This is a genomic window from Kitasatospora sp. NPDC096128, from assembly GCF_040303105.1.
Taxonomy (GTDB): domain Bacteria; phylum Actinomycetota; class Actinomycetes; order Streptomycetales; family Streptomycetaceae; genus Kitasatospora.
The window spans coordinates 54,897-98,790 of the sequence record NZ_JBEOSP010000034.1; the positions used below are offsets into that span (position 1 = coordinate 54,897).

The following is a 43,894-nucleotide window of genomic DNA, read 5'->3' on the forward strand; positions in this document are numbered from 1 at the left end:
ACGTCGACTTCGCCGACGAGGTCGAACGCTCCCTGCGCGTCCTGGACGGCGCCGTCGCCGTGTTCGACGCCGTCGCCGGCGTCGAGCCGCAGAGCGAAGCGGTGTGGCGCCAGGCCGAACGCCACGGCGTGCCCCGGATCGCCTTCGTCAACAAGCTCGACCGCGCCGGAGCCGACCTCGACACCGCCGTCGCCTCCATCCGCGAGCGCCTGCACCCCCACCCGCTCGCCGTCCACCTGCCCATCGGCACCGAGGACGCCTTCACCGGCGTCGTCGACCTCGTCCGCCTGCGCGCCCTCACCTGGGACGACGACGGCACCGCGGCCGAGGGCCCCGTCCCCGACCACCTCGCGGCCGAGACCGCCGCCCGCCGCCGCACCCTGGAGGAAGCCGTCGCCGAACTGAACCCCCAGGCCCTGGAGGAGTTCTGCGCCCATGACACCCTGACCCCCGACACCCTCACCACCGCCCTGCGCGACCTCACCCGCACCGGCGAGGCCGTCGTCGTCCTGGCCGGCTCCGCCTACCGCAACCGCGGCATCGAACCCCTCCTGGACGCCGCCGTCGCCTACCTCCCCTCACCCCTGGACACCCCGCCCGTGACCGCCGCCGACCACACCCAGCAGCGCCACCCCGACCCCGAACAGCCCCTGGCCGCCCTGGCGTTCAAGGTCACCGCCGCCCCCACCGGCCGCCTCACCTACCTGCGCCTGTACGCCGGAACCCTGCGCAAGGGCGACACCCTGCTCGACGCCGCCACCGGCCGCACCGAGCGCATCGCCCGCATCCTGCGCGTCCAGGCCGACCGCCACACCGAGACCGACCACGCCCTGGCCGGCGACATCGTCGCCGTCATCGGCCCCAAGAACGCCCGCGTCGGCGCCACCCTGTGCGACGTCGACCACCCGATCCTCCTGGAGGCACCCGTGAGCGCCGAACCCGTCGTCACCGTCGCCGTCGAGGCCCGCCGCGCCGCCGACACCGACAAGCTCACCGCCGCCCTCGCCCGCCTCACCGACGAGGACCCCTCGCTGCGCCTGGCCACCGACCCCGAGACCGGCCAGCGCACCCTGTCCGGCCTGGGCGAACTGCACCTGGAGGTCGCCGTGGAGAAGGTACGCCGCGACGCCGGCGTCGAAGCCGTCGTCGGCCGCCCCCAGGTCGCCCTGCGCGAGGCCCTGGTCGAAGGCGTCACCGGCTTCACCCACCGGCACGCCAAACAGGACGGCGGCTCCGGCCAGTTCGCCCACATCGTCCTCGACGTCCACGTCCTCGACGCCCAGGCCGCCGACACCTTCGCCTTCGCCTCCACCGTCACCGGCGGACGCGTCCCGCGCGAGTACGTCCAGGCCGTGGAGGCCGGCTGCCGCGACGCCCTCGCCGAGGGCCCGCTCGGCGGCCACCCGGTCACCGGCGTCGCCGTCACCCTCACCGACGGCCTCACCCACCCCAAGGACTCCTCCGAACTCGCCTTCCGCACCGCCGCCCGCCAGGGCCTGCGCGAGGCGCTGCGCGCATCCCGGCTGCACCTGCTGGAACCGCTCGCGGAGGTGGGCGTCACCGTGCCCGAGGACGCGCTCGGCACCGTGCTGGGAGACCTCGCCGCCCGCCGCGCCACCGTCCAGGGCACCCACCCGGGCCCGGCCGGCACCGCCCGGGTGAGCGCGCTGGTGCCGCTGGCCGAACTCTTCGGCTACGCGGGCCGCCTGCGCAGCCGCACCCAGGGCCGCGGCACCTTCACCACCCGCCCGGCCGGCTACGCCCCCGCCCCCGCGACGGCCACGGCGGCCGGCGCGACGGCCCGCTGAGGCGCGGCCCGGCCCTGCCCCCTGGTCGGGGGCGGGGCCGGGCCCCGGGCCCTGCCCGCAAGAACCACCGGGACGCCGTCGTCACCGCCGTCGTCACCGCCGGCCCCGCCGACGCGCCCCCGCCGACGCGCCCCGCCGGCGCGCCCCCGCCGAGGGCCGCTCCGGGCGCCTGTGCCGGGGCCCGGGGCGGGGAGGATGTCACAGCGCCCCGGCCTGCGCCGCCACCCACGCCGACGGGTACAGCGGGCGCCAGCCCAGGTCCCGGCGGGCGGCCGCGGTCGACACCTGCCCCTCCCACGGGTCGAACTCCGCCGCCCGGCCCGAACCCCCGGGGTGGGTGAGGCCGTTGAGGGCGTGCAGGTCCCAGGCCGTCAGCGGGGCGTCGTCCGACACGTTGTAGGTGCGGCCCTCGATACCCGGGGCCACCACCGCCCGCCACAGCGCCTGCGCCACGTCCGCGTGGTGCACCACGGCCAGGCGCTGGTGGGCCGGCCAGGACGCGGCCCAGTGCAGCGACTGCGCCAGGTGCGCATCCCCCTCGCCGTACACGAACGCCAACCGGGCCACCACCAGCGGCAGTTCGCCCTCCAGCTCGCGCAGCCCCGCCTCGGCCTCAGCCTTGGACTGCGCGTACACGCCCCACGCCGGGTGCGGGGCCGGCCGGTCCTGCTCCACGGCCGGGCGGCCCAGCCCCCGCCCGTACACCAGGTTGGTGCTGGTGTGCACGAACCGGGCCACCCCCGCCTTCGCGGCCTCCCGGCCCAGCGCGACGGCCGCGTCCCGGTTCACCGCCCACGCCTGCTCGTCCGGCACCCCGCGCAGCGCCGCCGCGACGTTCACCACCACCTCGGCGCCCTCCAGCGCCCGCGCCCGGTCGCCCGGTTCGCACAGGTCGCCGACCACCGTCTCCACCCCCTCCAGCCCCAGCGCCCGCGCCTTGGCCGCGTCCCGCACCAGCACCCGCACCGAGCCGCCCTCGGCCCCGGCCCACCGGGCCAGGCGCGGCACCAGCCGCCGCCCCACCGAACCGGTCGCGCCCGTCACCAGGATCTTCGCCATGTGTTCTTCCCCTTCAAGGAGTTGCTCTCTCCGACGACCGCCACTGTGCCCGCCCCGACCCGGCGCCGACAGAGACCCGCCGATCCAGGGACTCCCGATCCCTGGCTGAGGCCGCCGGCCCGCGTCGCCGCTGCGCGCCGCGCGCGGCGGGGGCGGGGGCGGGGGCGGGGGCGCCTTCGGGCCGAGGGCCGGAGGGTCGGGGGCGGTGCCGCCGCTCCGGGGTGCCTGCCGGCCGCGGGTCGGGGCAGTGCCGGTGCGCGGGCGGGGAGTTCGGCGGCGGGCCCCGGGGCCGTCAGCCCGCGTCGGCGCTGCGCGCCGCGCGGCGTGCCAGGTGGACGACGAGTACCGTCAGGAGCGCCGCCCCGCAGGCGTACACCGGCAGCCAGAGCGTCGTCGTGGCGGCCAGGCAGTCGTTGACGGCGTGCCGGCTCCGGTCGTCCTGCGCGGACGCCAGTGCGCCGGCGCCCTGGCCGGCGAGGCCGCCGAGGGCGGCCTGCGCCTGCAGCGCCGCATAGTCGCCCAGGCGCGCACACTGGGCGCGGGTGCCCGGCATCGGCAGCAGCCAGGACCAGCGCTGCATCGCCGGGGCCAGGACGAGGGCCGAGCACAGGCCGACGACCAGCGAGTAGGCCGCCAGGCCCCGCAGGTGGCCGAACCCCGCGCCGGGCGTGCGGGCCGGCGGGGCGGCGAAGGAGAAGACCACGGCCAGCAGCGTCATGCCGAGGTAGGTGGAGAACCACTGCCACGAACCCGAGGCGAGGGCTACCGCCAGCACCCCGGCGAGCGCCGTGCCCAGCACCCCCGCCTGCGCGCCGGCCGTCCGGGCCGGGGCACTGGGGAGGCTGCGGTCGTCCACGGTCTCTCTCCTGCCTGCGTCCGGGCCCACCAGTGTCCGGCCGCGGCCCCGCGCGGGCCGCGCCGCCATGCCGCCCGCCCCGCCCGTTCGCCCGGTTGGCGGCCGCCCGGGCTCACCGCGCTCGGCCGGCCGGTCCCGTCGTCGCGCGCGGCCCTACCGCCGGTTCGAGCAGCGACAGCGTGCGCCGGCGCGCGTCGAGGCCGGCGCGGACGCCGACCGGCATCGGCAGATTGGGGCCGGCGTGCCCGAAGTCGACGTTGCCCAGGACCGGGATGTCACGCCCGCCCAGGACGTCGAGGACGATCTCGGCCAGGGTGGGGGACGCGCCGGGCTCGAGTCCGCCGATCTCGCGCGGAACGCCCACGACCATGCCGGCGATCCGGTCGAGGATGCCGCTGTGCCGCATCACCTGCAGGTAGCTCCACACGTACGACGCGTGGCCGCCCATCCCTTGATCTTCGCAGGGAATCCCGGCCTTCAGGCCGGGCGGGAATGCGATCCCTGGCCCGGAGGCGCGGAGCGCAGTGCGCATTGTCGGTGGCGTGTGGCATGTTGATCACATCGACCAGAAGGGGGTGGGCCGGATGATTCGTGCGTACAAGTTCCTCATGCGGCCCACCGTGGGCCAGGCGCAGGCACTCTCCGAGATGCTGCGGGATCACTGCTCCCTCTACAACGGGGCGTTGCAGGAGCGCCGCGACGCCTACCGGCACGTGTCGAGGACGAGCATCAAGTACGGGATGCAGTCGGCGCAGCTCAAGGAGATCCGGGCGTTCGATCCGGAGCGTCAGGGCCGTTGGTCGTTCTCGTCGCAGCAGGCGACGCTTCGCCGTCTGGACAAGGCGTTCGCGGCGTTCTTCCGCCGGGTCAAGTCCGGTGAGACGCCCGGCTACCCGCGGTTCCGGGGGGTGAACTGGTTCGACACGGTGGAGTTCCCGAAGGACGGGGACGGCTGCCGGTGGGATTCCACCCCGCACGACCCGGTGACCCGCGTCCGCTTCCAAGGTGTCGGGCACGTCAAGGTGCACCGGCACCGGGCGGTGGTCGGCAAGGTCAGGACTGTCTCGGTCAAGCGTGAGGGCCGTCAGTGGTTCGTCGTGCTGACCGCCGAACAGGAGCAGCCCGAGCCGCTGCCCGCGACCGGCTCCGTGGTCGGGATCGACCTGGGCACAGCGAACTTCCTCGCCGACTCCAACGGCGGGTTCGTCCCCAATCCCCGCCATGGCCGCAGTAACGCCGACCGGCTCGAAGCCGCACAGCAGGCCCTCGCGAAGTTCCCCCGCGTGCGCTGCGACCAGCGCACCGCCAACCACCGCCGGGCGGTGGCCAAGGTCGCGAAGCTGCACGGCAGGGTGCGCCGTCAGCGGCTCGACCACGCACACAAGACCGCCCTCGCCCTGGTCCGTGAGCACGACTTCATCGCGCACGAGAACCTGACGATCCGCAACATGGTCCGCACCGCCCGACCCAGGCCCGACCCCGACGAGCCGGGCGCGTTCCTGCCCAACGGAGCGGCGGCCAAGACCGGACTGAACCGCTCGATCTCCGATGCCGGATGGGGGGTGTTCCTGACGATCCTGCACGCCAAGGCTGAGAGTGCCGGCCGTGTGGTGATCGCCGTGGACCCCCGCAACACGTCCCGCCGGTGCCCGCAGTGCGGTCACACCAGCGCGGACAACCGGACCACCCAGGCAAAGTTCCACTGCGTCGCCTGCGGCCACACCGCGCACGCCGACACAGTGGGAGCCACCAACGTTCTACGGGCCGGGCTGGTCCGTCGAGACGCCAACCCGGCGTAACGAGAAGCCCCGGCGTTCACGCCGGGGAGGAGTCACCTCCTCCCAGAACAGCACCGCGCCGTCGAACCGTTCGGGTGTCAGCGCGAAAGGCGTCGCCTGCGCCAGCACGATGCGGTTGATCACCCCGCCGATCAGCGGGCCCTCGACACGGCCGGGACGCCAGCACTCCCACGACGGGGAGGCGGGCAGCGCGCCGATGGCCTCGGTGCCGGTCAGCAACCTGGAGTAGAGCTCCTCGAGTTCCGCCCGGCGCGCGGCGGGCGCGCACTGCCAGGCGCCGCCGAAGCCGGGGACGGCCATGTCGGCGTGGAACCCGACCAGGCCCGTGCGCGCGTGGAGCACCAGGTGCAGCAGCGAGATGTCGCTGTAGCCGAGGATCGGCTTGGGGTCGGCCCTGACCGCCTCGACGTCGATCAGGTCGAGGTAGCCGAGCGCGCTCTGACCGCCGTCGCTCGCGACGATCGCGCGCACCTCGGGATCACGCAGAAGTGCGTTGAGCTCCCCGGCGGTCTCCGCCGGCGTGGCCGCGCTCCACCAGCGGCGGCGTCCGGCTTCGAGCAGCGGCGCCCGACGCACGCGGAACCCCATCCGCTCGAACACGGCCACCGCCTGCTGGACGTTGGGCTCGTAGGCGGCCGGCAGCGGACCGGACAGCGATGCGACGACGACGAGGTCTCCGGGCCGCAGGGCACGCGGTCGAAGCAGCTGGGGCGGTGCGGAACCGGTCACCGGCGCAGTATCCCGGCACCCGCATCACCATGCGACACATTTACCGGACGTCCGGGCCGGCGGCCCCCGCCCTAGACCGCGCGCAGCAGCAGGCGGCCGTGGCGGAAGCGCTCGCCCTCGCCGGGCTCGCGCAGCAGCCGGGCGCTCTCGGCGAGGCCGGCCTCGCGGGCCAGGGCGGCGAGGGTGTCGACCGGCCAGCGGTAGGCGGTGGTGACCTTGTGGTCGAAGGGCGTCACCGGGGCGCCCTCGGACTCGAAGAAGCCCAGCAGCGCGTACCCGCCCGGGGTCAGCACGCGGCGGAACTCCGCGAGGTAGGCGGGCAGTTGCTCCGGCGGCGTGTGGATGAGGGAGTACCAGGACACCACTCCGCCCAGCGTGCCGTCGCCCGCCTCCAGCGCGCCCATCGAGCCGAGCTCGAAGCGCAGCCGCGGATGGGTGCGGCGGGCGATGGCGACCAGCGCGGGGGAGAGGTCGACGCCGAAGGCGTCCAGGCCCCGCTCCGTCAGCGCCGCCGTCAGGTAGCCGGGGCCGCAGCCCAGGTCGGCGACCGCGGCGGGGCCGGCCTCGCGCACCAGGTCGGCGAAGGCGTCGACGAGGCAGCGGTCCAGCGGCAGGCGGGCCAGGCCGTCCTTGACGAGGTCGGCGTAGCGCTCGGCCAGGGCGTCGTAGGCGTCGGCGGTCGCGTGCGGGTACGCCGACGACGAGGAGGACGACGAGGACGACGACGAGGAGGACGGCGAGGATCCGGGCACGGGGGACGACCCTAGTGCACTCCTCGGAGCGCTAGTCCCCCTTGTCACCGCATGCCTTCAAAACCTCCGACCGTGCCCGGCTTGCCTGACTGTCCCCAGCGTCTTGGGCATACCAATTTCTCAACAGGCTGTCTTCATATGTCTCAAGGTGAGATTTTATGTCGTAGTCAAGCTCTGGGAGATCCAGGGCATCTTTCGCCTGATTGATGACCTGCTGTCGATTCTGATATGTAGTATAGCCATTCGGCTCATACTTGGTGAGTGCGCCCTTCATCCACTCGCAGGCCTTGTCGTTCAATATTTGCGGAAGGGTTCCGAAAAACACCACCATTGCCAGCCCGACTGCGGCTGCTATTATTCCGTTCGCCGCCTGGCGGACGGTTTTCGGCGCAAGACCGAACAGGCGCCCGGGTACGCCGCTCGCACCGTCTCGGCCTTCGGATGGCCTCTGCTCCTGCTGCGGTGTACCGCGCGTGTCGACGGCAGCCACGGCAGCCACCGGCGCGGCAGGTGACGGTCGGTTGAGCAGTAGCCTCTCGACCCGTTGTTGCCGCTCGAGCTCTATGGCTGCTCTCAGGAACGGGTGGTGATCCTTCTTCGGCGCCAAGGCCTGGTGCCCGGTCTGCGGCCCACCGGGGTTCTGCGGGCGAGGAGGTGCGGCAAGCAGGACCGAAGCCGTCGAAATGCCGAGCCGCCGCTCGGGTTTCTTCTCCAGCAGCAGACGGACGACCGTTCTGAGCGGGTCACGCGCCTTCACGAGCGGTGGGGGCTCGTCCATCAGCACCGCGGACATGGATGCCATCGACGTCTCCCTCCTGAACGGGGAGATTCCCTCGACGGCCTGGAAGAGCGTTGCCCCGAGGGAGAAGAGGTCGCTGACCGGCAGGTCGGCCCGTCCCCGGATCCGCTCGGGCGCCATGTACTCCGGGGAGCCGATGACCGTCCCCGACGCGGTCAGCACCGTGTCGTTCTCGTGGCGGGCGATCCCGAAGTCGGTCAGAAGGATCCTCCCGTCGGAGGCCATCATGACGTTGGCCGGCTTGACGTCGCGGTGCGAGATACCGGCCCGGTGAGCGGCGTCGAGGGCCTCCAGGAGCGCCCTGGCCACCTTGAGTGCCAGGTCACGGGGCAACGGGCCGCGCCGCCTGAGGTATTCGTCCAACGAGCAGCCGTCGACCAGCTGCATCACGATCCACGGGCGGCCGTCGTCCACGACGACTTCGTGGACGGTCACGATGTTGGGGTGATCGCGGAGCCTGGCGGCACTTCGGGCCTCACGCGCGGCGCGCTTGAGGCGCTCGTCGTAGTCCTCCTCGAACTGCGCGGGCGGGAGCCAGATCTCCTTGATCGCGACGTCCACGCCCAGGACTTCGTCATGGGCCTTCCAGACGCGGCCGAAGCCGCCCGACCCAAGGCTGGAGAGCAGCCGGTACTTCCCCCCGACGAGCCGGCCAGGGCCTGCCTCTTGAGCCATCGTGTCCCCCGGGCTCTCGTGCCGACGAGCAATCGGGTTCGAGCGTACGCAGGGTGGACATGACCGGACCAGACACCGGCCCGACTCGGTCGGGATCGGAATGCGGCTGCCCGTGCCCTCCTGCACAGACGGAACATACGGACCACGGCCCTCGGCCGGTCCCGGGCAGGGCCGGCCTCCGCGAACCGGCCAGGTGATCATCTGTCGGACAGGCCTCGGCGGCCCGGGCCGGAACCCGGGACCGGCACTCCCTGGCTGCCGCCCCCGGCGCCCGCCATGCTGGACACCATGATCGACCGTGACGCCCTCGCCGACTTCCTCACCCGCTCCCGCTCCCGCCTCACCCCCGCCGACGTCGGCCTGCCGCCCGGCGCCCGGCGCCGCACCCCCGGGCTGCGCCGCGAGGAGGTGGCGCAGCTGGCCGGCCTGTCGGTGGACTACTACGCGCGGCTGGAGCAGCGCCGCGGCCCGCAGCCCTCGCCGCAGCTGCTGGCCGCGCTGGCCCGGGCGCTGCGGCTGGGCGAGGACGGGCGCGACCACCTGTTCCACCTGGCCGGCCACGAGCCGCCGCGCCGGCACGGGCTGCTGGCGCACGTGCGCCCCGGGCTGCTGCTGATCCTGGACCGCCTGCACGACACACCCGCCCAGGTGGTCTCCGACCTGGGGGACGTGCTGGCGCAGAACGCGATGGCCGCCGCCGTGTTCGGGGACGTCACCGTGCCGGGGCGGCGCAACCTGCTGCTGCGCTGGTTCGCCGACCCGGCCGGCCGGGCGCTGTTCCCGCCCGAGGACCACGAGGCGCTGGCCCGCGCCCACGTGGCGTCCCTGCGCGCCGCGCACGCGGCCCGTCCGGGCGACCGGCGGGCCGCCGAGCTGCTCGCCGAACTCCTGGCCACGGGGGAGGAGTTCGCCGCCTGCTGGGAGCGGCACGAGGTGGCGGTGCGGCGCAGCGGCCGCAAGCGGGTGCTGCACCCGGTGGTGGGGGAGCTGGAGCTGGAGTGCGAGGTGCTGGCGGCCGGAGGGCAGGACCAGCTGCTGCTGGTGCACACGGCCGCCGCGGGCAGCGAGAGCGCGTCCCGGCTGGAGCTGCTGCGGGTGGTCGGCGCCGCGGTGTGACGTCCCTCGCGTGCTGCTGCGGCTGCCGCCGCCCAGGGCCGGCTGCCCGTAGGCTGGGCGGGCCGGACGGCGGCACAGAACGTCACCGACGCGACACGGTGACACACCGATACACCGACAGATCGACAGAAGCGGGCAGGCAGCGGCAATGCAGTTCGACGACGACGGCGACCTCGACACCTCGCAGGTGGACGACCGGCGCGGCATCCCGGGCGGGAAGGTCGCCATCGGCGGCGGGGCGGTGGGCCTGATCGCGGTCCTGTTCGCGGTCGTCCTCGGGGTCGACCCCCAGCTCCTGGGCCTGTCCGGCGGCGGCGCCGGCAGCAGCTCCTCCACCACCGGGGTGCGCACCGACAGCGAGGTGCGCCAGTCCTGCACGAAGGGCGTGGACGCCAACAAGCGCCAGGACTGCCGGATCACCGCGGTCACCAACAGCCTCCAGGAGTTCTGGAGCGCCGAACTGCCGCGCCGCACCAAGGCCGCCTACAAGCCGGCCCAGACGGTGCTGTTCACCAACCGGGTCACCACCGCCTGCGGCCCGGCGACCTCCGCGGTCGGCCCGTTCTACTGCCCGGGCGACCAGAAGGCCTACTTCGACCTCGGCTTCTTCGACGAGCTGTCCAGCCGGTTCGGCGCCAAGGGCGGCCCGTTCGCCGAGTCCTACGTCGTCGCCCACGAGTACGGCCACCACATCCAGAACCTGCTGGGCACCATGCAGAAGGTCGGGGGCGACCGCCAGGGCGCCGACAGCGCCTCGGTGCGCCTGGAGCTCCAGGCGGACTGCTACGCGGGGGTGTGGGCGTACCACGCGACCAGTACTCCGCAGGCCTCCACCGGCCGCCCGCTGATCTCGGTCCTCACCGACCAGGACATCGCCCAGGGCCTGGACGCGGCGGCGGCGGTCGGCGACGACCGGATCCAGAAGCAGGCCACCGGCAGGATCAACCCCGAGGCGTGGACCCACGGCTCCTCCGAGCAGCGCAAGACCTGGTTCACCACCGGCTACCGCACCGGCGACCTGACCAAGTGCGACACCTTCTCCGGCCGGATCTGACCCCGCCGCCGCGCCCGACCGACTCCCTTACACCCCCGGGCCGTCCACGGCCCGGGCGTTCACCTCTCCTGCGCCCGGACCCGCCGCCGACCGGGCCACGACAGGCCTACCGGTCGTCAGAACGGGATGCGCCTGACAGGGGAACGCCTGCGAGTGCATCCTTGGAGCCACGCGGAACCCGATCGACATCGGAGGACGACATGGCCCTGGAGTTCCTGGGGATCTACCCGAACACGCCGGACGACGGCTCCCCGACCATCTGGCGGGACACGGAGACCGGGGACCTGCTCATCCAGTCGTACAAGGCCAGTGAGGCCGACATCCGGGCCGCCCAGGAGGTCGGTTCGATCCCTGGTCACACCACTGACATCCCGGACCACGAGTTCATGATCCGACTTCCCGAGAACATGATCCAGTTCATTCCCCGGCCCGAGAACGAGGACAACAGCGTTGACAACAGCGGTTCGTGAGCAGTTGGCGAAGGCCGAGCACTCTGCGGTGCACCTGGAGATGCGGGACAGCTACATGCTGGACGACCCGGAGTTCGTCGCCTGGCAGCAGGGCAAGCGGCTCGATCCGACCGACCGGGGTTCGTGGTGGCGGCCATGGCTGGACGTGGTAACCGAAGCGACCGGCCGAGGCGTCGCCATGCGTCGTCTGCGCGTGGTCTCCGAGCCGGTCACCGACTACATCCGGTACGAGTACGACGTGACGTTTCCCAACGTTGCGGCGGGTGAGGAGGTCCGATGGCTGCCACGCTCCCGCACGGGCGACCTACTGCTCCCCGGCCTGGACGGCTGGGTCATGGACGGCCGGGTGGTGATCCTGCACCACTTCACCGGCGAAGGCCAGTGGGCCGAGGCCAGGATGGAGGTTCGGGAGGACGCGGTGCTGGCCGCCCGGTACCTGGCGGCCTATGAGGAAGCCTGGGAGCGGGCCGTCCCCCACGCGGAGTACCGCCCCCTTTGACCGGCAACTGAGCACATGGCCGATTCGGCATCCTCAAGCGTCCAGCGCGCCCGGCAGGGCCTCGCGGACCAGCTGCGCGAGATACAGCGCGACGCCGGGCTCAACGGGCGGGACCTGGCCGTGGCCTGTGGCTGGTACCCGTCCAAGGTCAGCCGCCTGGTCAACGCCCGTACGCCTCCGTCCGAGGACGACATCCGGGCCTGGTGCCGAGCGTGTGGTGCGCCGGAGCGGGCGGCCGACCTGATCGCCATGCTGCGCGCTGCGGCAGGCATGTTCGTGCAGTGGCGGCGGATGGAGCGGGCCGGGTTGAAACAGGCCCAGGAGGCCCGGCGCCCGCTGTACGAGCGCACGCACCGATTCCGGTCGTACTCGTCGTGGTTGGTGCCCGGGTTGATCCAGACGCCCGGGTACACGGCGGCCGCGCTCCGGGCGATCCAGCAGCGCCGGGGGTTGACGGATGACGTACAGGCCGCTGTCGACGTGCGCATGGAGCGCCGACGGGTGCTCTTCGAGGGCGATCGGCGGTTCGCGTTCCTGGTCGAGGAGTCCGTCCTGCGCTGTGGCATCGGCGGGCACGCGGTGATGCGGGACCAACTCCACTATCTGACGACCGTCGGGGCACTTCCCAACGTGAGCCTCGGAGTCATACCCATGACCCCTGATCGCTCGCGCTGGCCGGCCGAAGGCTTCTGGATCTTCGATGCCGCCCAGGTCAACGTGGAGCTGATCTCCGGATACCTCACGATCACCCAGCCGAGCGAGGTCACGATGTACGCCGAGGCGTTCGCCGAGCTGGCCGATCTGGCCGTTCACGGTTCGGCGGTACGGGAGTTGATCACAGCTGCAGTTGAGACACTCGGGTGATCCCGGCGATCCCGCGTGGAATCCCGTAGAACTTCGCGGCGGTGCTCGTGGCCTGCTCCCTACTGTTCTGACTGAAAATCAGAGTTCGACGCCGCAGTGTGAGGAGGCATCAGTATGTGCCACGACCCGCCCGAGAAGTCCCAGCGGATGCCGCCCGGCCCCATTGCCGCCCGAGGTCTCCAACCCCCACAGCCCTGACGAGTAGGAGGACGGCACGATGACCACCGATACCCGCATGAAGCACAAGGGTGCGCCGAAGGACCCGCCGAAGCACCGTGGCAACCCCGCCCCGGAGCCGACGCCGCCCGCCCCTCCGTCAAAGTAGTTCCCGAAGCGGGCCCCTCCGGTGGCGCAGGGGCCCGCCCCGTTGGAGACAGGAGCCGGGGCTTGGAAACTCTTGAGCGGTTCGCGATCTCGTACGAGATGCGCCACTTCGCTGAGGTGAAATGGGCGCGCAAGGCCGAGCGCTGGTCGGTGACGTTCTACCTGCCCGGCGAGCGAGTGGGCACGGCGGAGGTCACCCGCGTGATCCCCGGCGTGACCCCGAACCCGCGCGAGGCACTGGAGTTGGACCCCGGGCTGCTGGACCGGATCCCCCGGGTGGTCTTCACCGAGTCGGGGGACCTGACCACGTCGGTGGCCGAGCTGCACCCCACCCTGCTGCTCCTGCTGGAGTCGGTGGAGGTCAAGGCGAAGTGGCGCGGCACCGGGGTGGGGATGGGTCTGGCCGTCACCGCGCTCCGCCGTCTGGCGGTGCCGGGGACGGTGGCGATCTGCTACCCCGCCCCGATCCACGACCACGGCCCGGACGAGCGGTGCAGCTTCACCTCCGAGGACCCCGAGGTCCGCAGGCCCGACGAGGAGGCCATGGCCAAGCTCCGGCGGGCCTGGGAGCGCCACGGGTTCGCGCCGATCGGCGACGGGGTGTACGCCCGGCGGATCGCGCCCTGATCACACCGTCCCCGGTGTGATCAGGGCGCTCGTGACCGCCGCAGTCGGGGCTCCCGACGCCGCTGCCCCGCCGCCTCGTTGAACCGAGGCGGCGGGGGAGGGCAGTCGCTAGCGCACCACGGGGATCGCCCCGGAGCGCCAGTCGGCCAGTCGCTTGCGGATGCTCGCCACCATAGGCAGCCCATCCGTCTCGTCCGGGGCGAACCAGGCCACCTCGTGGGACTCGTCGGACACCCGCAGCTGCCCGCCGACCGGACGAGCGAGCAGGCAGATGGAGAACTCCTGGCGGACCTCCCCGTCGTCGTAGGCGAAGACGTGCCGGGGGTCGGTGTAGGTGCCGACGATCCCGGTGATCTCGACGTCGATGCCGGTCTCCTCGCGCGTCTCCCGGATGCCGCACCCGGCGAGCGACTCACCGATGTCCATCCTGCCGCCGGGCAGGGCCCACATCCCGTTGTCGGTACGGCGCTGGAGCAGGATACGGCCCGCACCGTCGACCACGACGACGGACGCGGCCGGGACAAGGGAGTTCGCCTCGGGGGCGTCCGGATCGTCCTCGTAGTCACGCCTGGGCATGCTCTGCCGCCTCCGTTGTCGAGATCGTCCACACATCGCGTCCTGTCGCCCACATGCCCTCGACGTGACCGGCGAAGCGATCGAACACACCGTCGTCCTGGGCCCGCCGGAAGTGCATCATCGGGGCGTCGTGGCCGATCCTACCGGGCAGCAATGGCGTGACGATCATGTCGTCGTCGAAGCGGAAGACGCTGAGTGAGACGTGTGCGGTCTCGTATCGCGCCTCGATCGATGTGTCCCGCAGCTTCGCCAGTTCGGACAGCGTGACCTCGATCCGGGTCGACAAACTCAGGGGGACGTCCTCCTCCAGCTCGCGCTGACGGGTGACCGGATGGCCGGGCTCGCCAAGGATGAAGCGGGCCCGAACGCCAGCTGCTGCCTTCTGCCGAAGCAGGCTCCCGAAGTTTGCGTGCTCCAGCCACAGGAAGTAGTTGGTGTACCCGGCGAACGTCAGCTCCCGGGTCGCCCCCTTTATCAGCTGACGCCACAGCGTGGCTGGCGCCGCCGACCGGTACGGGTACATCTGCACCAACTCCCGATCCGGGCCCGACTTCACGAGCTGCTGTACGGATGGCCAGAGCACGGATTCCTCCTCGCCGAGGGCCCGGCTGGCCGCTGCGCGGTGTCGGGCGTGGGGCTCGCGTGCAGGGTTTGCGAGCCACCGGTCGACGGTCTTGGGGTCGACACCGCACACACGCGCGAGCCTGGACGAGGTCATGTTGGCACGAGCCATCGCGTCACGGAGTGGGCTGTTCACCGGCTGGCCTTCCACGTTAGGGACGTTTCAAGGTCTACCAGTCAGATGTCCCAAACGTCCCGCAAACGCGGTATGACGTCCCGTCAGTCCGCCCGACGATTCGAGCGTGACAAATGCCGCGCCGCCCATCCAGGGCCAGCTCCAGGCCGTAGCCCGGCCCCGCGCGTTCGCCGCCCGCCTCGACCCGCGGGTCGAATCCGCCCCCCTGGCCAGGCAGTTGCTCCGGGCCTACCTTTGCGCCCTCCCCGCCGGCGACCGCTACCGTGACATCGCCGAACTCCTCCTCGGTGAGCTCTTCGCCAACGCCGTCCAGCACACCGACGCCCCCGACGACCGCCTCATCGAGATCCGCTTCGCCCTCGCCAGCGGCCGCCTGCGCATCGAGGTCCACGACGCCGGAGCCGGGCGGCCCTTCGTCCGGTCCTCCATGCCGGACGAGGAACACGGACGTGGGCTGTTCCTCGTCAACGAGCTGGCGGAGCGCTGGGGTTGCTGCCCCCGGGCCGGCGGCATCGGCAAGTTCGTCTGGGCCCTCATCGCCCCCGCCCCCGCCCCCGCCCTCCTCACCGCCTGAAAGCGCGCCCCCCGATGCTGCCTCCCCTCCCCACCCTCGCCCGCCACGCCCTCAACCGGGGCCTCACCCCCGCCGAGGCCTACGCCGTCCTCGCCCGCCGCACCGGCGAACCGCTCCCCGCCGCCCGCGCCGTCTGCCTCGCCCTCTCCATCCCCCTCGCCGAGGCCACCATCCGCCTCAACGACTGCTACGAAGCCCTCCTCGCCGACCCCCGCCCGGGCGCGGAGGCCGACACCGGCGAACTCCTCGAAGCCCTCGGCGTCTTCGACCTCCCCACCACCCTCACCCCCACCGAACACGCCGTCGTCGACCTCTTCCTCACCGCCATCGACGCCCACGGCGCCCTCCGCGCCGGCCACCGGCACGGCCTGGCCCGCTGGTTCACCACCGGCAACCTCACCGCCGCTTACCTCTCCCTCGCCGCCACCCACCCCCGCCCCACCACCGGCGACCCCGCCCAGTACTGGACCACCCTCGTCCGCGCCGGCGAACTCCTCGCCACCAGCCCCGACCCCGACCCCCGCATCACCTACGCCCTCACCACCTGCCGCACCCACGCAACCGCCCACGCCACCACCCCGTAAGCACCAGAAGTCGACCCCACCGACTTCCTGAGCACCACGGCGTGGGCTCGCCCGGGCGTGCGGCCGCGCAGCTGCGCGGCCCCGCCGCCCGGTCGGGGCGGCGGGGCCGCAGTGGGGCCAACCGGCGGCCGGCAGGACAGCGCGGTGATCATGTACCGGATGCCCAGCAGGGACCGGCTTTCAGGGCATTCCGGCCACACACCCGCTGGACGTGAACCGACGGACGCGGGCCCCTCCGTCTGTGCGGAGGGGCCCGCCCCTTGAAGACAGGAGCCGGGCATGGAGCCCGTCGATCGGTTCGCGACCTCATACGAGATACGGCACTTCGCCGCGGTGGCGCGGCACCGGGGTGGGGATGGGACTGGCCGTCACCGCGCTGCGCCACGGGAAGTCGAACCCGCCGACTTCCCGCGCGCACGCCCGGGCTGCGCCCCGGAAATTCGGGTGGGCGGCCGGTCCGTGCCGTGCGAGGATGCCGGTCCACGGCAGGGGAGGCGGGGCGGCATGGGGCTGGACTACAGCTATGAGATCTTCGTGCCGCCGGGGAACGTGGGGAGGGCGCTGACCCGGCTGGCCGGGCTCGCGCCCCGGCGCGCTGAAAGGACGGCGCTGCCGGTGGCCCTGCCGGGCGGGGAGCGGGTGATCGTGCCGTTCACCTCGGGCTTCAAGAGCGAACCGGTCGACTGCTCGGCGGGCGGCACGCTCGCACTGGACACCTCGATCGTCTTCGCCGTCGACGACGCGATCCGCGAGTTCCTCCACGCCGATGTCGACCGGATCGACGAGCGGGGGCGGGTGTCGGTCGGGTACATCTACCTGACGGTCAGGTTCTCGCCCGCATGGCACCCGGACTTCGCGTCGCTGCAGTTCACGGCGGCCACCTCGGGCATGAGCCGGATGTTCGAGCGGTCGGCGAGCGTGCGGAAGGTGTTCACCGACCTCACCGCCGCGAGCGGGGGAGTGTGCTGCCTGCTCGACACCGAGAGCGAGGTCTTCGACCTCTGCTGGCTCAACGGGGAGACGGTCGAGGGCGAGAGCGTGCCGGGTGCCCGGTTCCCGCGCTTCCACGATCTGGTCGCCGCCTGGCGCGATCCGAGGGAGCGCAACGGCGGTTCCCCGCCGCCCCGTTGAAGCGGGGCGGCGGGAGAGAGGTCATCTGCCGGCGGCGCGGGTGCGGCGGGTGACGGAGTCCAGGACGACGGCGGCCAGCAGCACCGCGCCGGTGATCATGTACTGGATGGCCTGGGCGGCGTGGACCATGTCCAGTCCGGTGGTGATGGACTGGATGACCAGGATGCCCAGCAGTGCCGACCAGGCGTTGCCGCGCCCGCCGAAGAGGCTGGTGCCGCCGATGACGGCCGCGGCGATGGCCATCATCAGCACGTTGCCGCTGCCCAACTGCTTGTCGGCGGAGCCCTGTTGGGAGGCGTAGAACAGGCCGCCCAGGCCCGCCAGCAGCGCGGAGAGCAGGAACACCGACACCCGGATTCGGGCGACGTCGACGCCGGCGCGCCGGGCCGCCTCGACGCTGCCGCCCACCGCGAACACCTGTCGCCCGTAGCGGGTGCGGCGCAGGGTGAAGTCGGTGGCGACGACCGCGCCGAGCAGGACGACCAGGGACAGCGGCAGCCCGCGGTCCTGGTTGAGGGCGTACGCGGCGGCCAGGCCCGGCACCGCCAGCGCCCCGGTGCGCAGCGCGGTGTCGGCGGGCGGGCGGGCGGCCAGGCCTGCGGCGGAGCGGCGGCGGGCGGTGCGCAGTTGGGCGAGGAGGTGGAGGGCGGGGGCGAGGATCGCCAGGCCCCAGGCGTAGGCGATCTCGCCGTCGCCGAGGAAGGTGGAGTCCAGGCTCGCGATGATGCCGCCGTGGCGGTTGTTGACGGTGCCGCCGTCGCCCAGGACCCATTCCTGCAGGCCGCTCCAGGCGAGCATGCCGGCCAGGGTGACGACGAAGGCGGGCACGCCGACGCGGGCGAACAGCAGCCCGTGCAGCACCCCCATCAGGCAGGCCGCGCCGAGCGCCGCCGCGATGGCCAGCCACTCCGGCCACCCCTGGCGCACCGCCAGCACGGCGGCGATCGCCGAGGTCGCGCCGGCCACCGAGCCCAGCGAGAGGTCGATCTCGCCGAGGACGAGCACGAAGACGACGCCCACCGCGATCAGGCCCGGTCCGGCGATGAAGCGGGTGATGTTGGTGAGGTTGTCGGCCTGGAGGAAGTGGTGGGTGACGGACTGGAAGACGATCGCGATGACGACGAGTCCGACGACCACGGGCAGCGCGCCCAGCTCGCCGGAGGCCAGTCGGCGCCGGGCGGCGTCGGCTCGTCCGGTCCAGGTCGCGGCGGGCACGTGCAGGCGGGGGTCGGTGGCGCGGGGGTCGGGGGCGGGGGCGGTCATGCGGCGTCCTCCTCCTCGGCGCGCCGGGCCCGGCGGCGGGCGTGGGCGTTGTCGTCGGCGCCGGTGATGGCGGCGACGATCTGTTCCTGGCTGGTGCCGGCGACGGGGAACAGGCCGTTGTTGCGGCCCAGGCGCAGCACGGCGACGGTGTCGGCCACCGCCCGCACGTCGGCCATGTTGTGACTGATCAGGATCACGGCCAGGCCGCGCTCGCGCAGCCGCTCCACCAGGTCCAGGACCTGCGCGGTCTGCTCGACGCCCAGCGCCGCGGTGGGCTCGTCCAGCAGCACCACGGACGGCTCGCCGACCAGCGCGCGGGCGATGGCCACCACCTGGCGCTGGCCGCCGGACAGGGCGGCGACGGGGGCGCGCACGTCGGGGATGCGGATGGCGAGGGTGTCCAGCAGCTCGCGGGCGTGCTGCTCCATGGCGACCTCGTCGAGCAGGGCGCGGCGGCGTCTCTCCCGGCCGAGGAAGAGGTTGGCGATGACGTCGAGGTTGTCGCACAGGGCGAGGTCCTGGTAGACGGTGGCGATGCCGAGCGCGGCGGCGTCCTGGGGGCGGGCCAGGCGTACGGGCTCGCCGTGCCAGGTGATGGTGCCCTCGTCCACGGGGTGGACGCCGGCGATGGTCTTGACGAGGGTGGACTTGCCGGCGCCGTTGTCGCCGACGAGGGCGAGGACCTCGCCCGGGTGGACGGCGAGGTCGACGCCGGTGAGGGCCTGGACGGCGCCGAAGCGCTTGGAGACCGAGCGCAGCTGGAGGACGGGCGCGCCTGTCACGTGAACCACCTTGATCGTAGGGTGACTTGACGGACTTGACGGGCTACTTGAGGCCGGCGGCGGCGCAGGCGGCGGCGTAGTCGGCGGTGCAGATGTCGGAGGCCTTGTAGAGGCCGTCGGCGATCACGGTGTCCTTGATGTTCGCCTTGGTGACGACCTTGGGGTCCAGGAGCTTGGCGGGGATGTTCTTGTCGGTGTCGCTGTCGACGGTGGAGGCGGCCACGGACTTGACGTCCTTGCCCCGGAGGAGGTCGACGGCCAGTTCGGCGGCGCTGTCGGCGAGCGGCTTGTAGGCCTTGTAGATGGTGTAGGCCTGGTCGCCGTTGACGATGCGCTGGACCGCGTCCAGGCCGGCGTCCTGGCCGCCGACGGGGACCTTGATGCCCGCTCCCTGGAGCTGGGTGATGATGGCGCCGGCCATGCCGTCGTTGGCGGAGTAGACGGCCTGGAAGCCGTTCTTGCCGAGCTCGGTGACGGCGGCGGCGATCTTCTGCCCGGCGACGGTGGGGTCCCACTGCCCGGACTGCTCGTAGACGACCTTCTTGATCCTGCCGTCGAGGACCTTGTGCGCGCCGCTCTTGAACTGGGCGGCGTTGGGGTCGGCCTCGTCCCCGTTGATCATGACGATGTCGGCGTCCGGGGCCTGCGGGCCGAGCGCGTCCAGCAGGGCCTGGCCCTGGAGCTCGCCGACCTTCTCGTTGTCGAAGGAGACGTAGGCGGCGACCGGGCCGGTGGCCAGGCGGTCGTAGGCGAGGACCTTGACGCCCTTGGCCGCGGCCTCCTGCACCCAGCCCTGGGTGGACTTGGCGTTGAAGGCGTCCAGGATGATCACCTTGACGCCCTGGGCGAGGAGGGTGTCGAACTGCTGCTTCTGCTTGGCGGCGCTGCCCTCGGCGTTGTTGTAGAGCACCTTGCACTGCGCGCACAGGGCCTTGACCTTGGCCTCGATGAACGGGCGGTCGAAGGACTCGTAGCGCACGGAGGAGGCGTTCTCGGGCAGCAGCAGGCCGATGGAGGCGGTGTCGCCGGAGGCGGCGGAGTCCTTCTTGTCGCCGCCGGCCTTGCCGCAGGCGGCGGTCATGGAAAGGACCAGCGCGAGGCCGGCGGTCGAGACGAGGGCGCGACGCAGTAGGGCGTTCATCAGTGGCCTCTCCCTGGAGGCGCCGCGGTGAAGCGGCGCGGGTGGGGGGAGTCAATCCTGACCGCGTACATGACGTCAATAAGTAAAACCAGACTCGGAGAAGTCGCCTGCTATTCGTTATCTTCGTGAACGCCAACAGTTTTGACGACGTGTCAGCTCGCTGTCGCGGCCGCCGTCGCGGCCGTGGCGCGGTAGCGGCCCGGGGTGGTGCCGAACTCGCGGACGAAGGCGTGCGAGAGCGCGTACGCGCTGCCGTAGCCGACCTCGCCGGCCACCGCCGCCAGCGGATCCGTGCCCCGGCGCAGCAGGGCCGCCGCCCGGGTCAGCCGCCACCAGGTCAGGTACGCCATCGGCGGGCGCCCCGCCAGCGCGGTGAAACGCCGGTTGAGGGTGGCGCGCGAGACGCCCGCGCGGGCGGCCAGCGCCTCGGCGCTCCACGCCCGGGCCGGATCCGCGTGCACGGCGGCCAGGGCCGCGGCCACCACCGGGTCGGCCAGCGCCGCACCCCAGCCCCCGGCGCCGGGCCGACCGGTCCAGGCCCGCACCAGGTAGACCAGCAGCAGGTCGATCAGGGCCGGCACCGCGAGCCGCCCGCCGGGCAGCTCGGCGGCCAGCTCGGCGCCCAACAGGGCGACTGCGGACGCCAGTTCGGGGTGGGAGCCGCCGCCGGTGGGCAGGTGGACGACGGTGGGCAGCTCGCGCATCAGCGGATGGCCCGGGCCCTGGCCGAGGCGGTACTTGCCGCACAGCAGCTCCACGGCACCCTCCCCGCCGGTGTCCGTCCGGGGCCGGGCGAGCAGCGCCTCCAGCTCGGGCAGCGACCGCACCCGACGATGCGTCAACACGCCGTCGGACAGGGCGTGCCCGGTGCCGTGCGGCAGCAGCACCGCGTCCCCCCGCTCCAGCCGCAGCGGCTCACCGCCCTCGGCCAGCAGCCAGCAGGAGCCGGACAGCACCACATGGAACCCCGCACCCGCGTAGCCCGGGATCCGAACCCCCCAGCGCCCCGCCGCCCCCAGCCGTTCGCAGGAGGGGCGCCCCACCCGCACCGCGGCGATCGCATCACTGACCACGTCCATGACGAACCAGCATAGTGAGCCGATCAAGCATCCGGGCAAGCCGATGGAGCATTGAGGCGCTCACCCCGGCTCCGTAGGCTCGATCCGCAGACGACCGACACCAGCGGAGGGGCCGACCATGGAACGGATCGAACGGATCGAGCTGGGGGACGCGGAGATCATCCGGATCCTGGAGTGGCAGGGCCCGTTCGGGCCCGCCGCCCGGCTCGTGCCCGACCTCACCGAAGCCGCCTGGCACCGCGCCGGCACCGACCACTACGACCCCGTCGACGGCTCCGGCCTCGGCGCCCTGCAGACCTGGGCGATCCGCTGCGGCGGACGCACCGTCCTGGTCGACACCGGCGTCGGCGACGACCGCGAACGCCCCGGCACCCCGATGTTCCACCACCGCAAGGGCCGCTTCCTCGACCTCCTCGCCGAGGCGGGCATCCGCCCCGAGGGCGTCGACGCGGTCGTCAACACCCACCTGCACGCCGACCACGTCGGCTGGAACACCCGTGCCCGCGACGGGCAGTGGGTGCCGGCCTTCCCCAACGCCGTCTACCACCTGCCCGCCGCCGACCTCGCCTTCTTCGACCCCGCCGCCGCCCACCCCGCCCGCACCGACACCACCCTCGACCCCGCCCGCTGGACCGAATGGGACCAGGTCTTCGCCGACAGCCTCGCCCCCGTCCTGGCCGCCGGACAGGCCGCCCCCTGGAGCGGCACCCGCACCATCGGCGCCGGCCTCGTCCTCGAACAGGCCCCCGGCCACACCCCCGGCTCCTCCGTGCTGCGCCTGGAATCCGCGGGCGAGCGCGCGGTGTTCGTCGGGGACCTGCTGCACTCGCCGGTCCAGTTCGTCCACCCCTCCTGCAGCAGCTGCTTCTGCCTGGACCAGGCGCAGGCCGCCGCCAGCCGGCGCAGGATCCTCCAGCAGGCTGCGGAGCTGGGCGAGTTGGTCGTCCCCGCGCACTTCGCCGGCCCGGGCGCGGCCCGGCTGGAGCGCTCCGGGGCGGGCTTCGCCCCGCGCTGGGTGCGCTGAAGCCCGGGGCCGGTGCGCCGAAGCCCGGGGCCGGTGCGCCGAAGCCCGGGGCAGGTGCGGTGAAGCAGGGGCGGGGCGCCCGCCGCCCCCCGAAACGGCGGGCGCCCCGCGGCCGGGCGACCGTCAGGGACGGTCGAGGGTGATCGAGTCGATCGGACCCAGGTCGTAGTAGACGCCGTTCTGCGCCGGGATGTCGTACACGCAGTCCGTGCCGCCGTAGCCCCGGCACAGGTGGGCGTGGGCGCCGCCGGTCTGGTTGTTGAGCACCCAGTGGTTGCCGTACTGGCCGCTCAGGTTGTGGGCGCCGTAGCTCCAGTACACGGCACTGGGGGAGGAGGCGGGGTTCTGGTCCTGCGGGTAGACGCACACGGCGCCGGACGGGCAGCCCGCCCAGTCGCCGGTGACGGCGGCGCCGGCGCCGCCGGTGCCCACGGCGGTCAGCGCGGCGGCCGCGATCCCGACGGCGGCCAGGGCACGGGTGATCCTTCGCATGGGGTACTCCCTCGCTGGTGGAGCGGCCCCCGCGTCCCGGGCGGGGGCCAGTGCTCGCCAGCCTAGGAACGCGCGGGCGGCGGCGGTCCCTGACATCCGACAGGGGCGCGCCGCCGCCCCGCGGGCGCCGGGCGGTGGTACGCGCCCGGGTGCCTGCGGCCCGTCAGGGCGGCTCCGGGGGCTGCTCCGGGGCGGCCTCGGGGCAGCTTTCCGGGCAGCGGCAGCGGCCGCACCGTCGCCGGACGGCGGTGAAGGGGCCGACCGCGACGGGGCCCGTCGACGGCCTCAGGAGAGGGCCGGTCGCTTCAGGCGGAGTCGGCGCAGGGCCCGGCGCAGGGCCCGGTGGCGGGCTCGGTCGCGTAACGGCCCATCGCGTCGATGCCGGCCTGCGGCGTCAGCGGCCGGCCCCCGGCCAGCACCTCCTGGAGGTCCCGGAAGTACTGCACGTACAGGTCGGGGGTGAAGGTGCTGAGCATGACGGCGGGCCGGTCGCCCACGTTGGCGAAGGTGTGCGGGACGCCGGGCGGAACCAGCACGAACGTGCCCGCGGCGGCGTCGTGGTCCTGGTCCCCGACGGTGAACCGCACGGTGCCGGAAAGGACGTAGAAGCCCTCGTCGTGCAGGCCGTGACGGTGCTGCGGCGGCCCCTGGGTGTGCGGGGCGAGCACGGACTCGGCGATCGCGAGGCGGTGCCCGGTACGGCTGCCGTCCTCCAGCACGCGCATCCGCGTGGTGCCCAGAACGATCGTCTCGCCGTCACCGGGACCCACCACCGACACGGCGGGAGCGGCCCCTGACACGCTGGTCTTCGCTTCTTCGCTCATGCCCACCAGTGCACCGCCGGGCACCCGCCCGCGTCCAAGACCCGTCCCGTGCCGCCGATACCCGGCCGGTATCGTGGCAGCGTGGAGCTACGCACCTTGCGCTACTTCGTGGCGGTCGCCGAGGAACTCCACTTCGGCCGGGCCGCCACCCGACTGCACATGAGCCAGCCCCCGCTGAGCCGGGCCGTCAAGCAGCTGGAAACCGACCTCGGGGCGCCGCTGTTCACCCGCTCGCCCACCGGCGTCACGCTCACCCCGGCCGGCTCGGTCCTGCTCGACGAGGCACGGACCCTGCTCGAACGGGCCGACCGCGCCCGGGCACGGGTGAACGCGGCCGCCGGCACCGCGACCCTCACCATCGGCATCCTGGGCGACAGCACCGACCCGGCCGTGGGCCGGCTCGCCGCCGCCTACCGCCGCAGCCACCCCGGCATCGACATCCGCATCCGCGACACCGACCTGACCGACCCGACCTGCGGACTGCGCGCCGCACTGGTCGACATCGCCCTGACCCGGGCACCCTTCGACGGGACCGCCCTGGCCACGCGGGCCCTGCGCAGCGACCCGGTCGGCGTGGTCCTGCGCGCCGACGACCCGCTGGCCCGCCGCGCCGCGCTGCGCCTGGACGAACTGGACGACCGCCGCTGGTTCCGGTTCCCGCAGGGCACCGACCCCCTCTGGCAGTCGTACTGGAACGGCGGCAGGCCGCGCGAGGGACCGGTGGTGCGCGCCGTCCAGGAATGCCTGCAGAGCGTGCTGTGGAACGGCACGGTCGGCCTGACCCCGCTCGGGCACGACCTGCCCCCGGAACTGGCCGTGGTGCCGCTGGCCGACATGCCGCCGAGCCGGGTGGTGGCGGCGTGGAAGGAAGGCGACGCCAACCCGTTGATCCGCTCCTTCGTCAGGACCGCGACGGCCGCCTACCGCCGCTGAGCAGCCCTTTCCCGACCCTTCCCGGCCCTTCCCGCCCCTTCCCGACTTCCCGCGAACCGGTGCGGGCGTCGGTGTCGGTGCCGGCGCCTAGCCTTGCGGCCGTGACCGAGACCGAGACCGCCTCCGCCCACCTCGCCCGCGTCGACGAACTCCTCGCCGACCCGCGGCCCTTCCCGCCCCGGGACACCGACCACGCCACCGGGTGCGGCGGCCCCGGCTGGCGGATCGAGGAGCTGTACGTCAGCCGCCAGTTCTGGGACGACGAGTACGGCGAGGCCCGCGAACGGGAGTACGAGCTGGCCGAGGCCCGACTCGACGCCCTGGCCGGGGTGTTCACGGCCCGCTGGGGCAGCCCGTACACCGTCGACCTGTTCCCCTACCTGCGGGCGGCCTGTGACGGGGAGGAGCCCGGGTGCGAAGCCCCCGCACCCGTCACCCTGCTCTCCTGGACGGCCGTCACCCTGCACGTGTGGCCGCTGCCCGGCGGGCGCTGGCTGGGGCTGAGCGTGGGGCAGGAGGACAAGGAACTGCCCGTCGTCCTGTCCGCCGTGCTCTGCGACGGCCCCGCCCCGGCGCCCGCCGCACCCGACCCGGGGGAGTAGCGGGACGGCGGGCCGTCAGGTGGCGCAGCCGCGCACGAAGACGTCCGCGGCGCTGTCGGCGGCCGCCTTGCGGCACGGCCGCCCGGAGCCCGGGGGAAGCCGTCAGCCCGCCAGCGCCAGGCGCCAGTTGTTGGACCGGATGCGGTGGCCCGGCGGGTACTCGAAGGCCACCTCGCCGACCAGCTCGAACCCTGCCCGGCGGCACACCGCGTTGGAGGCCTCGTGCCGCACCGACGGGAACGCGTGCAGCCACTCCAGCACGCCCTCGCCCGCGGCCCGCCGCGCGCACAGCAGCAGCGCCCGCACCGCCAGCCCCCGGCCCTGGAACTCCGGCAGCACCGCGTACCCGGTCTCGTACACCTCCCGCCCCTCCCAGGCGTGCCGCCAGTACCCCACCGACCCGGCCGCCTCCCCGTCGAGCAGCAGCAGGAACATCCGCCCCACGCTCGCGTCGGTCATCGCCAGGTACCGCTCGTGCCGCCGCCGCACCTGCTCGCCACTCTCCACCCCGCCCAGGTGCTCGGTCAGTTCGGCCGTGTTCTGCCGGCGCAGCACCTCCAGCCCCCGCTCCCCGCACCACGGCGCGAGCGCCAGGGACCCGGGGGCGTCGGGGGCGTCGGGGGCGGTGTCGTTCGTCATGCCCCGCACGCTAGCGCCAGGCTCCGACAACGCCCGGCCACCCCGGCCCCGACCGACCCGGCCCCGCGCGCGCCGGCCCGCCCGCGCAGGAAGTCCACGGGGGCGACGTCCTGCACGGCCGGGCCGGCGCACCCGGCGGGGGCCGCCGCGGCGTGCGCCGGGGGTGCTCCCCCGTGCGCTCTTCCGCAGGCACCGCCGGGTCCACCACTCTGGGCCCGGACCGTCCACGGGGGCGCCGACGGTCCTCGTACGGGCCGTCAGGCCCCGAACCGGTCGGGAGTGCGGAAGGCGTATGCCCCAGGACGTCGAGTTCACGGTGCCCCTCGAGAGCCGGGTCAGCCCCGACCTGCCCCGGGCCCGCCGCCACCACCTGGCCTGGGTACGGGAGTCGGGCCTGCTCCACGGCGAGGAGGCGCTGCGCCGCTACGAGTCCTCCCGGGTGGCCGACAGTGCCGCGTACGGCTTCCCGGACGCCGTCGGCGACGACCTCGACCTCTGCTTCGACCTGCTCGGCTGGCTCTCCCTCCTCGACGACCGCCTCGACGACCGCCTCGACACCCGCGGCACCCGCGGCACCCGCATGGACGACGCGGTCGCCCTGTGCCAGGACCTGGTGGACCACCTGCGCTACGGAACCCGGCCGGCCGCGAGGACCGCACCCGCCGTCGCCGCCTTCGCGCACTGCTGGCAGCGGATGAGCCGCGGCATGTCCGAGGAGTGGCGCCGCCGCACCGTCCACGACTGGACCGACTACCTGGCTGGCTGGCCCACCCGCATCGCCGACCGGGCGTACGCCCCGCTGCCCGACCCGGCCGCCCACCTGCGCGCCCGCCGCAGAACGATCGGCCTGCGCCCGCTGCTGGCCCTGGCCGAGCGGGCCGGCCACTTCGAAGTCCCGCTGCCGGCCTGGTGCTCCAGCCACCTGGAGGGGATGAGGATCGCCGCCTGCGACGCCGTCATCGCCATGAACGAGGTCCACTCCCTGGAGCGGGACGAGGCCGCCGGCCGCCCCAACCTCGTCCTGAGCCTGGTGCGCCACCACGGCCTCGCCCGGCCCGAGGCCCTGCGGCAGGTCGGTGACACGGTCCGCCGCTCCGTCGAGACCTTCCTCCAACTGCGAGCCGGACTGCCGCAGTTGGAGAAGGACCTGGGCGGCGAGACGCCCGAGCTGGCCCGTTACGCGGACGCGCACGCCGCCTGGATCCGCGGCTACCACGACTGGGGCCGCACGGCCCCGTGCTACGCGGACGCAGGGCGCCCGCACTGAGGTGCCGAGGGCCGCGGGCGGCCCCTATCATGGGCGCGCCTCGCGTGATGATCACCGACCCCTGGGGGACTGCTGATGACCGGTACCGTCGTCGTGCACGCCGAGACGCCCTTCCTCGCCCTGTGGAGGGGCACGTTCGGCGTGGAGATCGACGGGGTGCGGGTCGGCAGTGTCAGACAGGGCGCCCTCGCGCGCTTCCCGGTGCCGGCCGGGGCCCACACCGTCCGGCTCGCCGCCTGGGACCGCGCCCGCTCCAACACGGTGGCCGTGGAGGTCGGCGAGGACCGGGAGTTCCTGGTCGCGGCCCGGGGCAGCGGACTGCGGTTCGCCTTCGCGGCGCTGCCCCTGGCCCGCGCGGCCCTGGTCCCCTGGTACTACGTCAGCGCGGTCGGACTGGCGATGGCCGCGGTCCTCTGGGCCGTCCCCGGGCTGCGGTTCCGGGTGCGGGCCGTGGGCGACTCCTACCTCCCGGCCGACCGGGACGCCGGTCCCGGCGAGCCCGGCGAGCCCGGGGAGGAGCACCGCGGCAACGGCCTGTGGTGGGAGTCCGACCCGGCCCTGGCCAAGCGCTTCCGAAAGGACACCGCCTCCTGAGGAAGCGGCGGGGCCGACGGCCTCCGATCCGGCGCCCCGCCGACCGCCTCGACCTCCTCCGTCGTGGACAACACCTCGACAGGGCAACGGTGTTGACGCCCTTGCGGGAGCGGACGGACATGGCGCGAACGGAGCCCGGGGGCCCGGTGCAAGCGACGCCCCGGCGGACGATCCTGCGCCCCGGCCTGGCGGGAGGGCGCAACGCGATATACCCTATCGCGATATAGCGTAAGTTGCCGTCCGCGCGCCGCCGACCCCGGCGCACGGACCGTGGACCCTGGACCTTCACCGAGCTCAGGACGGGAACCCGGAACCATGCCTGGAGAGATCTCGCCCGCCGGGAGCCCCCCGGGTGCACCGCCGACCCTGCGGGCCTCGCACGCGGACCGGGACCGGGTCGTCGAGGCGCTCGGCGAGGCGGCGGGCGACGGCCGGTTGACCGCCGAGGAACTGGACGAACGGGTGGAGGCCGCACTGTCCGCGCGCACCGTCGGCGACCTGGCCCAACTCACCGCCGACCTCCCGCCGGCGCCCCCGGCCGCCGGAGCGGTGGCGCAAGCCGGGGACGTCCTGCGGATCGAGCAGAAGTTCAGCAAGGTCCAGCGGGTGGGGCCGTGGGTGCTCCCGCGCCGGCTGGAGATCGCCGCAGAGTGGTGCAACGTGACGCTGGACCTCACCCAGGCGGTGATCACCCACGACGCCCTGCGGATCGACGTCGACATGCAGGGCGGCAACCTGACCCTGATCGCCGGCCCCGGCATCGTCGTCGACCCCTACGGCCTCACCCTGGAGTTCAGCAAGCTGAAGAACGACCAGGCCCCGGAAGGCCGGGGCGCGCCGGTCGCGCTGCGGGTCGAGCTGGTCGGCCGGAAGAGCTTCGGCCGCGTCGCCGTGCGCAGCCCCCGCAGGCGGCTGCTGGGCCGGCGCCCCGCCCCGCCGGCCGGGCCCTGACCCGGGCCCTGACCCGCCCCGCCCGCCGACGGCCGGCCCGCGCGCTCAGTCCTCGACCTTCTCCCGCTTGCGCCGCCCGGTGGAGCCCAGGCCGGTGCCCCCCGCCCGCTTCCCGCCCGCCGACGCCGCCTGCTTCTTGGCGTCGACGGCGCCGCGCAGCCCCTGCTGCGCGGCGGTGAGACGGGCGGCGAGGGCCGTGTCGGCGTGCCCGGTGACGGCGGGGGCGGCGGCGGCCCGGCCGAGCGCGGCCACCGAGTTGTCCAGGTACGCCTCCCAGTACTCGACGTGCCGGTCGGTGACGGCGGCCTTGCCGAGGTTGCCGGCCAGCTCCTCCGTGTAGGTCACGAGGTAGTCGACGGTCTCCTTCAGGTAGCCGCCGTCGATCCCGGTGCGGCCCGCGTGCTCCAGCTCCCACACATGGGTCTCGATCTCCCGCATCGGCTGCTGGAGCAGGGCGAAGGTCTCGTGCCCGGTGTCGCTCAGCACGTCCATGTAGATGTGCGGGTCGGCGCCGTCGGCGGCGTCCGCGTCGGGCATCAGCATGGCCTGGGCGGCGTGGATCAGCTCGTGGCGCAGCGTGCTGTAGACCACGGCGGGGCCGTAGTCGTCGAACAGGTTCCGGTACAGCGCCATGGTGACCTTGTCGCCCGAAGTGCCGGTACTGGTCAGGGCCATGGGCTTGCCCGCCCCCTGGCGGGAGTGCTTGTAGCCGAGGACGAGGTTCTTGTCGGCCAGGGCCTGCGGCAGTTCGGGATGGTCGGGCGTGACCGGCAGATGGGCGAGGACGTACCGCAGCAGCGCGTCCAGCGCCGCCTGGCGCACGGTCTTCGCGTCCGGCCCGGTCGCCTCCTTCGCCTCCTGCAACTGCTGGACCATGGCGGCGGGAAGGTCGGGCACCGCCGGTGACGGCGCCCCGGCGTCGGGCAGGTCGTCGGTGGCGGCGCGCTGCACCACAGGCTGCCCGGAGGTGCGCTGCAGCATCTGCCCGACGGCGGCGTTGCCCACGCCGGCCTGCAAGGCGAGCAGCCGGTGGGCGGGAGCCCGGCCGGTGCGGGTGTCCCGGCCGTCGGCCGTGTCCCGGCGGGCGTGCTGCCGCTCGCCGTCGTGTGTGCGCATGGGTGCGTCCCCCCGGATTTCTGCTGGCCTTCCATGGTCATCCGGCGGTGCGGCGGTGCGGAAGGGCCGTGGGGGCAGCGGTCCGTGCCCGTCCGGGCAGTTCGGACGGCGCCCCGCGACGTCTCCGCGGGCGCCACCGCGCCTGGTGCGTTTGGTGCGTCCACGAAACCTTTGCGAGGATCATCCGCATGACCCCAGCACCGCCCACCGGCCGCGACGGCTGCGACGACGACCCCTTCGCCGCGATCGGCGACCCCCACCTGGCCGTCACGGACCGGCGGCGCGCCCTGCTCGCCGTCGCCGGCGCGCACGAGTACGACGAGGCGAAGACGGTCGGCGTCCTCGACGTCACCGCCGGCCCCCGCCGCCGCCTGCTGCTCACCTCGCAGTTCCCCGTGCACGCGATGGCCTTCCACCCGCACCACCCGCTGCTGGCCGTCGGGACCGGGGCCTACGACGGCGGCTACCACTTCGAGGGCGAGCTGCTGCTCCTGCACCTGGAGACCGGCACGGTCCGCTCGCTCATCGGGCCGGACTTCGGATTCGGACGCCAGGTCCTGGCCCTGGAGTGGCTGGACCACCAGGACCTGCGCGTCCTGATGGCGCCGCCCGACGACTGGAAGGACGACGCGGCCCACCGGGAAGGGCACGTCGCCGTCGTCCACCGCGCCGACTGGAGCGCCGTCGCGGCGAAGTCGCTCACCTCCCGCGACCTGGCCGGCCCCCGGGTGCCCGCGCCGCGCCCCGACCACCGGGAGGCCGCCCGGGAGAGCGTCGCCCGCCTGACGGCGTCCTAGGTCCGCCGGCACGGGGCGTATCTGTGAAGCGACTTCACAACCCGGCCGGCGCCGACGAACCGTCAGGGCCCACCGGCGGCGATCCGGGCTTGGAGGTCGCGCGGACAGCGGCAGGCGGGGCCGGCCGGCAGACGGAACAGGCACAGGTCTCCCCGGTGATCACAGAGCGTCGCAACTCCGTGATCACGGAACCTGTGCCTGTTCCGTCAGGTCAGCGGATCGGACTGGGGAGGTGGGGCCGAGGCCGATACCTCAGTCGCTTCATGTTCGCTGGGAGTCTGCGTCGTCGTTGCCGAGGTCGGCGGCTTCGGCGCCTGCGTCGGCGTAGGCGGGGTCTTCTTTGCAGCGGGCGGCGGCGGCGGTGGTGACGCCGACGGGTTCGCGGTGTTCGCGGGGGCCGCGGGGCAGAGGATCGCGAGGAGCGGCCTTCCCTTCCACGATGCCGGGCACCCGGTCGGAAGCCCCGCCCAGCGTGCACGATCATCCGGAGGCCGTGGACCGGAACCGCCCCGTCGATTTCCGGGCCACTGCCACCAGTTCACGGACGTGCTCGGCGATCCCCGACCCCTCCGGCGTCCCGCCCGCCGATCCTGATCGGCGGTCAGGTTCAACCTAGTGATGCAGGGCGCCCGCGAGTGCCTCGCCCAGGGCCACCGGCGGGCGGCCGATCAGGCGGCGCAAGTCGCCGGAGTCGGTGTACATCTCGCCGCGGTTCATGCCTCGGTCGGCGTCGGCGAGAACCTCCGCCAGTTCGGCGGGTAGGCCCGCAGCGGCCAGTACCCGGGCGAAGTCGGTCACCGGGAGGTCGGCGTAGGCAACCTGCTTTCCGGCCGCAGCGGAGATCGCGGCGGCGAGCTCGGTCAGGGTGAAGGATTCGTCGCCGCCGAGCTCGTACACGGCGCCGGTGTGGCCTTCGGTGGTGAGGACGACGGCAGCGGCCTCGGCGTAGTCGGCGCGGGACGCGGCGCTGATCCGCCCCTCGCCCGCGGCGCCGGCGACCGCCCCGTTCTGCAGGATCTGCGGCAGTTGGCTGGTGTAGTTCTCCAGGTACCAGCTGTTGCGCAGCAGCACGCTGGGGATTCCGCGGTCCCGCAGATACTCCTCGGTCTCACGGTGCGTGGCGCCGATGACGGTGGTGGCCGTGTCCGCGTGCGTCGTGCTCGTGTACGCCACCAGTGACACGCCTGCGGACGCTGCGGCGTCGATCACGCGGCGGTGGTTGGCGACGCGTTCGTCCACGGGCACCGAGGCCGAGATCAGCAGCAGCCTGTCCGCCCCCGAAAATGCCTCGGCCAGGCCGTCGGCGTCCGCGAAGTCGGCGCGGCGCACCGTGATGCCCCGGTCGGCCAGGTCCTTGATCCTCGCGGTGTCCCGGCCGGTCGCGACGATGTCCGCGGCCGGGATCCCGCGCCGCAGCAGCGCCTCGACGGTGAGCCTGCCCAGCTGGCCGGTGGCCCCGGTGACGACGATCGGCATGATGGTCATTCCTTCCTTCCGCGCGCGCCTCGCACGCCTGCCGCGGTCCGTCCACGGCGGGATGGAACACAGAATGACCTGGAAACTCTCCACTGGGGAGTAGCCACTTCTTAGTAGGGTACTTACCTGATCGATAGCATCGAGGTGAGCCGCATGACTTCTGCTGAGAACGTGACCGGGACCGTCTCGTCATTCGATCCGTACGAGCGCGGCTGCCCATCGCGGGACCTGCTCGACCAGATCGGCAGCAAGTGGGCGGTCCTCGTGCTGGGTGAACTCGGCCGAAACGGGACCTCCCGGTTCGGCCGGCTCCGGCAGGCGCTGGCGGGCGTGAGCGAGAAGATGCTCACCCAGACGCTGCGCACCCTCGAACGCGACGGGCTGATCAGACGGACCGTCTACCCGGAGGTGCCGCCGCACGTGGAGTACGAGCTGACCGCGCTCGGCCAGACGCTGAGGGAACCGCTGAAGGCGCTCACGGAGTGGTCCGTGCTGCACATCGAAGAAGTCATCACCGCCCGCGACGCGTACGACGCCCGTACGGAGCGCACCCGGTAATCGGCGACGACCGACGGTCCGGACCGACCGGGAGGCCGCCCGGGAGAGTGTCGCCCGCCTGACGGCGCCTCGGGCCGGACTGCACGGGTGAGGACGCGGGAGTGGGAAGTCGGCCCGGCCGACTCCCCACTCCCGCGCCGGGTGTCAGGACAGCCGGTCGAGGAGCCACTCGGCGAGGACGCCGGAGACCGCGCTGTGCTCGGTGTTCTCGGTGTCGAAGGCGACCTCGTGCAGGTGGAAGCGGTCGGGGGACTGGTCGAGGAGGTCGCGGAGGTTGAGGTTCGGGTCGATGTCCCAGGCGATCGGGTCGTAGACGACGGCGGCCGCGCTGACCGCCGGGACGAACGCGCCGCTGCGGTAGTCCTCGCTGATCTTCGCCTTGATCGCGTCCGCGACCTTGCCGAAGGAGTCCAGGGTGCCGCCGGGCACCCCGTCCAGGGCCGGGACCTCGGTGGTGGTGGAGCGGCGCAGCGACAGGCCGGCGTGCATGCCGCCGATCCGCTGGTCGGTGCCCCGGTCGGGCTGGAAGCGGGCGGTGGCGCTGGCGACCAGGGCCTGCCAGTCGAAGGCGATCTCGCCGGCCGGCAGCGGGCGCCCGGTGCCGTCGCCGCTGCCGTTGGCGACGCCGAGCAGGCGGGGGCGGCGCGGGAAGTCGCCGAGGTCGGCGAGCTCGCGCACGAAGTCGGTGCGCAGTTCGCTCGCGGTGGCCACGTCGCCCGAGTACGTGGCGTCCGGCACCCAGGCCCAGAGCAGCTGCTGGGCGGCGTCGCTGCGGATCAGGTCGGCCTGGGAGGGCTGGCCGGGCTTGGCGGGGGCGAGCTTCTCGAAGAAGTACGCCATCTGCTGGAGGATCAGCGGGATCCAGGCGCCGTTGTGCGGGGAGTCCCAGGACAGGTAGGTGGCGGTCTGGTGGTCGACCTGCTCGCTCTCCAGCCTGGCGAGCGCGTAGCGGGTGATGATGCCGCCCATGCTGACGCCGCCGACGGTCAGCGGCTCGTCGCCGTGGCGCTCGTCGATGGCGCGGCGGATCGCCCGGACCGCGACGTCGGCGTTGTGCTGGATGCGGGTGTGGCGCTCGTCGAAGCCGATCAGGACGATGTCGTAGCCGCGGTCCTGGAGCTGGTCGAAGAAGCCCGGACGCCCGCTCTCGTACGGGGCGTTGAAGTGGTTGAAGAGGGCGGGCAGGTCGCTGGGGCCGTAGTTGAAGCCGTCGGCGAACAGGAACGGCTTCTCCAGGTGGGTGCGGCCGTGGGCGTAGTAGACGGCCGCGGAGCCGCTCGCCCGGCCGCCGGGCAGCTCCCAGGTGGCGTCGGGCACGCGCTCGCCCGGGAGGCCGATGTCGGTGGTGAAGAGGATGTCGGAGGAGATGGCCGCCGCGAGTTCGGCGAGTTCCTCGGGGGTGAGGTCCGTCCCGTTGGTGGCGAGGGAGGTGGAGACGTCGATACGGGGGTTTACGGCCATGGTGTACCGCCTCGGTCAGGGGTTGGTTCGTGATCGACCGTAGTGGCTTGGTCACTCACCGCACCAGGCGATGGCCGTTATTGGCCGGAGGTGACCGAGGTGGACCGCTTTGGTCGCGGGGTCTCGTCATGGCAGGGCCCCGCCACCCACGGGGAGGGGTGGCGGGGCCGTGAACTGCGGTCAGCGGGCGTCGAACTCGCCGGTGCGGACGGCGGTGACGAAGGACTGCCAGGCGGTGGGGGAGAAGACGAGGGCGGGGCCGGAGGGGTCCTTGGAGTCGCGGACGGGCATGGCGTCGGCGAAGCCGTCGGCGACTTCGACGCACTGGCCGCCGTTCGCGCCGCTGTACGAACTCTTCCGCCAGAAAGCGCCGGTCAGGTCGACATCCACTCCAAGTCCCTCCTTGCCGCACGAATGAAAGCTCGCGATTCAGCCCGGCCGAGGGCCTCGACTGCAAGGCGATCGTAGCTCCTGACCAACGCGGCAGTTGACTTGGTGTCGCGGTCGATATAGCCACGCTGCTCAGTTTCGCCGTAAGCGAGAACTCTGCGGTTCGGCATGGTAAGGAGGGCCGTCATGTGTGTGAACGGCCGCTCTTCGCCCAGGGAGAACGGCACCACTTGGATGATCACGTCGCGGCGAGTGCTCAATTGCTCCAGGTGGAGTAGCTGTTCGATCATGACGCCGCGTCCGCCGACGACCCGCCTGAGGCAGCTCTCGTCCAACACAACATGCAGAAGCGGGGGAGAGGGCCGTTCCAGGAGCCTCTGCCGGGCGAGCCTGAACTCGATGCGCTCCTCGGCCAGTTTCTGAGTTGCAGCGCCTTGCCTGACAAAGCCCATCTGGAGTGCGGTTACGTAACCCCGGGTCTGCAGGAGTCCGTTGACGAAGTCGTTCTCGAAGATCCTGATCTGCTCGGCCAGGCCCTCGTAGCGCGCGTATTCCGGGAAGCCCTCCAGGATCGCTGCGTTCCTGAGTTGATACCACATCAGCAGCATGGTGCCGCCGGTGTCGAGCGCGATGTCGGCGAGTTCGGCGAGCTCGCGACTCGGAGGTCGGTGCGCAAGTTCGATGTAGGAGAGGTGCGACGGGGAGCACTCCAGGAGCGGTGCCAGCTCGTCCAGGATGAGGCCCCTGGCCTCGCGGAAGTTGCGGAGTTGGATCCCGAAGGGCGCCCACGGGCTGGACTCAGGGTCAATTTTCTTCTTGTTCACGGCAGTCCTCAACTTCCGGCGTGCCCGTAGGCAACTCGCATGCTGCTTCCGATGCTAGGTGCCTCTGCCCCACCATGTGCAACAGAACGTGAAACTCCCATCGCAGAGAGTTCCATCCCATGACCCATGCCCAAGTCCCCCGCCTCCCCGGCTACGGTGTCCGCTGGGACACCGAGGCCCGGTGCTACCGGGTGCGCAACGAGTGCACCGGGGAGTGGCTGTGCAAGCCCGACGGTGAGCGCAGCGGCTTCTCCTCCTTCAACGAGGCCTTCTCGGCCTGGCGCCTCTTCGAGGTCCACAAGCGTCCGGGGGAGCGGTGACCCTCTCCCGCGTGACCGCCGAGCAGCGCCGACAGGCCGCCGCCGTCCTGGACGACCTCACCACCGTCCTGGCCCTGGGCCGGGTCCGCCTGCCGACCCTCGAAGTCGACTGGGAAACCGGCCACATGACGTGCGAGTACCTGCTCCGCCTCACCGCCCGCCCGCTCGACCTCCTGCGGATCGTCGACCTGCTGCGCAAGGGCCTGCGCTACGAGCGCCTCACCCATGACGACTGAACTCCTCGCCCGCCTGGTCTGGTGGGCCTGCTTCGCCGCCCTCGTCCTCGCCGCCCTCAGGAAGTGAACACCCCCATGCACGACCCGCGTCTGCTCGCCAAGCCCCCCGTCTGCCGGCTCGGCTGCCTCGTCCTGGTGCGCAACCAGCGCGGCGACGTCCTCCTCGTCGACCCGGACTACCTGGACGGCATGATCCTGCCCGGCGGCCCGGGCAAGGTGAACGAGCCCCCGCACCGCGCCGCCGCCCGCCACCTGCACGCCCAGACCGGCATCATCCTGCGCCTGACCCACGCCGTGGCCCTCGACTACACGCCCTCCGACCGCTACCTGGAGCGCTTCAGCCTCGTCTTCGACGGCGGCACCGTGCGCGACACCACCGCCCTGGCCGTCCCGCCGCACAAGCGCAGCCGCCTGCTCGGCGCCCGCTTCGTCCCCGTGCGCGAACTCCCGCTCCACATGGCCCCCTCCCAGGCCGCCCGCACCGCCGAAGCCCTCACCGGCCGCGCCCTGCCCCTGCTCCTGCACGGCCAGCGCCCCGACTGAAGCCGGGGCGTCGGCCACCCCCGGTCAGCCCCAGGGCAGATCGGGGGGATCTCCCCATGTCGCTCCCTGCTGGTGCGCCCGACACTCGGGGCCATGCGCATCACTCGGGCCGGCTGGGCCGTCATGGCCGTCCTGTCGACGCTGATCGTCCTGGTCTCCGCCAGGTACCTGAGCTTCGACCCGGACACCTACTTCAGCGAACAGCGCGCCACCTACTTGGCGCACCAACTGCCCCTCGGCATCCACATATTCGGCGCGCTCGTCGCCCTGGCCCTCGGGCCCTGGCAGTTCTCCGCCCGGCTGCGCCGGCGCTCACCGCGCCGGCACCGCCGCATCGGCGTCACGTACCTGCTGGGCTGCCTGGTCGGCGGGATCGGCGCGCTGCTGCTGGCGCCGGTCGCCTACGGGGGAGCGGTCGCCCGGCTCGGGTTCGCCTGCCTGGGCGCGGCCTGGCTGGCCACCGGCGGCACCGGGCTGCGGATGATCCTGCACCGCCGGGTGGAGGACCACCGGCGGTGGATGGTCCGCAGCTTCGCGCTCACCTTCGCGGCCGTCACGCTCCGGCTCATGCTGGTGGCCGCCAAGGTGGCCCAACTGGACTTCCGCGCCTCGTACATGGTGATCGCCTGGCTGTGCTGGGTGCCCAACCTCCTGCTGGCGTGGTGGTTCACCCGCGCACGTCCCGGGCGGCCCGACCGCTCACTCGTCCGGGTGAAGGTCGCACCGGGCGGCGACGATCTGTAGCAGGCTCCTCCGTGGCTGACGAACCGTCAGCGACCGTCGTCCTGTGGAGAACGCCATGGCTTACCCGAAAGACCTCAAGTACACCCGGGAGCACGAGTGGGTGCACACCACCGGCAAGGGCAAGGTGCGCGTGGGCATCACCGACTACGCGCAGCGCCAGCTCGGCGACATCGTCTTCGTCGAACTCCCGAGGGTGGGCGACACGTACGACATCGGCCGACCGCTGTGCACCGTGGAGTCGGTCAAGGCCGCCAGCGAGCTCTACGCCCCGGTCTCCGGGAAGGTCGCGGCGGTCAACGAGGAGGTGAGCGACGCGCCCGAGGACATCAACGGCGATCCGCACGGCATCTGGTTCGTCGAGCTCGACCTGACCAAGCCCGCCGAGCTGGACGCCCTGCTCACGGCGGCCCAGTACGAGGCCCACATCAAGGAGGAGTAGTCGGCGCGGACGGGCCCCGCCCGGCCGCCCGGCCTCACACCCGGGCAGCCGTGCGGGGGCCCGGCCGCCGGAAATCCGTTTGGCGGGGGACGGCGGCCGCTGTTACCTTTCCGGCAGGCCGTGCGAGAGAACGAGGAGGTGGTACCCGTGGACACGACGACATGGGTGCTCTCCTCCGGGGTCACGGTCGGGCGATAGGTCGTCGTCCGGGAGCGCCGTTCAGCAGCTCTCCCGAAAGGCACGACCGTGCACTTCACCGACTCCACCCCCTCCATCCCCTCCACACACTTCACCGCCGAACAGCGCCTCGCCGACGGCGTCCTCGAACGCGAGTTCCTCCTCGGCGACACCCCCGGCACCCTGTGGACGCCGCCCGCCGACGCGCCCGTCCCGCTGATCCTGATGGCCCACAACAACGGCCTGCCCCGGCGCGAGGCCCGGCTGGTCGCCCGGGCCCGGTACACCGCGGCGCAGGGCTACGCGGTGGCCACCATCGACGCCCCCGGCTGCGGGGACCGGCCCCGTTCCGCCGCCGCCGAGCAGGCCCGCGCCGAGCTGCGCCGGGCGATGCAGGCCGGCGAGCCCGTCGACGAGATCTTCGAAGCCCTCGTCGGCCCGCTCGTCGACGACGCCCTCCCGGAGTGGCGGGCCGCCCTGGACGCCCTCCTCGCCCTGCCCGGGATCGCCGCCGGCCCCGTCGGCTACTCGGGGTGGGCCGCCCTCGGCATCCGCCTCGCGGCCACCGACCCGCGCATCGGCGCCGCCGGCCTCTTCGCCGGCGGCTATGTGACGCGTGCTCAGCGCGAGGAGGCCCGGCAGGTCACCGTCCCGCTGCTGTTCCTGCTCCAGTGGGACGACGAGGGCAACCCCCGCCGGCGGGCCCTGGACCTCTTCGACGCCTTCGGCAGCCGGGAGAAGACCCTGCACGCCAACCTGGGCGGGCACACCGGCACCCCGGCGTTCGAGCTGGAGGACGGGAGCCGGTTCTACGACCGCCACCTGAAGTAGCACCGGTCGGTCGGCCGGCGCGGTCGCGGGCACCCCGACCCACCGGGGATGCCCGCGATCACGCGGCAAGTTGGCCGGTATGGGCCCTCCCGACGACCAGCCGGGCATGGCCATGACATAGCATGTCAGGCCATTGCTGCCCAATGAGGAGGAAGCCGTGCAGAAGGCCGAGCTCTACGCGCTGGACATCAACCGTGCGGAGTGGCACAAGTCGTCGTTCAGCATGGCCAATGGGGAGTGCGTCGAGGTGGCGCAGCTGCCGGGCGGCGCGGTCGCGGTCCGTGATTCCAAGAATCCCGGGCTCGCGCCGCTGCGCTTCTTCCAGGCCGAGTGGTCCGCGTTCCGCCATGGCATCGAGGCGGGCGAGCTCGGCAACTGAACCCCGGCCCGGCCCGGCGCAGCCCCGTGCGGCCCGGTGCGGCCCCGTGCGGCCCGGTGCGGCCCGGTGCGGCTCGGTGCGGCCCGGGCCGTCTGCCTGCGGAGCCCCGCCCTCACCCGGCGGTGAAGTCCGGCTCGCAGCCGGTCAGTTCGCAGCTGGCCTCCCACAGCCAGGCCGCGGCGGCCGGGTCCGCCAGGTGCTCCCACAGGGGTTCGGGCCGGGGCTCGCCGCGCAGCCCGAACACCCGGGGGCTCCACATCACCGGGCCGCCGCGCACGCCCGGGTCGAGCACCGCCCGTACGGCCGGCCGGGCGGCGGCCTCCTTGCCCTGCACCACCAGGCCCAGCGGCAGGTGGGCCAGCCGCTGGCCGGTGGTGCGGGCGTGCAGCGGCGGGCGGGCGGGGGTGAGGGCGTCGAGCGCGCCGCCGGGGTGGACCAGGACGCTCAGTGTCGTGCGGCCCGCGGCGCGCAGCCGGCGGCCGAGCTCGACGGCGAACAGCATCTGGGCCAGCTTGGAGCGCGCGTAGGCACGCTTGGGCCGGTAGTCGCGGGAGTTCTGGAGGTCGGCGAAATCCAGGCGCTCGGACTTGGCGGCGAAGCTGCCGGTGGTGACGATCCGCCCGCCCGGGGCGGCCAGCAGCAGCGGGGCCAGGCGGTGGGTCAGCGCGAAGTGGCCCAGGTGGTTGGTCGCGAACATCAGCTCGTGCCCGTTCGCGCTCTCGCGGCGCGGCGGATCGTCCAGCGCGATGCCCGCGTTGAGGACCACCGCGTCCAGGCGCTCCACGCGCTCCGCCCCGAGCAGGCCCGGGGCCGCCTCGACGGAGGCGGGATCGGCCAGGTCCAGCGGCAGGTGCCGCACCCGGGCGCCGGGCACGCGCGCGCCGATGGAGGCGATCGCGGCCCGGGCCTTCGCCGCGTCGCGGCTGCCGAGGACGACGGTGGCGCCGGTGCCGGCGAGCTGCTCGGCGACGAAGTACCCGATGCCCGCGTTGCCGCCGGTGACCAGGAAGCACTTCCCCTCGGCGCGGGGCAGCCGGCGGACGTCCCACGGCGGGCTCTGGGGTGCGGCGGAGGAGGGCAAGACGGGCTCCCGGGGGTTCGCGGTGCGGGCGCGGTCGCTGCGCCCTTCCCCCTGAGCGTGCCGCGGCCCGCCGGCATCCCACCGGCAGCCCGCTGTCCCCGCTGTCAGCCCACCGGCAGCGGGGACCTCCCGACCCGGTCGGCCGGGTCGGCCCGGGCGACTCAGTCGACGCAGAACTCGTTGCCCTCGACGTCCAGCATCGGGATGCAGGAGTCGTGGCCGTCGTACAGCACCTGCACCTGCACCGCGCCCAGGGCCGTCAGCCGCTCGCTCTCGGCCGTCAGCGCGGCGAGGCGCTCCTCGCCCACCAGCCCGGTGCCGACCCGTACGTCCAGGTGCACCCGGTTCTTGACGGCCTTGCCCTCCGGGACGCGCTGGAAGTACAGCCGCGGGCCCGCCCCCGACGGGTCGGTGCAGGCGGACCAGGAGCCGCGCTCCTCCGGGGGCCGGGAGTCCTCGTACTCCTCCCAGGTGGCGAACCCGTTCGGCGGCGTCATGACGTAGCCCAGCACCTCGCACCAGAAACGGGCGACGCGCGCGGGTTCCGCACAGTCGAAGGTGACTTGGAACTGCTTGATCGCTGGCATCCGGGCACCGTAGCAGGGAGGTTCAGGTGCTTCCCGGAACATCGGCGGCCACGATCCAGTCCGCCGAGGGCGTGGTGCCGCCGGGGCGGGCGGCGAGGTGACCGGAGTCGGTCTCCATCAGGTACAGGTCGTTGCCGTTGAGGTCCGAGGCCGACCGCACCCGGGAGCGGTCGCGGTCCGGGATGCTCCACGCGGACTCGGTGGTGCCGCACTGCCCGTAGCGGATGCTCCAGCTGTCGCCGATCGCCACGCAGCCCCACGTCCTCTTCTCCGCGTCGAACTCCGCCACCTCGATCGCCGGGCCCGTCGGCCGCAGCTCCCACCGCTGCTCGGGAACCGCCGCGCAGGGCTCCAGCCGCACCTGGGTGGTGCCGGTGACGTGGTGCAGGCAGGAGCCGGTACGGGCGTTGCGCAGGGTGTACGCGGCGGGCTCCGCCGCGCGGGCGGCGGCGGGGGGAAGGCAGAGCGCGGCGGCGAGGGCGGCCGCGGCCGCCGCGCGCCGGGGGTGAACGGGCATGGGGTGGCTTTCCGTTGAGGTTTGGTGCAGCGTTCAACGACCGACGTGCGGTCAGGAAACGAACCACCCCGGGGCCGCCCCGCCCCGGGAGGCCTTGCGGCAGGCGTTGCCCGCGACGACGGCGGGGACGCAGTCCTCCCGCAGGAGGTGGCAACAGCTCCGGAGCGCCGCCGTTGCCCCCGGCCGTGCCGATCTCGCAGGCGTCCTCGGCGATCCGGGTGTCGGCGTCGGGCCGGGGGCGGGTGTGCTACAGCACCTCGGCCGGGTCGGCGTAGGCGTGCATGGCGACCACCCGGCCGTCGCGCAGGGTGAACACGTCGGCGGCGGTGAGGTCCAGCGGGCTGCCGTCGGTCAGCGTGCCGTGCACGTGGTGGACGATCACGACGTCCGCGCCGCGCCGGTAGGCGGTCGGCTCCGAGTGCAGCTCGGACCACATCGCGTACGAGGCGCTCAGGTACTTGTGCACGGCGTCCCGGCCCGCGTGCACGCCCCCGTTGGGGAACTCCTGCGGCTCCACCCACTCCACGTCGGGGTGCAGGCCGGCGACGGCGGCGTCGATGTCGCCCCGGGCGTACGCGGCGTAGGCGGCCAGCACGAGGGCGACGTCGGGATCGGTGGGGTCTGCGGGGTCGCTAACTGCTTTCGAATAAGTGTCCATGAGTGTCTTTCAGGTGTCATGAGTGTTGTAGGTTCTTGTGTATGAACCTGACGGAATGGGCACGCGCACAGGGGGTCGCCCCGCGTACTGCGTACCGCTGGTTCCGTGAGGGCACGTTGCCGGTCCCTGCGGAACGAGTGGGGCCGCGCACGATCCTGGTGAACATCGACGCGAACACCTCACCCGCCGTGACCGGCGGTGTGGGCTTGTACGCCCGCGTCTCCTCCCACGATCAGAAGGCTGACCTGGAGCGGCAGACTGCACGGTTGTCGGCGTGGGCAGCGAAGGCCGGTCACAAGGTCGTCCGGGTCGAGTCCGAGATCGCCTCGGGCATGAACGGCTGCCGTGCGAAGGCGAAGCGGCTGCTGGCCGACCCGAAGGTGACCACGGTCGTGGTCGAGCACAAAGACCGGCTCGGCCGCATGAACGTCGAACTGGTCGAAGCGGCCCTGTCCGCGACCGGGCGCCGCCTGGTGGTCCTCGACGACGGTGAGGTCGAAGACGACCTGGTCCGCGACATGGTCGAGGTGCTGACATCGTTCTGTGCCCGCCTGTACGGCCGCCGGTCGGCGAAGAACCGGGCGAGAAAGGCGCTTGAAGCGGCGGCTGCCGATGACTGAGCCGAAGAAGAAGCAGCTCCGCACGATCGAGGAGCCGTTCGTCGTGCTCGGTCCGTCCGGTGTGGCGATACGCGACCGTCTCAAGCACCTCACGCCCGAGGACGACAAGGTGTTGCGCCTGGTCGGCGAACACCTCGGACACCTCGCCTCCCTGGACCTCAAGAACCGGTGCGCTGACGGCCTGGACCACACCTCGGATTCGTGGGCGGCCCGTAAGCAGGGCCTGACCTCCCACTCCTCGTCCCGGTGGGCCGGGGCGATCACGAAGGCCACCCACGATCAGTGGGCACTGTCCCGTCGCTGCCAGCTCGCCCACATCCAGGGCCTTGAGGCCGGTGTCCGCACGCTGATGCACCGCCTGGCCCAGCCGATCGGGGAGAAGGGCACCAGGCGGGCTCCCGGCGGATACCGCAGCAAGGGCGAGTGGTTCCACAAGTCCCGCCGCCTGGCGACGCTGGAACACCGCCTCGATGACACCCGTGCCGAGCGGGAGGCCGGTGTCGTGCACGTCGTGCGCGGCGGCCGGCGCCTGCTGGGCAACCGTCACAACCTCGAACAGGCGCAGCTCACCGAGCCGCAGTGGCGCCGGCGGTGGGAAGCCGAGAGGTGGTTCCTCGCCGCTGACGGAGAGACCGGCAAGCGGTACGGGAACGAGACGATCCGCGTCACCCCGGACGGTGAGGTCGCCGTCAAGCTGCCCGCACCGCTCGCCCACCACGCGAACGCCCCACGCGGCCGGTACGTCCTCGCCTGCAAGGTGGCCTTCCGGCACCGGGGCGCGCAGTGGCGCGACCGCGTCGAAGCCGACCGGGCTGTCGCCTACCGCGTCCACCTGGACGTGGAACGGGGCCGTTGGTACCTCACCGCCTCGTGGACCGGGCCCGTGGTCAGGACCGTGCCGCTGGAGGCGGCCCGTGCTGAGGGCATGGTCGGCGTGGACACCAACGCGGACCACTTCGCCGCCTACCGCCTCGACCGGCACGGCAACCCCGTCGGCGACCCGCGCCGCTTCTTCTACGACCTGTCCGGCACTGCCGACCATCGCGACGCGCAGATCCGGCACGCCATCAGCCGACTGCTGCACTGGGCAGGCCGGAGCGGCGTCAAGGCCATCGGTATCGAGAACCTGGACTTCACCGCCGAGAAGACCCGCGAGAAGCACGGCCGTAAGACGCGGTTCCGTCAGCTCGTCTCCGGCATCCCCACCGGCAGGCTCAAGGCCCGGCTCGTCTCCATGGCGGCCGAGCACAGCCTGTCGATCGTCGCCGTCGACCCGGCGTACACGTCGATGTGGGGCGATCAGCACTGGCGCAAGCCCCTTGCCGGCAACAAGCGAAAGATGTCCCGACACGACGCAGCGAGCGTCGCGATCGGGCGACGCGCCCTCGGGCACCCGATCCGGCGACGGACGGCACCGCCCCACGACGACCGGAGTGATCGTCGTGGGCATCGGACCGCCCAGGCCGGACCAGGTGATCGAGGGCGTGAGGGAACCC

At 73.0% G+C, this 43,894-nt stretch carries 52 protein-coding genes (1 of these 52 running past the window's edge); 28 read left to right on the plus strand and 24 right to left on the minus strand.

The window, feature by feature from the left end; all coding sequences use genetic code 11:
- Positions 1-1,808, plus strand: partial view of an elongation factor G gene (gene fusA, locus ABTY61_RS30660; RefSeq protein WP_350508411.1) — the 3' portion only. The gene continues 265 nt to the left of window position 1, outside the view; only the last 1,808 of its 2,073 coding nucleotides appear in the window; its start codon lies off the left edge, out of view; it ends in the stop codon at positions 1,806-1,808.
- A 198-nt stretch (positions 1,809-2,006) separates the two neighbouring features.
- Here fusA and ABTY61_RS30665 read toward each other — a convergent pair whose 3' ends face one another.
- From ABTY61_RS30665 to ABTY61_RS30675, 3 genes are all read right to left on the minus strand, one after another.
- Positions 2,007-2,867 carry an NAD-dependent epimerase/dehydratase family protein gene (locus tag ABTY61_RS30665; RefSeq protein WP_350508359.1) on the minus strand — a complete coding sequence of 287 codons (861 nt, stop codon included), beginning with the start codon at positions 2,865-2,867 and terminating at the stop codon, positions 2,007-2,009.
- Between the two features lie 292 nt (positions 2,868-3,159).
- Positions 3,160-3,723 carry a hypothetical protein gene (locus ABTY61_RS30670; RefSeq protein ID WP_350508360.1) on the minus strand — a complete coding sequence of 188 codons (564 nt, stop codon included), beginning with the start codon at positions 3,721-3,723 and terminating at the stop codon, positions 3,160-3,162.
- A gap of 112 nt (positions 3,724-3,835) precedes the next feature.
- Positions 3,836-4,255: a hypothetical protein gene (locus ABTY61_RS30675; RefSeq protein WP_350508361.1), complete on the minus strand. Its 420-nt coding sequence runs from the start codon at positions 4,253-4,255 to the stop codon at positions 3,836-3,838.
- 52 nt (positions 4,256-4,307) lie between these two features.
- On the opposite strand from ABTY61_RS30675, the gene ABTY61_RS30680 reads away from it, so the two are divergent.
- The gene (locus ABTY61_RS30680; protein ID WP_350508362.1) at positions 4,308-5,522 is read left to right on the plus strand and encodes an RNA-guided endonuclease InsQ/TnpB family protein; all 1,215 of its coding nucleotides are present in this window, start codon (positions 4,308-4,310) and stop codon (positions 5,520-5,522) included.
- Here the strand turns inward: ABTY61_RS30680 and ABTY61_RS30685 are convergent.
- From ABTY61_RS30685 to ABTY61_RS30695, 3 genes are all read right to left on the minus strand, one after another.
- Positions 5,481-6,251 (minus strand): S66 peptidase family protein, encoded by a 771-nt coding sequence (locus ABTY61_RS30685; protein WP_350508363.1) that lies wholly within the window; start codon positions 6,249-6,251, stop codon positions 5,481-5,483. The two genes, ABTY61_RS30680 and ABTY61_RS30685, sit on opposite strands and share 42 nt — an antisense overlap.
- Before the next feature lie 71 nt (positions 6,252-6,322).
- A complete protein-coding gene (locus ABTY61_RS30690; protein ID WP_350508364.1) occupies positions 6,323-7,003 on the minus strand; it encodes a class I SAM-dependent methyltransferase in 681 nt (226 codons plus the stop codon).
- A gap of 31 nt (positions 7,004-7,034) precedes the next feature.
- Positions 7,035-8,477: a serine/threonine-protein kinase gene (locus ABTY61_RS30695; protein WP_350508365.1), complete on the minus strand. Its 1,443-nt coding sequence runs from the start codon at positions 8,475-8,477 to the stop codon at positions 7,035-7,037.
- A 291-nt stretch (positions 8,478-8,768) separates the two neighbouring features.
- Here ABTY61_RS30695 and ABTY61_RS30700 point away from each other — a divergent pair, with 291 nt between their 5' ends.
- The 6 genes from ABTY61_RS30700 to ABTY61_RS30725 all read left to right on the plus strand — a co-directional run bounded on the left by ABTY61_RS30700 (position 8,769) and on the right by ABTY61_RS30725 (position 13,431).
- Positions 8,769-9,593 carry an MmyB family transcriptional regulator gene (locus tag ABTY61_RS30700; RefSeq protein WP_350508412.1) on the plus strand — a complete coding sequence of 275 codons (825 nt, stop codon included), beginning with the start codon at positions 8,769-8,771 and terminating at the stop codon, positions 9,591-9,593.
- A 148-nt stretch (positions 9,594-9,741) separates the two neighbouring features.
- Positions 9,742-10,647 (plus strand): KPN_02809 family neutral zinc metallopeptidase, encoded by a 906-nt coding sequence (gene ypfJ, locus ABTY61_RS30705; protein ID WP_350508366.1) that lies wholly within the window; start codon positions 9,742-9,744, stop codon positions 10,645-10,647.
- A 200-nt stretch (positions 10,648-10,847) separates the two neighbouring features.
- Entirely contained in the window at positions 10,848-11,117 is a 270-nt protein-coding gene (locus tag ABTY61_RS30710; RefSeq protein ID WP_350508367.1) for a hypothetical protein, read from the plus strand.
- Positions 11,098-11,616, plus strand: coding sequence for a DUF6879 family protein (locus ABTY61_RS30715; RefSeq protein WP_350508368.1), 519 nt, complete (start codon positions 11,098-11,100; stop codon positions 11,614-11,616). Before ABTY61_RS30710 ends, ABTY61_RS30715 begins: the two co-directional genes overlap by 20 nt.
- A 15-nt stretch (positions 11,617-11,631) precedes the next feature.
- Entirely contained in the window at positions 11,632-12,480 is an 849-nt protein-coding gene (locus ABTY61_RS30720; RefSeq protein WP_350508369.1) for a helix-turn-helix domain-containing protein, read from the plus strand.
- A gap of 387 nt (positions 12,481-12,867) precedes the next feature.
- Positions 12,868-13,431, plus strand: coding sequence for a hypothetical protein (locus tag ABTY61_RS30725; protein WP_350508370.1), 564 nt, complete (start codon positions 12,868-12,870; stop codon positions 13,429-13,431).
- A gap of 108 nt (positions 13,432-13,539) precedes the next feature.
- On the opposite strand, the gene ABTY61_RS30730 is transcribed toward ABTY61_RS30725, so the two are convergent.
- On the minus strand, positions 13,540-14,007 hold the full coding sequence (locus tag ABTY61_RS30730) for an NUDIX hydrolase (RefSeq protein WP_350508371.1): 468 nt from the start codon (positions 14,005-14,007) through the stop codon (positions 13,540-13,542).
- Positions 13,994-14,779: an XRE family transcriptional regulator gene (locus ABTY61_RS30735; RefSeq protein WP_350508372.1), complete on the minus strand. Its 786-nt coding sequence runs from the start codon at positions 14,777-14,779 to the stop codon at positions 13,994-13,996. The genes ABTY61_RS30730 and ABTY61_RS30735 overlap by 14 nt, the downstream gene beginning before the upstream one ends.
- A 91-nt stretch (positions 14,780-14,870) precedes the next feature.
- On the opposite strand from ABTY61_RS30735, the gene ABTY61_RS30740 reads away from it, so the two are divergent.
- The 3 genes from ABTY61_RS30740 (at position 14,871) to ABTY61_RS30750 (ending at position 17,053) form a co-directional block, all read left to right on the plus strand.
- Positions 14,871-15,338, plus strand: a complete 468-nt coding sequence (locus ABTY61_RS30740; RefSeq protein WP_350508373.1) for an ATP-binding protein — start codon at positions 14,871-14,873, stop codon at positions 15,336-15,338.
- Between the two features lie 14 nt (positions 15,339-15,352).
- Positions 15,353-15,922 (plus strand): hypothetical protein, encoded by a 570-nt coding sequence (locus ABTY61_RS30745; RefSeq protein WP_350508374.1) that lies wholly within the window; start codon positions 15,353-15,355, stop codon positions 15,920-15,922.
- Positions 15,923-16,426: 504 nt separating this feature from the next.
- The gene (locus ABTY61_RS30750; protein WP_350508375.1) at positions 16,427-17,053 is read left to right on the plus strand and encodes a hypothetical protein; all 627 of its coding nucleotides are present in this window, start codon (positions 16,427-16,429) and stop codon (positions 17,051-17,053) included.
- 21 nt (positions 17,054-17,074) lie between these two features.
- Here ABTY61_RS30750 and ABTY61_RS30755 read toward each other — a convergent pair whose 3' ends face one another.
- The 4 genes from ABTY61_RS30755 to ABTY61_RS30770 all read right to left on the minus strand — a co-directional run bounded on the left by ABTY61_RS30755 (position 17,075) and on the right by ABTY61_RS30770 (position 21,318).
- On the minus strand, positions 17,075-18,316 hold the full coding sequence (locus ABTY61_RS30755) for a sugar ABC transporter permease (RefSeq protein WP_350508376.1): 1,242 nt from the start codon (positions 18,314-18,316) through the stop codon (positions 17,075-17,077).
- Positions 18,313-19,098 carry an ATP-binding cassette domain-containing protein gene (locus ABTY61_RS30760; protein WP_350508377.1) on the minus strand — a complete coding sequence of 262 codons (786 nt, stop codon included), beginning with the start codon at positions 19,096-19,098 and terminating at the stop codon, positions 18,313-18,315. The genes ABTY61_RS30755 and ABTY61_RS30760 overlap by 4 nt, the downstream gene beginning before the upstream one ends.
- Before the next feature lie 43 nt (positions 19,099-19,141).
- Positions 19,142-20,239, minus strand: coding sequence for a sugar ABC transporter substrate-binding protein (locus ABTY61_RS30765; protein WP_350508378.1), 1,098 nt, complete (start codon positions 20,237-20,239; stop codon positions 19,142-19,144).
- A gap of 152 nt (positions 20,240-20,391) precedes the next feature.
- Complete coding sequence (locus tag ABTY61_RS30770) at positions 20,392-21,318, minus strand: AraC family transcriptional regulator (protein ID WP_350508379.1); 927 nt, start codon at positions 21,316-21,318, stop codon at positions 20,392-20,394.
- Between the two features lie 118 nt (positions 21,319-21,436).
- Here ABTY61_RS30770 and ABTY61_RS30775 point away from each other — a divergent pair, with 118 nt between their 5' ends.
- A complete protein-coding gene (locus ABTY61_RS30775) occupies positions 21,437-22,342 on the plus strand; it encodes an MBL fold metallo-hydrolase (RefSeq protein ID WP_350508380.1) in 906 nt (301 codons plus the stop codon).
- A gap of 123 nt (positions 22,343-22,465) precedes the next feature.
- On the opposite strand, the gene ABTY61_RS30780 is transcribed toward ABTY61_RS30775, so the two are convergent.
- On the minus strand, positions 22,466-22,834 hold the full coding sequence (locus tag ABTY61_RS30780; RefSeq protein WP_350508381.1) for a hypothetical protein: 369 nt from the start codon (positions 22,832-22,834) through the stop codon (positions 22,466-22,468).
- Between the two features lie 305 nt (positions 22,835-23,139).
- Positions 23,140-23,658 (minus strand): cupin domain-containing protein, encoded by a 519-nt coding sequence (locus ABTY61_RS30785; protein WP_350508382.1) that lies wholly within the window; start codon positions 23,656-23,658, stop codon positions 23,140-23,142.
- Positions 23,659-23,739: 81 nt separating this feature from the next.
- Between ABTY61_RS30785 and ABTY61_RS30790 the strand changes: the two genes are divergently transcribed.
- Together ABTY61_RS30790 and ABTY61_RS30795 are read left to right on the plus strand one after the other, a co-directional pair.
- Entirely contained in the window at positions 23,740-24,591 is an 852-nt protein-coding gene (locus tag ABTY61_RS30790) for a LysR family transcriptional regulator (RefSeq protein ID WP_350508383.1), read from the plus strand.
- A 101-nt stretch (positions 24,592-24,692) separates the two neighbouring features.
- Positions 24,693-25,193 (plus strand): hypothetical protein, encoded by a 501-nt coding sequence (locus ABTY61_RS30795; RefSeq protein WP_350508384.1) that lies wholly within the window; start codon positions 24,693-24,695, stop codon positions 25,191-25,193.
- 102 nt (positions 25,194-25,295) lie between these two features.
- On the opposite strand, the gene ABTY61_RS30800 is transcribed toward ABTY61_RS30795, so the two are convergent.
- The gene (locus ABTY61_RS30800) at positions 25,296-25,832 is read right to left on the minus strand and encodes a GNAT family N-acetyltransferase (RefSeq protein ID WP_350508385.1); all 537 of its coding nucleotides are present in this window, start codon (positions 25,830-25,832) and stop codon (positions 25,296-25,298) included.
- Between the two features lie 292 nt (positions 25,833-26,124).
- On the opposite strand from ABTY61_RS30800, the gene ABTY61_RS30805 reads away from it, so the two are divergent.
- From ABTY61_RS30805 to ABTY61_RS30815, 3 genes are all read left to right on the plus strand, one after another.
- Positions 26,125-27,099, plus strand: coding sequence for a terpene synthase family protein (locus ABTY61_RS30805; RefSeq protein WP_350508386.1), 975 nt, complete (start codon positions 26,125-26,127; stop codon positions 27,097-27,099).
- A gap of 75 nt (positions 27,100-27,174) precedes the next feature.
- The gene (locus tag ABTY61_RS30810; RefSeq protein WP_350508387.1) at positions 27,175-27,693 is read left to right on the plus strand and encodes a hypothetical protein; all 519 of its coding nucleotides are present in this window, start codon (positions 27,175-27,177) and stop codon (positions 27,691-27,693) included.
- Between the two features lie 315 nt (positions 27,694-28,008).
- Positions 28,009-28,644, plus strand: coding sequence for a DUF1707 SHOCT-like domain-containing protein (locus ABTY61_RS30815; protein WP_350508388.1), 636 nt, complete (start codon positions 28,009-28,011; stop codon positions 28,642-28,644).
- Between the two features lie 45 nt (positions 28,645-28,689).
- Here ABTY61_RS30815 and ABTY61_RS30820 read toward each other — a convergent pair whose 3' ends face one another.
- On the minus strand, positions 28,690-29,760 hold the full coding sequence (locus ABTY61_RS30820; RefSeq protein ID WP_350508389.1) for a hypothetical protein: 1,071 nt from the start codon (positions 29,758-29,760) through the stop codon (positions 28,690-28,692).
- A 188-nt stretch (positions 29,761-29,948) separates the two neighbouring features.
- On the opposite strand from ABTY61_RS30820, the gene ABTY61_RS30825 reads away from it, so the two are divergent.
- Positions 29,949-30,557, plus strand: a complete 609-nt coding sequence (locus tag ABTY61_RS30825; RefSeq protein WP_350508390.1) for a hypothetical protein — start codon at positions 29,949-29,951, stop codon at positions 30,555-30,557.
- 612 nt (positions 30,558-31,169) lie between these two features.
- Here ABTY61_RS30825 and ABTY61_RS30830 read toward each other — a convergent pair.
- Entirely contained in the window at positions 31,170-32,042 is an 873-nt protein-coding gene (locus tag ABTY61_RS30830) for an SDR family oxidoreductase (RefSeq protein ID WP_350508391.1), read from the minus strand.
- Positions 32,043-32,186: 144 nt separating this feature from the next.
- On the opposite strand from ABTY61_RS30830, the gene ABTY61_RS30835 reads away from it, so the two are divergent.
- Positions 32,187-32,591: a winged helix-turn-helix transcriptional regulator gene (locus ABTY61_RS30835; protein ID WP_350508392.1), complete on the plus strand. Its 405-nt coding sequence runs from the start codon at positions 32,187-32,189 to the stop codon at positions 32,589-32,591.
- A gap of 144 nt (positions 32,592-32,735) precedes the next feature.
- On the opposite strand, the gene ABTY61_RS30840 is transcribed toward ABTY61_RS30835, so the two are convergent.
- From ABTY61_RS30840 to ABTY61_RS30850, 3 genes are all read right to left on the minus strand, one after another.
- Positions 32,736-34,052, minus strand: coding sequence for an esterase/lipase family protein (locus ABTY61_RS30840; protein WP_350508393.1), 1,317 nt, complete (start codon positions 34,050-34,052; stop codon positions 32,736-32,738).
- Positions 34,053-34,232: 180 nt separating this feature from the next.
- The gene (locus tag ABTY61_RS30845; protein WP_350508394.1) at positions 34,233-34,442 is read right to left on the minus strand and encodes a DUF397 domain-containing protein; all 210 of its coding nucleotides are present in this window, start codon (positions 34,440-34,442) and stop codon (positions 34,233-34,235) included.
- Positions 34,427-35,266: a helix-turn-helix domain-containing protein gene (locus ABTY61_RS30850; RefSeq protein ID WP_350508395.1), complete on the minus strand. Its 840-nt coding sequence runs from the start codon at positions 35,264-35,266 to the stop codon at positions 34,427-34,429. Before ABTY61_RS30850 ends, ABTY61_RS30845 begins: the two co-directional genes overlap by 16 nt.
- A 119-nt stretch (positions 35,267-35,385) precedes the next feature.
- Between ABTY61_RS30850 and ABTY61_RS30855 the strand changes: the two genes are divergently transcribed.
- From ABTY61_RS30855 to ABTY61_RS30885, 7 genes are all read left to right on the plus strand, one after another.
- Positions 35,386-35,586 carry a hypothetical protein gene (locus ABTY61_RS30855; protein WP_350508396.1) on the plus strand — a complete coding sequence of 67 codons (201 nt, stop codon included), beginning with the start codon at positions 35,386-35,388 and terminating at the stop codon, positions 35,584-35,586.
- Positions 35,587-35,597: 11 nt separating this feature from the next.
- The gene (locus tag ABTY61_RS30860; protein WP_350508397.1) at positions 35,598-35,822 is read left to right on the plus strand and encodes a hypothetical protein; all 225 of its coding nucleotides are present in this window, start codon (positions 35,598-35,600) and stop codon (positions 35,820-35,822) included.
- A 75-nt stretch (positions 35,823-35,897) separates the two neighbouring features.
- Positions 35,898-36,365: an NUDIX domain-containing protein gene (locus ABTY61_RS30865; protein ID WP_350508398.1), complete on the plus strand. Its 468-nt coding sequence runs from the start codon at positions 35,898-35,900 to the stop codon at positions 36,363-36,365.
- 93 nt (positions 36,366-36,458) lie between these two features.
- Positions 36,459-37,109, plus strand: a complete 651-nt coding sequence (locus ABTY61_RS30870; RefSeq protein WP_350508399.1) for a DUF2306 domain-containing protein — start codon at positions 36,459-36,461, stop codon at positions 37,107-37,109.
- Between the two features lie 55 nt (positions 37,110-37,164).
- Positions 37,165-37,548 (plus strand): glycine cleavage system protein GcvH, encoded by a 384-nt coding sequence (gene gcvH, locus ABTY61_RS30875; RefSeq protein ID WP_350508400.1) that lies wholly within the window; start codon positions 37,165-37,167, stop codon positions 37,546-37,548.
- A gap of 246 nt (positions 37,549-37,794) precedes the next feature.
- The gene (locus ABTY61_RS30880; RefSeq protein WP_350508401.1) at positions 37,795-38,556 is read left to right on the plus strand and encodes a dienelactone hydrolase family protein; all 762 of its coding nucleotides are present in this window, start codon (positions 37,795-37,797) and stop codon (positions 38,554-38,556) included.
- 157 nt (positions 38,557-38,713) lie between these two features.
- Positions 38,714-38,935 (plus strand): DUF397 domain-containing protein, encoded by a 222-nt coding sequence (locus ABTY61_RS30885; RefSeq protein ID WP_350508402.1) that lies wholly within the window; start codon positions 38,714-38,716, stop codon positions 38,933-38,935.
- Between the two features lie 112 nt (positions 38,936-39,047).
- On the opposite strand, the gene ABTY61_RS30890 is transcribed toward ABTY61_RS30885, so the two are convergent.
- The 4 genes from ABTY61_RS30890 to ABTY61_RS30905 form a co-directional block, all read right to left on the minus strand.
- On the minus strand, positions 39,048-40,016 hold the full coding sequence (locus tag ABTY61_RS30890) for an SDR family NAD(P)-dependent oxidoreductase (RefSeq protein ID WP_350508403.1): 969 nt from the start codon (positions 40,014-40,016) through the stop codon (positions 39,048-39,050).
- Positions 40,017-40,177: 161 nt separating this feature from the next.
- Positions 40,178-40,603 carry a VOC family protein gene (locus ABTY61_RS30895; RefSeq protein ID WP_350508404.1) on the minus strand — a complete coding sequence of 142 codons (426 nt, stop codon included), beginning with the start codon at positions 40,601-40,603 and terminating at the stop codon, positions 40,178-40,180.
- Between the two features lie 22 nt (positions 40,604-40,625).
- On the minus strand, positions 40,626-41,120 hold the full coding sequence (locus ABTY61_RS30900; RefSeq protein WP_350508405.1) for a hypothetical protein: 495 nt from the start codon (positions 41,118-41,120) through the stop codon (positions 40,626-40,628).
- Between the two features lie 247 nt (positions 41,121-41,367).
- On the minus strand, positions 41,368-41,778 hold the full coding sequence (locus ABTY61_RS30905) for a nuclear transport factor 2 family protein (RefSeq protein ID WP_350508406.1): 411 nt from the start codon (positions 41,776-41,778) through the stop codon (positions 41,368-41,370).
- A 41-nt stretch (positions 41,779-41,819) separates the two neighbouring features.
- Between ABTY61_RS30905 and ABTY61_RS30910 the strand changes: the two genes are divergently transcribed.
- Together ABTY61_RS30910 and ABTY61_RS30915 are read left to right on the plus strand one after the other, a co-directional pair.
- A complete protein-coding gene (locus ABTY61_RS30910; RefSeq protein WP_350508407.1) occupies positions 41,820-42,398 on the plus strand; it encodes an IS607 family transposase in 579 nt (192 codons plus the stop codon).
- On the plus strand, positions 42,391-43,894 hold a 1,504-nt coding region (locus ABTY61_RS30915; protein WP_350508408.1), incomplete at its 3' end, for an IS200/IS605 family accessory protein TnpB-related protein. The genes ABTY61_RS30910 and ABTY61_RS30915, both read left to right, overlap by 8 nt.

Bases quoted from the DNA above. Each gene is read 5' to 3' on its own strand.
- ABTY61_RS30665 (WP_350508359.1), bottom strand. From the start codon at position 2,867: ATGGCGAAGATCCTGGTGACGGGCGCGACCGGTTCGGTGGGGCGGCGG.
- ABTY61_RS30675 (WP_350508361.1), bottom strand. From the start codon at position 4,255: ATGCGCACTGCGCTCCGCGCCTCCGGGCCAGGGATCGCATTCCCGCCC.
- ABTY61_RS30680 (WP_350508362.1), top strand. From the start codon at position 4,308: ATGATTCGTGCGTACAAGTTCCTCATGCGGCCCACCGTGGGCCAGGCG.
- ABTY61_RS30695 (WP_350508365.1), bottom strand. From the start codon at position 8,477: ATGGCTCAAGAGGCAGGCCCTGGCCGGCTCGTCGGGGGGAAGTACCGG.
- ypfJ (WP_350508366.1), top strand. From the start codon at position 9,742: ATGCAGTTCGACGACGACGGCGACCTCGACACCTCGCAGGTGGACGAC.
- ABTY61_RS30710 (WP_350508367.1), top strand. From the start codon at position 10,848: ATGGCCCTGGAGTTCCTGGGGATCTACCCGAACACGCCGGACGACGGC.
- ABTY61_RS30720 (WP_350508369.1), top strand. From the start codon at position 11,632: ATGGCCGATTCGGCATCCTCAAGCGTCCAGCGCGCCCGGCAGGGCCTC.
- ABTY61_RS30730 (WP_350508371.1), bottom strand. From the start codon at position 14,007: ATGCCCAGGCGTGACTACGAGGACGATCCGGACGCCCCCGAGGCGAAC.
- ABTY61_RS30745 (WP_350508374.1), top strand. From the start codon at position 15,353: ATGCTGCCTCCCCTCCCCACCCTCGCCCGCCACGCCCTCAACCGGGGC.
- ABTY61_RS30750 (WP_350508375.1), top strand. From the start codon at position 16,427: ATGGGGCTGGACTACAGCTATGAGATCTTCGTGCCGCCGGGGAACGTG.
- ABTY61_RS30755 (WP_350508376.1), bottom strand. From the start codon at position 18,316: ATGACCGCCCCCGCCCCCGACCCCCGCGCCACCGACCCCCGCCTGCAC.
- ABTY61_RS30765 (WP_350508378.1), bottom strand. From the start codon at position 20,239: ATGAACGCCCTACTGCGTCGCGCCCTCGTCTCGACCGCCGGCCTCGCG.
- ABTY61_RS30770 (WP_350508379.1), bottom strand. From the start codon at position 21,318: ATGGACGTGGTCAGTGATGCGATCGCCGCGGTGCGGGTGGGGCGCCCC.
- ABTY61_RS30775 (WP_350508380.1), top strand. From the start codon at position 21,437: ATGGAACGGATCGAACGGATCGAGCTGGGGGACGCGGAGATCATCCGG.
- ABTY61_RS30780 (WP_350508381.1), bottom strand. From the start codon at position 22,834: ATGCGAAGGATCACCCGTGCCCTGGCCGCCGTCGGGATCGCGGCCGCC.
- ABTY61_RS30785 (WP_350508382.1), bottom strand. From the start codon at position 23,658: ATGAGCGAAGAAGCGAAGACCAGCGTGTCAGGGGCCGCTCCCGCCGTG.
- ABTY61_RS30800 (WP_350508385.1), bottom strand. From the start codon at position 25,832: ATGACGAACGACACCGCCCCCGACGCCCCCGACGCCCCCGGGTCCCTG.
- ABTY61_RS30805 (WP_350508386.1), top strand. From the start codon at position 26,125: ATGCCCCAGGACGTCGAGTTCACGGTGCCCCTCGAGAGCCGGGTCAGC.
- ABTY61_RS30810 (WP_350508387.1), top strand. From the start codon at position 27,175: ATGACCGGTACCGTCGTCGTGCACGCCGAGACGCCCTTCCTCGCCCTG.
- ABTY61_RS30815 (WP_350508388.1), top strand. From the start codon at position 28,009: ATGCCTGGAGAGATCTCGCCCGCCGGGAGCCCCCCGGGTGCACCGCCG.
- ABTY61_RS30820 (WP_350508389.1), bottom strand. From the start codon at position 29,760: ATGCGCACACACGACGGCGAGCGGCAGCACGCCCGCCGGGACACGGCC.
- ABTY61_RS30825 (WP_350508390.1), top strand. From the start codon at position 29,949: ATGACCCCAGCACCGCCCACCGGCCGCGACGGCTGCGACGACGACCCC.
- ABTY61_RS30830 (WP_350508391.1), bottom strand. From the start codon at position 32,042: ATGACCATCATGCCGATCGTCGTCACCGGGGCCACCGGCCAGCTGGGC.
- ABTY61_RS30835 (WP_350508392.1), top strand. From the start codon at position 32,187: ATGACTTCTGCTGAGAACGTGACCGGGACCGTCTCGTCATTCGATCCG.
- ABTY61_RS30840 (WP_350508393.1), bottom strand. From the start codon at position 34,052: ATGGCCGTAAACCCCCGTATCGACGTCTCCACCTCCCTCGCCACCAAC.
- ABTY61_RS30855 (WP_350508396.1), top strand. From the start codon at position 35,386: ATGACCCATGCCCAAGTCCCCCGCCTCCCCGGCTACGGTGTCCGCTGG.
- ABTY61_RS30865 (WP_350508398.1), top strand. From the start codon at position 35,898: ATGCACGACCCGCGTCTGCTCGCCAAGCCCCCCGTCTGCCGGCTCGGC.
- ABTY61_RS30870 (WP_350508399.1), top strand. From the start codon at position 36,459: ATGCGCATCACTCGGGCCGGCTGGGCCGTCATGGCCGTCCTGTCGACG.
- gcvH (WP_350508400.1), top strand. From the start codon at position 37,165: ATGGCTTACCCGAAAGACCTCAAGTACACCCGGGAGCACGAGTGGGTG.
- ABTY61_RS30895 (WP_350508404.1), bottom strand. From the start codon at position 40,603: ATGCCAGCGATCAAGCAGTTCCAAGTCACCTTCGACTGTGCGGAACCC.
- ABTY61_RS30900 (WP_350508405.1), bottom strand. From the start codon at position 41,120: ATGCCCGTTCACCCCCGGCGCGCGGCGGCCGCGGCCGCCCTCGCCGCC.
- ABTY61_RS30905 (WP_350508406.1), bottom strand. From the start codon at position 41,778: ATGGACACTTATTCGAAAGCAGTTAGCGACCCCGCAGACCCCACCGAT.
- ABTY61_RS30910 (WP_350508407.1), top strand. From the start codon at position 41,820: ATGAACCTGACGGAATGGGCACGCGCACAGGGGGTCGCCCCGCGTACT.